Source organism: Lysinibacillus halotolerans (assembly GCF_003711845.1).
Classification (GTDB): domain Bacteria; phylum Bacillota; class Bacilli; order Bacillales_A; family Planococcaceae; genus Ureibacillus; species Ureibacillus halotolerans.
The window spans coordinates 1-57671 of record NZ_RHLQ01000019.1 but is presented as its reverse complement, the minus strand read 5'-3'; the positions used below and the strand labels follow the sequence as shown (position 1 = coordinate 57671).

Annotated in this window: 57 protein-coding genes (1 of these 57 running past the window's edge); 20 read left to right on the top strand and 37 right to left on the bottom strand. The window is 35.3% G+C overall.

All coding sequences use genetic code 11. The features are described from left to right. A protein-coding gene (locus tag EC501_RS09385; protein ID WP_122972029.1) for a thioredoxin family protein crosses the window boundary here: on the top strand, window positions 1-88 show its final stretch. The gene continues 230 nt to the left of window position 1, outside the view; 88 of the gene's 318 nt are visible here — the last part of the coding sequence; its start codon lies beyond the left edge, outside the window; its stop codon occupies window positions 86-88. 130 nt (window positions 89-218) lie between these two features. Here EC501_RS09385 and EC501_RS09380 read toward each other — a convergent pair whose 3' ends face one another. The 8 genes from EC501_RS09380 to EC501_RS09345 all read right to left on the bottom strand — a co-directional run bounded on the left by EC501_RS09380 (window position 219) and on the right by EC501_RS09345 (window position 8374). Further along, window positions 219-1241 carry a hypothetical protein gene (locus EC501_RS09380; protein ID WP_122972028.1) on the bottom strand — a complete coding sequence of 341 codons (1023 nt, stop codon included), beginning with the start codon at window positions 1239-1241 and terminating at the stop codon, window positions 219-221. Window positions 1242-1420: 179 nt separating this feature from the next. Further along, a complete protein-coding gene (locus tag EC501_RS09375) occupies window positions 1421-1765 on the bottom strand; it encodes a GIY-YIG nuclease family protein (protein WP_122972027.1) in 345 nt (114 codons plus the stop codon). Window positions 1766-1793: 28 nt separating this feature from the next. Further along, the gene (locus tag EC501_RS09370; protein WP_241559310.1) at window positions 1794-2549 is read right to left on the bottom strand and encodes a DUF2087 domain-containing protein; all 756 of its coding nucleotides are present in this window, start codon (window positions 2547-2549) and stop codon (window positions 1794-1796) included. 173 nt (window positions 2550-2722) lie between these two features. Continuing rightward, the gene (locus tag EC501_RS09365) at window positions 2723-2938 is read right to left on the bottom strand and encodes a hypothetical protein (protein WP_122972025.1); all 216 of its coding nucleotides are present in this window, start codon (window positions 2936-2938) and stop codon (window positions 2723-2725) included. 57 nt (window positions 2939-2995) lie between these two features. Further along, window positions 2996-4276 carry an NAD-dependent dihydropyrimidine dehydrogenase subunit PreA gene (gene preA, locus EC501_RS09360; protein WP_122972024.1) on the bottom strand — a complete coding sequence of 427 codons (1281 nt, stop codon included), beginning with the start codon at window positions 4274-4276 and terminating at the stop codon, window positions 2996-2998. A gap of 17 nt (window positions 4277-4293) precedes the next feature. After that, entirely contained in the window at window positions 4294-5661 is a 1368-nt protein-coding gene (locus tag EC501_RS09355; RefSeq protein WP_122972023.1) for an NAD(P)-dependent oxidoreductase, read from the bottom strand. A gap of 27 nt (window positions 5662-5688) precedes the next feature. Further along, on the bottom strand, window positions 5689-7104 hold the full coding sequence (hydA, locus tag EC501_RS09350) for a dihydropyrimidinase (RefSeq protein ID WP_122972022.1): 1416 nt from the start codon (window positions 7102-7104) through the stop codon (window positions 5689-5691). A 31-nt stretch (window positions 7105-7135) separates the two neighbouring features. After that, window positions 7136-8374, bottom strand: a complete 1239-nt coding sequence (locus EC501_RS09345; protein ID WP_122972021.1) for a Zn-dependent hydrolase — start codon at window positions 8372-8374, stop codon at window positions 7136-7138. Window positions 8375-8545: 171 nt separating this feature from the next. Between EC501_RS09345 and EC501_RS09340 the strand changes: the two genes are divergently transcribed. Further along, a complete protein-coding gene (locus EC501_RS09340; RefSeq protein ID WP_122972020.1) occupies window positions 8546-9736 on the top strand; it encodes a PucR family transcriptional regulator in 1191 nt (396 codons plus the stop codon). A 255-nt stretch (window positions 9737-9991) separates the two neighbouring features. Continuing rightward, complete coding sequence (locus EC501_RS09335; protein ID WP_122972019.1) at window positions 9992-10615, top strand: DUF1643 domain-containing protein; 624 nt, start codon at window positions 9992-9994, stop codon at window positions 10613-10615. A 107-nt stretch (window positions 10616-10722) separates the two neighbouring features. Here EC501_RS09335 and EC501_RS09330 read toward each other — a convergent pair whose 3' ends face one another. The 6 genes from EC501_RS09330 to EC501_RS09305 all read right to left on the bottom strand — a co-directional run bounded on the left by EC501_RS09330 (window position 10723) and on the right by EC501_RS09305 (window position 16202). Continuing rightward, complete coding sequence (locus tag EC501_RS09330; RefSeq protein WP_122972018.1) at window positions 10723-11250, bottom strand: DUF2179 domain-containing protein; 528 nt, start codon at window positions 11248-11250, stop codon at window positions 10723-10725. 309 nt (window positions 11251-11559) lie between these two features. Next, complete coding sequence (locus EC501_RS09325; protein WP_122972017.1) at window positions 11560-12243, bottom strand: cyclase family protein; 684 nt, start codon at window positions 12241-12243, stop codon at window positions 11560-11562. An 11-nt stretch (window positions 12244-12254) separates the two neighbouring features. Then, window positions 12255-13307, bottom strand: coding sequence for a zinc-dependent alcohol dehydrogenase (locus EC501_RS09320; protein ID WP_122972016.1), 1053 nt, complete (start codon window positions 13305-13307; stop codon window positions 12255-12257). Next, a complete protein-coding gene (locus EC501_RS09315; protein WP_122972015.1) occupies window positions 13297-14178 on the bottom strand; it encodes a 3-hydroxyacyl-CoA dehydrogenase NAD-binding domain-containing protein in 882 nt (293 codons plus the stop codon). The genes EC501_RS09320 and EC501_RS09315 overlap by 11 nt, the downstream gene beginning before the upstream one ends. 18 nt (window positions 14179-14196) lie before the next feature. Then, window positions 14197-14811 carry a hypothetical protein gene (locus EC501_RS09310; protein WP_122972014.1) on the bottom strand — a complete coding sequence of 205 codons (615 nt, stop codon included), beginning with the start codon at window positions 14809-14811 and terminating at the stop codon, window positions 14197-14199. A gap of 59 nt (window positions 14812-14870) precedes the next feature. Next, window positions 14871-16202 (bottom strand): short-chain fatty acid transporter, encoded by a 1332-nt coding sequence (locus EC501_RS09305; protein ID WP_122972013.1) that lies wholly within the window; start codon window positions 16200-16202, stop codon window positions 14871-14873. A 141-nt stretch (window positions 16203-16343) separates the two neighbouring features. Here EC501_RS09305 and EC501_RS09300 point away from each other — a divergent pair, with 141 nt between their 5' ends. Beyond that, window positions 16344-16667, top strand: coding sequence for a DUF3870 domain-containing protein (locus tag EC501_RS09300; RefSeq protein WP_122972012.1), 324 nt, complete (start codon window positions 16344-16346; stop codon window positions 16665-16667). A gap of 16 nt (window positions 16668-16683) precedes the next feature. On the opposite strand, the gene EC501_RS09295 is transcribed toward EC501_RS09300, so the two are convergent. From EC501_RS09295 to EC501_RS09265, 7 genes are all read right to left on the bottom strand, one after another. Further along, window positions 16684-17874, bottom strand: coding sequence for a thiolase family protein (locus EC501_RS09295; protein ID WP_122972011.1), 1191 nt, complete (start codon window positions 17872-17874; stop codon window positions 16684-16686). Beyond that, window positions 17871-18524 carry a 3-oxoacid CoA-transferase subunit B gene (locus EC501_RS09290; protein ID WP_122972010.1) on the bottom strand — a complete coding sequence of 218 codons (654 nt, stop codon included), beginning with the start codon at window positions 18522-18524 and terminating at the stop codon, window positions 17871-17873. Before EC501_RS09290 ends, EC501_RS09295 begins: the two co-directional genes overlap by 4 nt. Next, window positions 18517-19203, bottom strand: coding sequence for a CoA transferase subunit A (locus EC501_RS09285; protein ID WP_122972009.1), 687 nt, complete (start codon window positions 19201-19203; stop codon window positions 18517-18519). Before EC501_RS09285 ends, EC501_RS09290 begins: the two co-directional genes overlap by 8 nt. Before the next feature lie 16 nt (window positions 19204-19219). Then, window positions 19220-19936 carry a carboxymuconolactone decarboxylase family protein gene (locus EC501_RS09280; protein ID WP_122972008.1) on the bottom strand — a complete coding sequence of 239 codons (717 nt, stop codon included), beginning with the start codon at window positions 19934-19936 and terminating at the stop codon, window positions 19220-19222. Window positions 19937-20131: 195 nt separating this feature from the next. After that, window positions 20132-20965: an alpha/beta fold hydrolase gene (locus EC501_RS09275; RefSeq protein ID WP_122972007.1), complete on the bottom strand. Its 834-nt coding sequence runs from the start codon at window positions 20963-20965 to the stop codon at window positions 20132-20134. Window positions 20966-21192: 227 nt separating this feature from the next. Next, on the bottom strand, window positions 21193-21684 hold the full coding sequence (locus EC501_RS09270; protein WP_158599697.1) for a DinB family protein: 492 nt from the start codon (window positions 21682-21684) through the stop codon (window positions 21193-21195). A gap of 159 nt (window positions 21685-21843) precedes the next feature. Next, complete coding sequence (locus EC501_RS09265; RefSeq protein WP_338322897.1) at window positions 21844-22278, bottom strand: hypothetical protein; 435 nt, start codon at window positions 22276-22278, stop codon at window positions 21844-21846. A 319-nt stretch (window positions 22279-22597) separates the two neighbouring features. On the opposite strand from EC501_RS09265, the gene EC501_RS09260 reads away from it, so the two are divergent. The 5 genes from EC501_RS09260 to EC501_RS09230 all read left to right on the top strand — a co-directional run bounded on the left by EC501_RS09260 (window position 22598) and on the right by EC501_RS09230 (window position 27564). Then, on the top strand, window positions 22598-23260 hold the full coding sequence (locus EC501_RS09260) for a hypothetical protein (RefSeq protein WP_148037820.1): 663 nt from the start codon (window positions 22598-22600) through the stop codon (window positions 23258-23260). A 626-nt stretch (window positions 23261-23886) separates the two neighbouring features. Next, a complete protein-coding gene (locus EC501_RS09250; RefSeq protein WP_122972003.1) occupies window positions 23887-24189 on the top strand; it encodes a DUF4212 domain-containing protein in 303 nt (100 codons plus the stop codon). 31 nt (window positions 24190-24220) lie between these two features. Beyond that, window positions 24221-25873, top strand: coding sequence for a sodium:solute symporter family protein (locus tag EC501_RS09245; RefSeq protein WP_122972002.1), 1653 nt, complete (start codon window positions 24221-24223; stop codon window positions 25871-25873). Window positions 25874-26249: 376 nt separating this feature from the next. Beyond that, window positions 26250-27035 carry a serine/threonine protein kinase gene (locus EC501_RS09235; protein ID WP_122972000.1) on the top strand — a complete coding sequence of 262 codons (786 nt, stop codon included), beginning with the start codon at window positions 26250-26252 and terminating at the stop codon, window positions 27033-27035. A gap of 118 nt (window positions 27036-27153) precedes the next feature. Beyond that, the gene (locus tag EC501_RS09230) at window positions 27154-27564 is read left to right on the top strand and encodes a YugN family protein (protein ID WP_122971999.1); all 411 of its coding nucleotides are present in this window, start codon (window positions 27154-27156) and stop codon (window positions 27562-27564) included. A 57-nt stretch (window positions 27565-27621) separates the two neighbouring features. Here EC501_RS09230 and EC501_RS18400 read toward each other — a convergent pair whose 3' ends face one another. The 3 genes from EC501_RS18400 to EC501_RS09215 all read right to left on the bottom strand — a co-directional run bounded on the left by EC501_RS18400 (window position 27622) and on the right by EC501_RS09215 (window position 30271). After that, window positions 27622-27768, bottom strand: a complete 147-nt coding sequence (locus EC501_RS18400) for a hypothetical protein (protein WP_206613376.1) — start codon at window positions 27766-27768, stop codon at window positions 27622-27624. A 141-nt stretch (window positions 27769-27909) separates the two neighbouring features. Then, window positions 27910-29622, bottom strand: coding sequence for an ABC transporter ATP-binding protein (locus EC501_RS09220; RefSeq protein ID WP_122971997.1), 1713 nt, complete (start codon window positions 29620-29622; stop codon window positions 27910-27912). An 85-nt stretch (window positions 29623-29707) separates the two neighbouring features. Next, window positions 29708-30271, bottom strand: coding sequence for a TetR-like C-terminal domain-containing protein (locus EC501_RS09215; RefSeq protein ID WP_122971996.1), 564 nt, complete (start codon window positions 30269-30271; stop codon window positions 29708-29710). A 147-nt stretch (window positions 30272-30418) separates the two neighbouring features. Here EC501_RS09215 and EC501_RS09210 point away from each other — a divergent pair, with 147 nt between their 5' ends. Then, on the top strand, window positions 30419-31177 hold the full coding sequence (locus tag EC501_RS09210) for an SDR family oxidoreductase (RefSeq protein ID WP_122971995.1): 759 nt from the start codon (window positions 30419-30421) through the stop codon (window positions 31175-31177). Between the two features lie 66 nt (window positions 31178-31243). Here EC501_RS09210 and EC501_RS09205 read toward each other — a convergent pair whose 3' ends face one another. Further along, entirely contained in the window at window positions 31244-31792 is a 549-nt protein-coding gene (locus tag EC501_RS09205; RefSeq protein ID WP_122971994.1) for a recombinase family protein, read from the bottom strand. Window positions 31793-31912: 120 nt separating this feature from the next. Between EC501_RS09205 and EC501_RS09200 the strand changes: the two genes are divergently transcribed. Further along, the gene (locus tag EC501_RS09200) at window positions 31913-33346 is read left to right on the top strand and encodes a SulP family inorganic anion transporter (RefSeq protein ID WP_122971993.1); all 1434 of its coding nucleotides are present in this window, start codon (window positions 31913-31915) and stop codon (window positions 33344-33346) included. Window positions 33347-33358: 12 nt separating this feature from the next. Beyond that, window positions 33359-33778 carry a universal stress protein gene (locus EC501_RS09195; protein WP_122971992.1) on the top strand — a complete coding sequence of 140 codons (420 nt, stop codon included), beginning with the start codon at window positions 33359-33361 and terminating at the stop codon, window positions 33776-33778. Between the two features lie 41 nt (window positions 33779-33819). On the opposite strand, the gene EC501_RS09190 is transcribed toward EC501_RS09195, so the two are convergent. From EC501_RS09190 to EC501_RS09150, 9 genes are all read right to left on the bottom strand, one after another. Further along, entirely contained in the window at window positions 33820-34833 is a 1014-nt protein-coding gene (locus EC501_RS09190; protein ID WP_122971991.1) for a S66 family peptidase, read from the bottom strand. 139 nt (window positions 34834-34972) lie between these two features. Beyond that, the gene (locus tag EC501_RS09185; RefSeq protein WP_122971990.1) at window positions 34973-35338 is read right to left on the bottom strand and encodes a hypothetical protein; all 366 of its coding nucleotides are present in this window, start codon (window positions 35336-35338) and stop codon (window positions 34973-34975) included. Between the two features lie 73 nt (window positions 35339-35411). Beyond that, a complete protein-coding gene (locus tag EC501_RS09180; RefSeq protein ID WP_122971989.1) occupies window positions 35412-36158 on the bottom strand; it encodes a hypothetical protein in 747 nt (248 codons plus the stop codon). Window positions 36159-36309: 151 nt separating this feature from the next. Then, entirely contained in the window at window positions 36310-37350 is a 1041-nt protein-coding gene (locus EC501_RS09175) for a YkvI family membrane protein (protein ID WP_122971988.1), read from the bottom strand. Between the two features lie 187 nt (window positions 37351-37537). Continuing rightward, window positions 37538-38644, bottom strand: a complete 1107-nt coding sequence (gene menC / locus EC501_RS09170; protein WP_122971987.1) for an o-succinylbenzoate synthase — start codon at window positions 38642-38644, stop codon at window positions 37538-37540. A gap of 201 nt (window positions 38645-38845) precedes the next feature. Further along, window positions 38846-39628 carry an SDR family oxidoreductase gene (locus tag EC501_RS09165; protein ID WP_122971986.1) on the bottom strand — a complete coding sequence of 261 codons (783 nt, stop codon included), beginning with the start codon at window positions 39626-39628 and terminating at the stop codon, window positions 38846-38848. A gap of 303 nt (window positions 39629-39931) precedes the next feature. Continuing rightward, complete coding sequence (locus EC501_RS09160; protein ID WP_148037818.1) at window positions 39932-40564, bottom strand: hypothetical protein; 633 nt, start codon at window positions 40562-40564, stop codon at window positions 39932-39934. Window positions 40565-40595: 31 nt separating this feature from the next. Continuing rightward, complete coding sequence (locus EC501_RS09155) at window positions 40596-41471, bottom strand: ABC transporter ATP-binding protein (protein ID WP_122971984.1); 876 nt, start codon at window positions 41469-41471, stop codon at window positions 40596-40598. Window positions 41472-41475: 4 nt separating this feature from the next. After that, entirely contained in the window at window positions 41476-43503 is a 2028-nt protein-coding gene (locus EC501_RS09150) for an LTA synthase family protein (RefSeq protein WP_122971983.1), read from the bottom strand. Between the two features lie 150 nt (window positions 43504-43653). On the opposite strand from EC501_RS09150, the gene EC501_RS09145 reads away from it, so the two are divergent. After that, window positions 43654-44055 (top strand): hypothetical protein, encoded by a 402-nt coding sequence (locus tag EC501_RS09145; protein WP_122971982.1) that lies wholly within the window; start codon window positions 43654-43656, stop codon window positions 44053-44055. A gap of 1758 nt (window positions 44056-45813) precedes the next feature. Next, the gene (locus tag EC501_RS09140) at window positions 45814-46980 is read left to right on the top strand and encodes an MFS transporter (protein ID WP_122971981.1); all 1167 of its coding nucleotides are present in this window, start codon (window positions 45814-45816) and stop codon (window positions 46978-46980) included. Window positions 46981-47024: 44 nt separating this feature from the next. Here EC501_RS09140 and EC501_RS09135 read toward each other — a convergent pair whose 3' ends face one another. Next, entirely contained in the window at window positions 47025-50135 is a 3111-nt protein-coding gene (locus EC501_RS09135) for an MMPL family transporter (RefSeq protein WP_241559309.1), read from the bottom strand. Window positions 50136-50274: 139 nt separating this feature from the next. On the opposite strand from EC501_RS09135, the gene EC501_RS09130 reads away from it, so the two are divergent. The 4 genes from EC501_RS09130 to EC501_RS09115 all read left to right on the top strand — a co-directional run bounded on the left by EC501_RS09130 (window position 50275) and on the right by EC501_RS09115 (window position 53270). Beyond that, on the top strand, window positions 50275-50850 hold the full coding sequence (locus tag EC501_RS09130) for a TetR/AcrR family transcriptional regulator (RefSeq protein WP_122971980.1): 576 nt from the start codon (window positions 50275-50277) through the stop codon (window positions 50848-50850). Between the two features lie 185 nt (window positions 50851-51035). Then, a complete protein-coding gene (locus EC501_RS09125; RefSeq protein ID WP_122971979.1) occupies window positions 51036-52229 on the top strand; it encodes an ornithine--oxo-acid transaminase in 1194 nt (397 codons plus the stop codon). A 96-nt stretch (window positions 52230-52325) separates the two neighbouring features. Then, the gene (locus EC501_RS09120) at window positions 52326-52877 is read left to right on the top strand and encodes an SLOG family protein (protein WP_122971978.1); all 552 of its coding nucleotides are present in this window, start codon (window positions 52326-52328) and stop codon (window positions 52875-52877) included. 81 nt (window positions 52878-52958) lie between these two features. Continuing rightward, entirely contained in the window at window positions 52959-53270 is a 312-nt protein-coding gene (locus EC501_RS09115; protein WP_122971977.1) for a hypothetical protein, read from the top strand. 95 nt (window positions 53271-53365) lie between these two features. Here the strand turns inward: EC501_RS09115 and EC501_RS09110 are convergent, their stop codons facing one another. Next, the gene (locus EC501_RS09110) at window positions 53366-53590 is read right to left on the bottom strand and encodes a sulfurtransferase TusA family protein (RefSeq protein WP_122971976.1); all 225 of its coding nucleotides are present in this window, start codon (window positions 53588-53590) and stop codon (window positions 53366-53368) included. A 24-nt stretch (window positions 53591-53614) separates the two neighbouring features. Continuing rightward, the gene (locus EC501_RS09105; protein WP_122971975.1) at window positions 53615-54688 is read right to left on the bottom strand and encodes a YeeE/YedE family protein; all 1074 of its coding nucleotides are present in this window, start codon (window positions 54686-54688) and stop codon (window positions 53615-53617) included. Window positions 54689-55038: 350 nt separating this feature from the next. Between EC501_RS09105 and fumC the strand changes: the two genes are divergently transcribed. Further along, on the top strand, window positions 55039-56430 hold the full coding sequence (gene fumC, locus EC501_RS09100) for a class II fumarate hydratase (protein WP_122971974.1): 1392 nt from the start codon (window positions 55039-55041) through the stop codon (window positions 56428-56430). A 129-nt stretch (window positions 56431-56559) separates the two neighbouring features. After that, window positions 56560-57510, top strand: a complete 951-nt coding sequence (locus tag EC501_RS09095; protein WP_122971973.1) for a carbohydrate kinase family protein — start codon at window positions 56560-56562, stop codon at window positions 57508-57510. Window positions 57511-57671 lie beyond the last annotated feature (161 nt).

Genomic DNA, 57671 nt, shown 5'->3' with positions numbered 1-57671 from the left:
TAAAGATGGTGAGGAAAGCGGACGATTTGTTAGTAAAGATCGAAAAACACAAGAAGAAATTGAGTTATTTATCGATGGTTTAAATTAACAATCATAACTTCTTCGATTGCGGGTATTCTAACATTACAATTAAATTTCACTTCCCTTTGAACGGATTCATTAAGGCAAAAAACAACATCCCCAACGCATTAGGCGAAGGGGATTTTTTGCGGATAGTATTAAATAACACTTCTAATCAACCAAGTAGCAGTCCGGGCTATAATCTCTGTTCTCAATTGCACTAACTCCTCAAATTGATAAAAAAATAATATCTTTTCTTCCTTTACATTGTCCCCCTTTGGTGTTTGCGTTAACACAAAGTGGGCAAATGATTCTGAAAAGTCTTCTTCCGGAGAATACATCGCATATTTTGAAACATAAAAGTCTTCCAATTTACCATGTCCTCCCGATTCCCAAAATTGTTTATAAAAATAGGTTAAATAGGCATCTTTATAAAAACATCCTGAATTTATTAAATAAAGGGACTGGCACCGTTTCTCAGGTACCCAATAGTTCACTTGGGTTTCATTTAATGAAAGGAAATGGGCATATTCATGTAAGTATGTAACAAGGGTTTCGGAGGCAAGTTCAATATCTTTTTGATTCATCCCGAGGGTCCAATACTTACCATACGGGTCATAAAGGGAAACATAAGCGAGGGTATCTCCACTGTCAAACACTTCAAAACGATTAATTTCTTTTCGTTTCGCTTCGGGAATTAACCAACTAAAGCTAGACCATAGGTTTTCATGATAAGTCCTCTCTTCAATGGAAATATTTTGATTAGTATAGATGACTTCCTGGCTATGATCGACATTATAAGTAGTGAGCACCGTTACTCCTTCATTACCAGTTGCAACAGATTCTTCATGAACAAGAGAGCCATAATCGGCTTCAAGACCTTTAATAATACGATTCCCCCATTCAATACAGGAATCATCATCTATACATTGAATCTCTAAGGCACAAATGTCCTCCCCTTCAATGTAAATCTCGTTACTATAGCAAGCATTATCTAGTAATTGAACTTCGTCACCGGAAGCCTCCAATTTTTTTGTATCTCCTTCAGAAACTTCTACAACTGAACTAGCTTCTACTAATGGTTTAGTTTCTATTGTTACAACTGGCTTTACTTCCACTGACTCTTCACAACCTACTAAAAAGAAAGTAAAGGTAACTAAGAGAAAGCGGAGAATTTTCAAAGAAATGCACTCCCCCTACCAAATAATGTCTCTATATATTACGAAACAATTGGAAATGAAATGAATGAATTGAAAAAGTTTTTGTCGCTTTCTTGTTACATTTTCCTTATTTTATCGACAACAAAAAAAGGGGCGTCTATATGTACAGCGCAACCCCTTCTCATCAATATTATATTTTATTAGTTATAACCTCGTTCACCAAAAGGCTTTAACTTTTCTAACCATTTTTGTTGTAATTCCTTCAAAGCTTCTTTTTCATTGAAATATGGGTCCTTCTCATCTTTTTTTAATGATTCTAATACCGTAACCGAAAAGGCATCTTTTCCAAATTGCGTCCAATCCGCTTGGAGCGCTTTGTTTTTAAAAACTTGATTGTCTAAACTAAATTTTACACCGTTAATGGTTTTTAAGTTACGTGTACTGTCAACAAACACTTTTCCATTTACATTGTTTTTAATTTCATACACACCTGCAACAATGGCAACCTCTTGGTATTGTTGCTTTAACTCTTTTTTTCTATCCATCCGTATCACCTACATTCTTTTAATCATGTTACTTCTTCAACCAATACATGCTGCCATCTAATTTCCGATCTAAAAACCCATACTCAATTAAATATCTTCGAATCAATACATAGTCACTGTAAATCATTTTTAATATGTCATTTAGTTTTTTTTCTGTATAAGTTGCATTGGGATTAAGACGGTTCGCAATTGCTCGTAATACTACAATGCGTTGCTTTTCCTTAGGAGGAAATTTCGCTAAAGGACCAGATAACCCTTCCTGAAAATACTTTTCCAATATTTTCGATTGTTCCTCAGTTGTTACCGCATAACGGTCGTCTACCATTGTGGCATGTTTATGAGGCTCCACAAATGCAGGTGCATATTGATCCTTTTCCTTCAACAACTCCATAATAGCTAGAAATGTTTTAGCTTGACGTTCCTTTTCCTTCAACATAAATCGATGATGTCGAATTGTAGAACTACTGCCAATTTCCATTTCTTGTTGAATCTCTTTATCATTTTTACCAGCGTAAAAATGGCGTAGCAACATCGTTTGATGCTCCGTTAAACCAGTTACTTTTTTATCTAATCCGATTAAATAATCAAATACAGAGCCATGATTTTTTTCAATGTGTAAACGAATAAATCGCTCTGCTTCATAGAAAACCTGTTCCTCAGGATATATAATCCCTTTTTCCACTTGTTCTCCGCATAATAAACATGAGTATCTATATTGATCTTCCGTATATCCCCTTTTAATTTCCTCTAAAGATGCATTCCAAAATGGTTCCAACTGGTTCACTTTTTCTCCCCCAATACTAACGTCAAACATAAATGTTTATAAATAGATAAACAAAACTAAAATTCGTTTATATTTATACAAACACTTTAATTGATTGTTTAGTTTTTGTCAATCTAACAAAAAACTTGTAAGGACGAAGAAATCCTTACAAGTTTTTCTACTTTCTTTTAAGTTTAATTTGCGACGATTAGTTTTGATGCAATATATTTGCGTGCTTCTGCAGTAAGTAATTGTAATTCTACAATTTCCCGTTCACCGGCATCATGACTTGTTACAAAGTCAACGAACGTACCACTTAAATTCTCGAAAATACTTACAATTTGATAGCCCTTATCAAAGTAACTATCAATTTTTCTCTTCTCCTCTAAATACTGCATATGCTCTGACACACGTCCACCTCACTTTTTCAATTGAAACTCTATTCCATATGACAAAAGACTTGAACTTTACTTTGCTACTTTATCCATTTTGAAGCGGGCAATGCTCGATTGTCTCTCATTCCATGTCATACTTGGTAAAGGTTGTTTCATTTCCACCATATTGATAGCACCTTCAACTGGACAAACAATCGCACATAAATTACATCCGACACAATCCTCTTCCCGTACTTTCAAATATGGTTCACCTTTTTCATTTTTCAACATGTCAATACATTGATGAGACGTATCTTCACAAGATATATGGCACTTATTACAATTGATGCACACATCGTTGTTAATGCGCGCTACCACTTTGTAATTTAAATCTAAGTCGCCCCAATCGGAATATTTCGGAACCGCTTTTCCGACGATATCCATTATGGAAGTAATTCCTTTTTCATCGAGATAATTGTTTAAGCCATCTATCATATCCTCCACAATGCTAAAACCATGATGCATTGCTGCTGTACATACTTGGACACCGGTAGCCCCCATTAAAATGAATTCAACGGCATCTTGCCAGTTAGAAATTCCACCGATACCAGAAATAGGGACATTAATAAGCGGATTTCTTGCACATTCGCCTACCATATTAAGGGCAATCGGCTTTACAGCGGGACCACAATAGCCTCCATGGGCTCCCTTTCCTGCAACATGGGGGATCGTGTTCCACGTATCCAAATCGACACCCATTAAACTGTTTATTGTATTAATCATACTAACAGCATCGGCTCCACCTTGAACTGCTGCTTCTGCTGTAACGGTAATATCCGTTATGTTAGGAGTGAGTTTGACGATAACAGGTGTTTTTGCTACTTCCTTCACCCAATAGGTTTGTTTTTCAACTAACTCAGGTACTTGCCCAGAAGCAGCTCCCATTCCGCGCTCAGCCATTCCATGGGGGCAACCAAAGTTCAACTCCAACCCGTCAACCCCTACTTCTTCAACCCGCTTTACGATTTCATGCCATTTTTCCTGTTTTGGTTCGACCATAAGGGAAGCAATAATCGCATGATTAGGAAAACGTTTTTTCGTCTCATATATTTCCTTTAAATTTACTTCTAAAGGGCGGTCCGTAATGAGCTCAATATTATTAAATCCCGCTACCCGTTGACCATTAAAGCTGAGGGCTGCAAATCGGGAAGTCGTATTAATAATTGGTTCGCCTAACGTTTTCCAAACAGCCCCTCCCCAACCAGCATCAAAGGCTCTTTGTACTTGGTATCCCGAATTGGTCGGTGGTGCTGAAGCAAGCCAAAAAGGATTGGGTGACTTAATGCCCGCTAAATTGATTCGTAAATCTGCCATTAATAGTTCCTCCTTTATTACGCAATTTCCGATTGCAGCACAAATGAACGGTGAATGGCTTTTGCGACTTCCTTCCCTTGCTGAGCAGCAGTCACAACCATTGCCTCCCCTTGACCATTTCCAAAAACGACATCACCACATGCATAAACTTTTTCTTGAGATGTTTGATAGGTTTCTGGATTTACCTCTACTACACCCTTTGAATGATCTAAACCGAACCTTTCTATTAATTGAATATGTCTCGATTGGCCAATCGCCTTAATGACCACGTCCGTTTCTAAAACAAACTCAGATTGTTGGATAGGAACTGGCTTTTGTCTTCCATCTAGACCTATTTCCCCTAAATCCATTTTTATACACTCTAATCCAACCACTTCATTTTGTTCATTTCCGATAATTTTCGTTGGTGCGGTTAACCATCGAAACTCTACACCATCTTGCTTAGCAAAGTCGTATTCAAACTGATAAGCCGTCATTTCATTTTTCGTTCTACGATAAACAATCTTAACGTTGGCAGCACCTAATCGAACAGCCGTTGTAGCTGCATCAATAGCCGTATTTCCCGCACCTATTATGATGACCTTTTTACCAACTAGCTCATTGGTTGGCTCTTCCATCTTTGTTCTTTTTACAAATTCAATGGCGTCATATACACCCTTTAATGTTTCCCCCTCAATCCCAAGATGGGGGACGTTGCCCATTCCGACGGCTACAACAACTCGATCAAATTGATTTAGAAGTTCCTCTGTCGTAATGTCGATCCCTACAACTGTATTCGTTTTAATGTCGACATTCAGTTGTTTTACTTGTTCCACTTCCCACTGAACAACTTCCGTCGGCAATCGGAATGAAACAATACCATAACGATTTAATCCACCAGCTTCTTTCTCAGCTTCAAAAATAGTTACTTGATAACCTAGTAAACTTAACTCTCTAGCTGCCGATAATCCTGCTGGACCACTGCCGATTATGGCCACTTTTTTACCGTTTCTTTCTCCTACTTCAAACAACGGTTTCCTTTGTTGCATTGCCCAATCCGTTGCATAACGTTGAAGATGACCAATTGAAATCGGTTTCGTTTCGTTATTTAAAACACAAGCTCCTTCACATAACTCTTCCGTTGGACAAACCCGCGCACAACTAGCACCGACAGGATTTGCTTCTAATATCGTTTTAGCTGAACCTTTTAAATTTCCCGATGCAATCTTTTTAATAAATTTAGGAATTTCAATGCTAGTCGGACAAGCCTTTATACAAGGTGCGTCATAGCAATATAAACAACGATTGGCTTCTTCGATAGCTTCCCTTTTCGTTAAACCAGGATGAATTTCTTTAAAATTATCAGTTAGGTTTAAAGAAATTTGCCCTCCAGTAAGTGAACTCATTTAATCCCCCCTAAAGTAAACTCAAGCTTAATTAGGTACTACAGCTTCTTCATCACTTAGTTTTTTTGCCAGTTTGCGTTTAATATATTTACCATAATCAAGGGAACCTACAAATTGCTTGTCTTTTATGACGTATTCGCCCCTTAGTAGCACACTAATCGGCTCACCCGTTACTTCCAAACCTTCAAAGGCGTTATAGTCAACGTTCATATGATGGGTTTGAGCAGAAATCGTTCGTTTTACACTTGGATCAAACAGTACAATATCTGCATCGGACCCAACTGCAATCGTTCCCTTTTGCGGGTATAAACCGAAGATTTTCGCCGCACTCGTTGAAATCATATCGACAAAATCATTTAAAGAAATGCGTCCCTTTGCGACACCCTCTGAATATAAAACAGAAAATCGATCTTCAATAAAGGGACCGCCATTAGGTATTTTAGAGAAATCATTTAATCCTAGTTGTTTTTTACCGTTGAAGTTAAAAGAGCATTGATCGGAGCCAATTGTTTGTAGTTGTTTTGCTTTTAATGCATTCCAAAGAGGTTCTTGGTGAGATATCGGTCTTAATGGTGGTGACCATACATACTTAGCACCTTCAAAATTAGGTTTTTCCAATGCCGTTTGGTCTAATGTTAAATATGGAGGACAAGTTTCACCATAGACGTCATAACCCTTTTCGCGGGCTTTTATAATTTCGTCTACTGCTTCTTTACAAGTTACGTGGACAACATAAAGGGTTGCTCCTGCTACATGAGCTAATTCGATTGCTCGTTTTGTCGCTTCTCCCTCTAATTCAGGAGGACGTGTTAGAGCATGGTAAATGGGTGCTGTATTGCCTGCTAATTTCGCTTGTTCAACGAGTTCATCAATTACTGATCCGTTTTCACAATGAACCATGACAACGGCGCCTGTTTCTTTTCCAATTTTAAAAGCTTTATATAAAGTACGATCCGTTGCTTGGAATTCCTTTGCATAGGCCATAAACACTTTAATAGACGTAATGCCTTCCTTTTCTAAAAGAAGGGGCAGCTCTTTTTCTGTTTCTTCATTTAAATCGCTAATCATTAAATGATACCCATAGTCAATCGCCGCTTTCCCCTTTGATTTTTCGTTCCACTTTTCAATAGCATTCGATAATTTTGTTTCACCTGCCGTTAAGCAAAAGTCTAAAATCGTTGTTGTACCACCAAACGCAGCAGCAATCGTACCTGATTCCCAATCATCATCGGTAACCGTATTATTAAAAGGCATATCTAAATGAGTATGCGGATCGATGCCCCCCGGGAAAACATATTTTCCTGTTGCATCAATTATTTCCGCTTCCGAGTCGATAATCTTCGCGGCAATTTGAGCAATCTTTTCATTTTCAATGAGGATATCCGCTTTATACGTATCAGTTGCTGTTACAATTGTGCCGCCTGTAATAATTTTCTTAGTCATTTACATTTCTCCTTTTCCCATTGTTATTAAACTAAATGAACGCTTCTTTCATCGCAATCTTCGTCTGAAGATTTAAAACGGTTTCTAAAAGAACATCCGCCCCCTTAACACAATCTTCAAAAGTTGTTTCCTCTTCTTCACAATGGCTTTTCCCTTTTATACTTGGAACAAAAATCATTGCCGAAGGAATATAAGACGCCATAAATTGGGCATCATGTCCTGCCCCGCTATATAACCGTTTAGATGAATATCCGTAACCATGGCAAGCTTGTTCAATTTGATTGCAAATGGACGAATCAAAATGGACAGTATCCCGATCCCATAATTTCTCTTTTTCTATCTTGCATTCCCCTGATTCTGCTGGAAGGGAATGAATGATTACTTCTACTTTTCTAATTTTTTCTGGCTGTTTATGACGGGCTTCAATAGTAAACACGACTTTGTCTGGAATAACGGTATGAATATTTGGGGTAACATTCATTCGACCAATAGTATAAACAAGCTCATCGTCAACCTTTGCTAAATCTTCTATAAGCTTTGTTATACATTTATTAGCTAAAAACAAAGGATCGTTTCGCATTTTCATCGGTGTTGTTCCCGCATGATTGGATTCACCAAATATACGAATTTCATAGCAAACCATTCCTAGTACGCCTTCTACAACGCCTATTTCAATTTGCTCCGCTTCAAGAACTGGTCCTTGCTCAATGTGTAGTTCTATATAAGCTGAGGCTTCTTTTAATCGGTTTTCTTCATCTCCCTCATAACCGCTCTTTTGCAAAGCTTGTTTAAAGGTGACTCCATCTTTATCTGTTGATTGCATCATTTTCTGTTTATCAAATTTTTTTGATAAAATTCCTGAACTCATCATAGAAGGTTCGAAACGCGCCCCTTCTTCGTTCGTAAAATTGACAATGGTTAATGGAACATCCAGTTCAATGTCATTCTCCTTAATTGTTTTTATTGCTTCTAATGCCGTAAGAATTCCTAGTACTCCATCAAATCGTCCCCCTTTTACGACAGAGTCAAGGTGAGAACCCATCACAATCGGAGGTAGATCGCTTTTTCCTGGGAGTGTTGCATACATATTCGCCAGATCATCTACCCGAATTTCCAATCCTAACTCTCGACAACATTCGTAAAAGTAATCTCGTGCTTGTACATCTTCTGCAGATAAAGAAAGTCTTGTTACACCGCCGTTTTTAGTAGCTCCAAAGCGACTAAACATAACAATCGATTCCTTTAATCGGGCTTCATTACATTTGTACATCAAACACCCCTCCAATTAACCTACGTTAGTATTAGTAACATATGGATTTATTGTTAATTTTAATGTAAAATTAATTCACAAAATATGGTCAATCGATATAAAAATTTTTGTGCAAATGCACTATTCTAATGTTAAAACTTCTAACAATCTATTTGATGAAAGGAGTTTCATATGGCTACAATAAGCGACTTATTATTAGAACCTGAATTTCGACAGCTTCATTTGATTGCAGGTGAAAAGGGAGTATATAGACAACTATCTGGTATTAATGTTATCGAAAGTGCAGATTTAATTCCCTTTTGCCGTCCAAATGAACTACTTGTCACTACAGGAATTCAAATGAAAAATAATGCCAGTCAATTAGAAGAATTAATAAGCAAGTCCTTTGAAAAGAAAGTGGCAGGTTTTATCATCAATACTGGACCTTACATATCTCAAGTACCATTAACAATCATTCAATTCGCCAATCAAAACCATTTCCCTATCTTTGTGATGGACTGGAACTACCGCATTGCAGATTTACTAAAAAATACCTTCCAATTTATCTCATTAAAACAACAATCGCTTCATGAACAACAAAGTGATGAAAAGCTTTTATACAATCTGATTTTCCGTTATGATCAAAATATTTTTCGAACATCTATCCCACAACAATTAGAGAAACGGGGATTTCCTAAAGGAGCAGAATTAGGAATCATAACTTGTACAACGTCATCTTCCTCCAAAAATAGCATTAATCGTTATACAGCTATTATTTTTTACGAATTTCAAAAACGCTATAATTATTTCCTAACTCTAAAACATAACAATCAACTCATCTTCTTAATAAATCGCCATGAAGTTAAAACAGAACAATTACCTTTTTCTAAAACAGTAGAAAAAATATACGAAAAAGTGGTCGACTTAAATGGACAACTGGATTTAATCATTGGTATGGGGAATTTTTCAGCTTCCTTGGAGAACGTATCTAAAAGTTACAACGAATCATTAACTGTCATCCATCTAGTACAACATCATAAAAATCCTTTTATTCATAAGTACAAAGAAATCGGCACGTATAAAATTATTATGGGTGTTGCAGATCAATCAATTATTAAACAATTTCAACAAGACATGCTTGGCCCCCTTTATATGTATGATCATTTGCATGATACAGATTTTGTTCCATTTTTACGCGTTTTTCTCGAAGAAGGTGGTAGCCCAAATAAAATAAGCCAAAAGCTGTTTATCCATCGAAATACTGTCACTTATAAAATTAAAAAAATAGAATCTTTACTAGATGTGGACTTAAATAATACCTTTACGAGAACAAATTTAAATGTTGCATTGATGATTGAGGATATTTTGAGTCAGAAAAGTTGAATGTAAATAGTGGATTTAGGTTTTATCTATTATATGCCCCTCTGTCTTCCTTAGAATTGTAAATGCCATGAACATGTTAATTTCAGCTATTAGAAACTTATGAATAAATGGGACCTAACGATATAATATTTGTTCCCCCATTATAAAATAATGGATATTTATCATTTTCCATCTTCATAATAGTAAATTTGCGCTAATAATTCCGAGTTTGGAAGAATAATATGAATAACACTAAGTTTACATGGGGGTTTACGGGTGGAAAACGTGAGGGCAATTGCTACTTTTCAGCTAATTGGCGAGGAAGTTTACCGGACAAATGCATTTATTCAATTTGGAACTTCCCGAAAGTCATTAGGTGCCGTTGTGATGTTAAATCCTGGTTCTGCTCATTTAAAAGGTGAGGCAAAGAAAAAACTCATTATGAATGGTTCCCATACCGACGAAACAACATTAGACAATACAATGAAACAACTAGTTCAATTTATGAAAGCTACCCATTCTGAATTAGATGGCAGGCTCCATCTTTACAATTTATTTTATGTACGTAATACAATAGGAATTGAAGCAATTGAGTTATTTGAGCATTTGAAAATAACCGGCAAATATCCAACGATTACTCTCCCTTCTTTACTAGAAATGTCCCAACATCCGTGGATTTTAATCGGTTGGGGAGTTGAAAAAAGAAGCCGATGGAGATTTTTTGAGGAAGAGAAAAAAGAATGGCTCCAATTGATCGAAGATAGCGGAATCCCATACTTCGGTATTCAATCAGATAATAACGAATACTATCACCCATGTCCAAATGGTCCTGCCAAAGCTGAACGACTTCAACAATTAATTGAATCTTTTAACACACACATATCCAATTACCTTCATTAAAAAAGAACTAATATCCCTAAGATAGTGAGATGATCTATCTCTGACCCTTTAAATTCAGTTTGTATTAGAACAAGAAAAGAGCTAGGATTCAATTCCTAGCTCTCTTTTTATTTCATTTTTGCTATTTTTCTCATACGGTCAACTAAAAAGCCACCTTTAAAGGATTTCGGCTCGTAAGAAATAATGAATGCCTTTGGTTCTATTGACTCAACAAGTTCAAAAAGCTCCTTTTCCCGGTTTCGCTTTGCCAAAATCTCATACTTATATCGATCACTATCTCGACCTTCTCCAACAAACGTCGTAATAGCAAATCCATTTATTCTCAAAGTATCGATGAGCTCTTGATTTTTATGTTGCGTATTAATGGTGACATAAACATATCCAATTGCTAATTTGTTTTCAATTTTTGTTCCTAAAAACATGCCTAGTCCAAAACCTACGGCATATACAATCATAGCCAATAAGCTTTGATCTCCATTAAATACTAAAGAAAGTCCAAATACATAAATCAGCATTTCTAATATCCCAAAAACGGCTGCAAACATCGTTAAATTCTTTACTAGAAAAATGGTCCGTAACGTTAATAACGGTACATATACGAGTTGTAACACTAGTATTAACAAAATATTGGTCATTGGAAACGCCTCACTAAAAATTAGAGTTTTACTACTATTCTTTACCCATAATTAAGTATTGTACTCGTGTGAATGAATATGTTCTAGCCTTATTTTCAGCCCATCTTTTAAACAAATTATTGAAAAAAACAGTACTTTAAGTTATTCTATCCACTTTAATTTTCCCTATTTTTCAAAAATCAAACAATGTTAACTTCTATCAGTATGACTTATACACCCAATTACTCTATACTAGTTTTACAACTTAATAATTAAAATTCAATAAAATTTAAAAAACCCCTTCGAAAAGTTCGAAGGAGTTTATGATATTTAATCGTTTATAATGGCCACCGCGCGTACTGGAGAGGCTGTTGCATTTTTTAATTTTAAAGGTAATGCACTAAAAGTGAAATGTTTGTCCTTTGGTAATTGATCTAAGTTAACTAAATTTTCGATGATATAAATAGGTACAGGTAAGATTTTCATATGCACTTCACGCGCCATATTATCATGGGTATCAATATTTGCTAGATCTAATCCGACACATTTTACTTGATTATCAATAAGCCAATCACCTGCACTTGGAGCAAACGCCCCCTCTTCAAAAAATCCTTCTTCTCCCCACTGGCCTGTACGAGTTCGTATTAGTACAATATCATTTTGTTGTACTTCAATTCCCTGTGCTGCTACTGCTTTTTCTAACATGTCATATGTTACTTCATCTTTTGCTTGTTTAAACGGTGTCACATCTAAGCAAACCGCTTCACCGTAACATCGAGTTAAATCCATTTCTGCTGTTGACTGACTGTTCCGTATAAAATGCAAAGGCGCATCAATATGTGTCCCACTATGATCGGACATTTCTAAAAAGCGAGATTCAAAGCCTTCACACGGTTCTACGTAACGATGGCCGGAATTTTCAAAAGTGGATTCTGGTCTTATAACGATTGGCGGATGGGATAAATAGGATTTCAATCCGTCATAAATCTCTAAAGTTAAGTCAATTATTTTCATATGTAAGCCTCCTACATTGTTATAACTACTTTTCCACTGACTTTATTTAATGCCTTTTCAAACCCTTTTGTACATTGGGTAAAGGGTACTTTTTCTGCTATTAACTTTTCAAATGGATACGATGGAATGGCAGCTAATTTTAATACTTCTTCATAATTTCTTCTTGTGATGCCATAGCTTCCATCTATAGAAATTTCACCTCGAACTATTTGATCCATTGCAATTGAGAAAGGGACAGAGTTAATCCCAACAAGTACTAATTGACCTCCACGTTTTAATAATCTCACTGCCATTTGAGGAACCGACGGATGTCCAGAACAATCAATGATAGCATCGTAGCCTTTAAAATCTTTTGATAAAATTTCTTCTTCCGACATAAAGGTAGATTTTATTCCTATCAATTTTGATAACTTTAATCGATTTTCATCGACAGCTGTACCGAGCATATCTACTTGCTTGTTACCTGAACCGATTAATACAGCTGCTACACCAAGCCCGATAGGTCCTGGTCCAACGACTAGTATACGCTTACTATGAAAATGCTCCACTTTTTTTACAGCAGTATAACTTACTGCAAGAGCTTCAGAGATTGCCGCTACACCGTCTGATACGTTTTGATCAATTGGAATAATATTCTTTATATCTACAACCATTAATTGTGCCATTCCACCAGCTTCTCTAAATCCATAACGTAAAGCTTCAATCGGTGTTTTGACTGTTCTAAACTCGTTAAAATCACATCGATTCGTTTCCCCGCGAAGACAAAAGTCACATTGTCCACAGCTTTTATAAGGGTCGATCACTACTCGTTTACTTAAATATTCAGTAGCATTATGGTTACCGACCGCGATTACTTCCCCTACCACTTCATGACCTAAAACTAATGGATAAGTGACCCAATCATATCCCCCATGGCCATCATACATATGTAAGTCACTTCCACAAATTCCAACAGCTTTTACCCGTATTAAACATTCATTGTCTTTTAATTCTGGTACCTCATATTCAACAAACTTCACGTCATGTTTGGCAGCTGAATTTTTTACTAATGCTTTATACTTCATTACGATCCCCCTCTGAGACGACTTCAATCACTCGATTTAAAATGTTGTTCTTCTTTGATTGATAGGCTTGTACATCGATTGTTTCCCAATTATAAAAACCTTTTTTCGTTTTTAACCCTAAAGAACCACTTGCACATTTCTCTTCAAGAATCGGTAAAGGAGTTGGACGATTTTCAAGAGTTGGATATACATATTTCGTAATTGCTAAATGGGTGTCTAATCCATTTATATCTCGCTGCTCAAGGGGCCCCGTATTCGCTAAGCGAATTCCAAGACTCCATTTCGCAATAAAATCCAGTTCCTCCGCAGATACAATTCCCTTTTCGACTAGCGACATCGCTTCCCTAGCAAGGGCGCTTTGAAGTCGATTAGCGACAAATCCTTCGATTTCTTTTTTTAATAAAACAGGCTTCTTTTTCATCGACTTTAATAAAGCCATTACATCCTCAATTCTAGATTGTTCCGTATACTCGCTTGGCACAACTTCCACTAAAGGAGAAATATTGGCTGGCGAGAAAAAATGGGTGCCGATAAGACGACCTTTTTGTTCCATTAATTTTGCTACTTCACTAATTAAATAACTCGAAGTATTTGTACATAACGTAATATTTGGCGGGAAAAGTTGTTCAAGTTTTGCAAATAAATGTTGTTTAGCCTCCAAATTTTCAGGAATCGCCTCGATAATAAAATCTAAATCTTCAATAGTACAAAGTTCATCCAGTATCTGAATATCGGAAAGTCGTATATCGTTCATTAATTCGATTCTTTTCTTTTCAAACGTTTCATAGATTGAAACTTTTACTCCGTGGGCATTAAAATAAGTCGCTAATGCGGTACCCATAAACCCTCCACCAATGACTAATATTTTCATCTATACTCTCCTTCCTACTTAATCAAGCGCAGTAGCCTTAAGACCAACTGCTAAAACACACAAATCTTTAACTTCGTACAGTAAACTTTGATCTGCGCCGAGTTGTAATGCATTCGTTTTATGAATCTCAATGCCCTTTGGATACCCATCACAAATATTAATTGCATATAAAAGCAGTTCTTTTAAAAGACGAGATACTAAACCGTCTCTCAATGAAGTTGTTCGTAGATTGCTATATTTAAGAAGAGTATCCGGTGCATAATCGACTAAATATTGAATCCATTTTGGTAACACATCAAATTCTGTTTGATAGTATTGAATACATTCTTCCTTTGTGGCAAAAGAAGCAATGTTTTCATCGTTCGGTAACGTTGCATTTTCATCAGTTAACTCAATGGCCTTCGATATCGCCTCAATTCCCGATAACCACGTTGGGATGCCACGAGAAATAATTGCTGCTGCAATTAACTCCGCAATTTCGGCTACCCCATTCCCTTTTATTACGGCTGCATCAACAGCCTGAAGCATCTCTTGTTCTTCACGCCTTGCAGCAAACAATCCAACTAATAATAAACATTTTTCCTTAGCTGTTAACCTTCCATCCTGTACAAATTTCAATATAGTTTCTTTCAACAAAAACACCCCTTATTTCTAAAGAAAAGCCCTTGTTACAAAACAAAGGCTTTCCTTTCTTAAAATAAATAAGACCAACATAAAATTGCAGCAATATAGAATACACCTACGAATAACATAATCATTACTAAATATCCCATAATATCTTTTAATTTTAGACGGGATAAAGCTAATGCTGGTAAAATCCAAAACGGTTGAACTATATCATTCCAGGCGTTCCCTAACATAACAGCCATGGAGTTTTGTGCAACGGATGCCCCTAATGATTGGGCAGCATCGATCATAAATGGACCTTGTACTGTCCAATGCCCACCTGCAGAAGGTGCAAAGAAATTAATAAAGAAAGAACTAATTAATCCCCAGAATGATAAAGTATGTTCCGTTGAAATGTTAACGAATAAATGGGCAATCGTATCAACTAAACCAGATGCAGCCATAATCGCCATAATCCCTGCATAAAACGGGAATTGTAAAATGATTCCTGATACTGTTTTAATACCATCATTAATATGTTCCACATAACGAGCAGGTGTACCAAGTAAAAGTATCCCTAAAAATAAAATAATAAAGTTAATAATGTTTAAGTTTAATGTATTTCCGTTTACAAAGTAGAAAATAGAGTAAACGATACCTAATATTCCAATGGTATAAGCTAAAATTTTACTGTTGTTTAGTTTTGTTGCAAACGTATTATCTTCTAGTAATTTAGGCTTTTCCCCTTGAGCTTCAGCATATAAATCCGGATTTATTTCAATAACATTATTCGGATCTTTTGGATGCAACATTGCATTAAAGAACGGTAAAACAATTAATAGGACGATCGTCAGAATAATCATCGGTAAACTAAAAATCGTTTCAGCTAAGTTAATAAGCCCCATTTCCCCTTCTAAGAAATGACCAGGTGTTGAAATTAAAATAGGAATAGAAGCTGATAAACCTAAACCATAAAATGTGAAACCAGAATAAGCTGCTGCAATAATTAAAGGATAGTGAACCCCTTTAACTCGTATAGCTAATTTTTTCGCAATAATCCCACCTACTACTAAACCAAATCCCCAGTTTAAATAACTACCGATGGCACCCACGAGCGTTGCAACGATAACAGCCGTTTTTGGCGATTTTACCTTACTAGCAATTTTGTTCAACAGTTTATCCGTTGCTGGTGCAGTAGCTAGTACATAACCAAATACTAAAATAACAGCCATTTGAGTAGTAAAGGCTAATAAATCCCAAAATCCATCTCCCCAAGCTGTTGTAAGCTTTGTGAATGAAATATCTTCGATTAAAAGAGCTAAAATAAATGTTAGTAATGTTAACCCAATTGCAAATACAAATGGATCTGGCATATATTTCTTCATTAAATTAGTAAAGAAGTTTGTTAACTTTCCCACGATTATTCCCCCTTGAATTTTAAGCGTTTACATTTTCCGATTTGAAAATATCCCCTAGTTATTTTTAAAATTATAAATCTACTAAAAACTTTTATTTCACATGGTAAAATAGTTAAAAATACTCTATTTGGAGGAACCATTATGCAAAACTTATCTACAATACTTGTGACAGCTTATGCAAAAGCTCCTCAAGGCACTTCGATGTATGAAGTGTACAAGCACGCAGGGATTGTTTTAGAAATTGATAAAAAGACTCATAAAATTATCGATGCTGAGTTTACTTTTGTAACAAGACTTGCACAAGACTTTTTCAGACGTATGCTTGTCGGTTTTGACATTACATCCAATATTGATGAATTAGTCTCCCGTGTTGAAGATCATTATGTAACACCATCAACAGGGTCTGTCATTGTTGCTATCAAATCTGCACAAAAACGTTATTTAGAGAAAATCAAAAATAGTTGATGAAAACTGCCAAATGTTAAATTTGGCAGTTTTCAACTATCGTCGAAATTCCTAACCCACCCGCAATACATAAAGTAACTAAACCATAACGTTTACCTGTTCTTTCTAATTCATGAATCAATTTTGTCATTAAAATTGCCCCTGTTGCCCCAATTGGATGACCTAATGCAATGGCTCCTCCGTTTGGATTCACTTTTCCAATATCTAAATTTAACTCTTCCATCACTGCCAATGACTGGGCTGCAAATGCTTCATTTAATTCAATAACGTCAATATCTTCTATTGTTAAATTGGCTTGTTTTAATGCTTTTAACGTTGCAGGTACTGGTCCAATCCCCATAATGGTTGGATCCACCCCAGCAGCAGCCTGTGCAATGATTCTTACTTTCGGTTTTAAGCCTAATTGATCTGCTTTTTCCTTTGACATTACTAATAATGCCGAAGCACCATCATTTCTCCCACTACTATTACCTGCTGTAACAGAACCTTCTTTTCGAAATACAGGTTTCAAAGTTGAAAGTTTTTCAATTGAAGTAAGTCGTGGATGTTCATCGACGGAAAATACCGACGTTGATTTTCTTCCCTTCACTTCATAAGGAACAATTTGATTTTCAAAGTAGCCTTCTGCAATGGCATGATGGGCACGGTCTTGGCTTAATTGCGCAAAGGCATCCTGGTCTTCACGGGAAATGTTATATTTTTCCGCTAAGTTTTCTGCCGTCTCTCCCATCGTATGAATGTTGTAATGATCAGGTTGTGACCCCGGTTGACTTTCTGTATTCGGATCAAGAATTAATCCGTTACCTGCGCCAAAACCATAACGAGCATTGCGAATATAATAAGGAGCTGTACTCATTGACTCTGTTCCACCAGCAATAATGACATCACTCAGCCCTACGGCAATTTGTTGAGCGGCATTATTTATCGATTGTAAGCCTGATCCACATTGACGATGTACCGTATAGGCAGGAACTTCAATAGGTAATTTCGCTCGTAAAGCAGCAACACGAGCTACATTTGATTGATCTGCACTTTGTTTTGCTTGTCCTAATATTACTTCGTCTACTTCACTACAATCGATTCCTGTTCGTTCTACTAGTGCACTTATCACCTTTTCAGCAAGGAAATCCGCTGTTTCATTTTTTAAAGAGCCACCTAATTTCCCAATCGCAGTTCGAACACCGTCGATAATTACTACTTCCTTCATAACGGCTTTCCCCCTAATCTAAGTGAGTTAATAAACTCTGCTTCAGTATTCTTTTCTACTTCTTCAATTGTTACCCCCGGCATTAATTCCGTTAAATGTAATTTTCCATCCAAATATCGGAATACTGCTAATTCAGTAATGATAATATCTACACTTCTATTAGAAGTAATAGGATAAGTACATTCCTTCAACAATTTACTTTTTCCATCTTTAGATGTGTGAGTAGTAGTGACGATTACTTTCTTTGCACCTTCTAGTAAATCCATCGCCCCTCCAACTCCGATAATATTTTTCCCTGGTACTGCCCAGTTTGCGATTTGAGCCTTTCTATCCACTTGGAGTACTCCTAATATAGCAACATCGATATGTCCACCACGAATCATGGCAAAGGAATCCGCACTATTAAAAAAGGATGATCCAATTCCTTCTCCTACCGGTTGCTTTCCAGCATTCACCAAGTTCGGATCCATATTTTCTTCTATTACATCTTCCACCCCGAGCATGCCATTTTCGGTATGGAAGAATACTTTTTTATCCTCTACATACTTTGAAACTAAAGTTGGAATGCCAATTCCTAAATTGATGACCTCTCCCTCTTGTAGTTCCTGTGCTGCCCTTTTTGCAATTAATTCTTGTACTAGGTTAGCCATTGTTAACGACACCATCCTTTGTTAACACTTTTTTAGCAACAATCACACCATCAATAAAAAGATGGGGTGTGACGATTTCATCGCTTTTTAATTGACCAACTTCTACTATTTCATCTACTTCTGCTACAACATATTTAGCTGCTGTCGCCATTATCGGGTTAAAATTCCTTGCTGTTTTGTAGTAAATTAAGTTTCCAAGTGTATCTGCTTTATTTGCTCGAATGATTGCAACATCTGCTTTTAAAGCTTTCTCAAAAACATATTCTTCTCCATCAATTACTTTCGTTTCTTTTCCTTTTGCAAGATCTGTTCCAACGGAAGTTTTTGTGTAATAACCACCAATTCCAGCTCCACCTGCACGAATGGATTCAGCCAATGTTCCTTGGGGCATTAATTCAATTTCAAGCTCCCCCCGTTGATATGCTTCACCAACGTCCCGATTACTAGTGAAATAAGAGCCAATTGCTTTTTTCACCTTTTTTTGTTGAAGCAATTTTCCGAGTCCTTTTCCCTGCTCACCTAAGTTATTGCTTATAATTGTTAAGTCTTTTACATTTAATTCGACTAATGCATCGATTAACGTAAGGGGCGCCCCAACAAGTCCAAAACCGCCAACCATGATCGTCTGGTTGCTTTGAACAGTAGCCAACGCCTCTTTTTCTGTCTTGAAAATTTTCATTGTTGTCATCACCCCGTTATTTCTCTATTAACGCATCACTAATTTCAAACCAAGATGGTATTCCTGCAGTTAATAAGCAGGCATATCCTAATTCAGCTAATTGGGCTTCTTGTACTCCTACCTTTCTTGCCTTTTTAGCCCAAACATCTGTTTCTTCGTTATTTAAAGTAGTTGTATATATCCCTGTCATTAAAATATGTTTCATCTGTGTTGTAACAGAATTTGTTTCGAGCAACTTTGCTTTTAAAGCGTTTACATCTCCACGGTCAAATAGAATTGCCAACTGTTCAAAATAGCTTCTACTTTGATCTGAAGTTGCAAACTGTCCATAAAAACGAATAATCTCTGAACCATTACTTTCATGGGATATTTTGATAGATTTCGCTCCCGTTAACTCTAGGGCATATTCAAAGGATTGCAATCCGATTTGCAACGCTTTTTCACCTCCGTAGTGATATGCCACTACTAAATATTCCGCAAGCTCTTCTAACGTAGCTCCTCCGTCTATCGAACCTTTTGTATGATAAACCATGCTTCGTGCATATAATCTTGCGGCATTCATTCCAACTAATAAAATATCTTTCTCTTTAACTGATAAAGCCCCCGAAGACATTGCAGCACCCCGTAAAGCAGTATAATGTTGTAACATTTCAGGATTGTAGTCGTACATTTTTTGAACCCATCCAGGAATTACACCATAAACTTTTTTAAAGTAATCAAGTCCTAGTGACACGTATATTCCCCCTTAGAAAATAAAAAATGGCTACACTCCTCCCGACATCATAAAACCTTTGTCGTTTTGAGGAATGCAGCCAACTATTCGAATCGGTTATGAAAGGAAAGTTCGTTTCCTTACGCCTCTTCGATAGGCCATTCAATATGATTTGATATAATGTTTGCATAATTTTCGCTAAATTTCAACTCTTTTTTACAAATTTTTTAAAAATTGAACAATCGCTTTATTAACTTCAGGTCGATTAGAAAATACTAATGTATAATGGTTACTCGGAGATGTGAACTTATGAATATTTTTAGCAAATTGTAAAGTTTTACTGTAATGCTCTGCTAAAAATAAGGCAGGATTTGTTCCGATATTACCTTCCGAGTGAATTAATAAAATCGGACAATATATGTTCGAAAAGACTTGGGATGGTTCATATTCAAAGAAACTTTCTAAGTCTTGACGAATTTTTGCTTCATCAGATTTATTTTTCCAGTATCCATCTACCTTTCCAATTTCATAATGACCAACACTTTCAATATGATCTGTCCATTCCACACCGAGACGACCATATATCCCTTTAATCTCATCTATGTAACTTTGCGCACTTTCATATAACTTACTAATGCGTCCTAATGAAGGTTCAATAATGTTTCGTTGATGGTCAGTAGCAGTTGCTGCACCATCCAATAAGATTACACCTTTTACGTCTGAGCGTTTACTTGCAACGTTTGCCATTATAAAAGCCCCCATTGAATAACCCATCAAAATTGGATTTTCAATTTCCAACTGTTCTAAAAGAACAAGAATATCCTTTGTATGTTGTTCAATACTTGTATTTTCGGGAGCTTGCCCACTATTTCCGCGCCCTTTTAAATCGACCGAAATAAAACGATAATCCCCTTTTAACAATTGTGCATAATAATGCATTTGTTTGTGATTACCCGTTAAACCATGTACGGCTACAATTGTTCCTTGAGTTCCAGGATAATCTGCATAAAATAATTCTCCCCCGTTCACATTCACTACATTTGTTTCCACATCTACCCCTCCTCAACATTTAGAATCATTTTTACACCCAATGTTTTTAATTGTCAAATTTCATATTTATCAACTTTTTGTTATATTGATATAATTATAAACCGGATTATAAATCGTTCAAATTCACCCTTCAGCAGAAAATGTCATATATCAAAAAAATACTATTTTAAGTTATTTCGAAAAAAGTAGGAATCCAGACGATGTCGAATTCCTACCTATTCAAACAATTAAACAGTCTCTACTAACTCTTTTTTTATTTCTTCTATTTGACCAATATGGCGTAGCTCATGGTAACCGACAAGAGATATCCATTGTTTTATAGATAATACTCCAAATCGACGATGTTCCATTGTCCTTTCGTTTAAATCATCTTCACTTAAATTTTGAATCACTTTTTCCAATGAATCTCTAGATTGCGATAGTTTCGTTTTTAATCCCTCTAATGTTTGAAACTTATTCGATGGATTTAAAATTTCCGGAGCAGTTACTTTTTTAGTCCGATCGGCAACCATTTGAACGGGAAATGATCCTGGTTCTTCGAATTCACTTTGGTTCAAAGCATGATGAATTAATCTAATGACATTTTCCTCCATCAAATGTAAATGTTCTAGTACTTGTGCAATACTCCATTTTCCTTCTTCCACTACTTCGTTTAATTGTGCATCTGTTAAACCTACTACACTATTCCAAACTTCTTCTCGAGCTTTTTTTATTTCCATTTCCATCCTCCTCAAGTACAAACGGTCTCTTATTCACTTATTCTATTTATCTCTCATTTAGAACCTTATAGTCAAATTAAAAAGTGAGACGTGTGAACATCTCACTTTTGAAATGGGGTATTCTGTTCTTTTAGGAGGTGGGTGAATAGAGAATGTTAATTAAAAGCATTGGAAGAATAATATTCGATTTCGGTTGATAGAATCATACACCCAACCTCTCGTTCCTCTCCATCGGAATCCAATTATTTGGTTTCCAAAGGCAATCATAGGGAAGAACCAAAAACTATTACCGTTTCTTAGCCAAATAAAAGTATTTCGGAAGAAACACCGTCTAATTCCACCTATTCCACCTCTGCTAGCGAATTCTTGTTGTTGGAATGAAGTCATTTGTGGTGTAAAACTTGGTGGTGGTGCCGTTGGAGCTTGAAGTTGGCCTGGACCTCCTCCTGGGAATCCACCTCCCGGGAACCCTGGAAATTCTCCTGGGCCACCGCCACCTGGGAATCCCGGAAATCCTCCTCCCGGAATTCCTGGGAAACCTCCTGGAAATGATTGACGTTGTGGGGACTCATCATTAAAATCAATAGGACGCACTGCAAAATCCTCCCTTCTTTTATGAGCTAACATTAATTTATGTAGGAATAAAAGGTAGGCTTAGGTTGAGTATCATGAGTCAACAATTTTCTTTGAAAACTTTTTCCAATTAGCTTGTCTAATTTCTATATAGTCAATCACCTATCCTTTAAAAAATCCCCTTTTGTATACTTACGAATATTATCCATTTTCTTGAATATGTTTTAACGACATGCTTTTTCTTTCCCTTACACTAAACTATTTTGGCTGAACAACTTAGAAGGAGCTGAATTTTATTCTTCAATTTGTCATTCCAAAAGAAAAATATAGCCTATGTCTCGTGAATCCAAGTAAAAAGGATGTTCATGACGTCTATTTAAAGTATTTTGGGCATGTAGTAAAGGGGTCTATTTACTATGACTTTCAACCAACCTATATGCAAACGGAAATTCTTTTTGGAGAAAGTTACGCAATTCTCGAAGAATATAACCAACGGGATTTGGATTTAGATACTACCTTTCACTACGAGGTGCTCTATGTATCCGATGAAGGCCTTATTCTAAAGAAGTTTTATCGAAAAAAATTAGAAAATATAAAATCCCTCGAATCTCATCCATTATTCCAATCTGCTATTTGGATGATAGAGGAGAGAACAAGTGAGTATATTAATACGGAGGATATAATCCAGATTGTTTCAAAAGATGTTTATGCAGCAAAAGTACCTACCAACAACAGTACTTATCACTATTTAATGAAAAAAAGCGAGCTATTTGAACCGTTTTTTAAAGACTTATATAACGAAATGGAAAGCTATTATAATGGAGATAAACGTCACTCTATCGAAAAATGGGATTTCGCAGAATTTTTACAAACAGAATATGGTGTTCAATTTGAACACTCTGAAGGGGTTGACATCATTCTATCCAACTGTTTAGGAATGATGCGTAAATTGAATATAACGAAAGAAGAAATGGCTGAGTATTTTTGTAAATATATTTTGTAACCTAGCAACAATGCTAAAGTAGTATTAGAAAGGTGTTCTAATACTACTTTTTTGATATCCTTTTTTAATCCCTCTAGCTTTTTACTCCTAAAAAATCGGAACTCTTTTTTTATTTCCCACTACTTTTTATTTGAAATTGAATAATAATGTGACCTTTTTCCTCATAAATTAAATAAGAAAAAGAAACTATGATAAAAAAGGAGGATATAGAAATTTTTTACATCTTACTATTCATAACAGGAATTTGTTTAATACTGGCATTAAAAAAGAAGCAATTTAAGCTATTAACCATTCCTTTTATTGCAATTGCTCTCTACATAGTAGCGGAAATTATTATGATTCCCCTCCCACTTTTAGACACTGTTAAATTTATATTCAGCCTTCAATAACTATGCAAATTTGACTATTCCTCTTTAAAATTTACCTACAACAAATCATCCCTTATTTTTAAAAACACCTTTTCTAAAGGAATAAAATTTAATTATTTTTCCTTTGTCTTTTACAGTGAAGTGAAAATAAAATTCTCCAATAAAAAGGAAGTGGGAAAGTATTTAATAGAAACTTTTAAATCCTTAAATTATCCTTGCAACAATTATTTGGGGAATTTAATCCACAGGGGTGAAAAGGTGAAAAAAATTGATAAAAACATTGCAGATGCCTATTTTCGTGAAAAAAACATTTATATGGTGATCTATTTCATCATCTGGGCTCTTGTTTCTTATGGCATCGTGTTAATAGCAGAGCCATTAAGTAATATTTACTTTAATGGTTTTCCGTTTCACTATTTTATGGGGGCACAAGGAGCTCTAGCAGTATTTATTATTTTATTGTTTGTGAATGCCATCGTTGGGGATAAAATTGACAAAAAATATGGAATTGATCATAGGAAAAACGAAGAAATTGGGAGCAATAGTACAGTAAATCATTAAAGAAGGTAGTTCATTTAAAGGGGGATAGTTATTGGATACACAATTTATTGTATCGCTTGCGATTATTTTAGCGACCTTCGCCTTGTATATTTACATCGCTGTTTATAACAAAGCAAAAGCAACATCGGATTTCTATGTGGCGAGCCGCGGTGTGCCTCCTATTTGGAATGGGATGGCAATTGGTGCCGATTGGATGAGTGCAGCTTCCTTCATTGGTATGGCTGGTACGATTATGGTGCTTGGCTATGATGGTTTAGCTTATATTATGGGGTGGACTGGTGGCTATTTATTATTAACCTTCTTACTCGCTCCACAATTACGAAAGTCTGGTAGTTACACCGTTCCTGAATTTATTGGGGATCGATTTAAAAGTAATACAGCCCTTGTAATAGCAGCAATTTGTACGATGATTATCAGTTTTACTTATTCTATCGGTCAACTTTCAGGTTCAGGAGTGGTCATTGGACGACTTTTTGAAATTGATGCGAAGCTTGGAACTATGATTGGCGTTGTTTTAATTGCGGTTTATGCAGCCTTCGGAGGAATGAAAGGGATTACATGGACCCAAGTAGCTCAATATCTTGTATTAATTATTGCCTACTTAGTACCTGTTATCTTTATGTCCCTTCAAATTACCGGAAATCCACTCCCTTGGTTATCGTACGGTGAAATTGTTGGAAAGTTAGGCGAATTGGATCGGGAACTCGGTCTTTCCGAATATTTTGCTCCCTTTGAAAAAGGAACGAAATGGCAATTTCTTGCTCTAATGTTTACATTAATGGCTGGTACAGCTGGTCTTCCTCACGTTATCGCTCGTTTCTATACTGTATCAACGATGAAAGCAGCTCGATGGTCAGGAGCTTGGGCGCTATTATTTATCGGATTATTATACTTCTCTGCACCTGCCTATGCTGCGTTTTCTCGTTTTATTCTTATGACACAGGTTGCTGGAAGTAAAATTTCTGAACTTCCTGCTTGGACAAAAACATGGGTGGATACGGGGTTATTAAAAGTAGCTGATACTAGCGGCAACGGTATACTTGAATGGACCGAATTAGTAATTGCAAACGATATTGTCGTAATGGCTACACCAGAAATTGCAAATCTAGGTGCTTTTGTTATTGGTTTAGTAGCCGCTGGTGCAATGGCTGCAGCATTATCTACAGCTGGTGGATTGTTAATCGCTATTTCTTCTGCCTTTGCCCACGATATTTATTATCGAATTTTAAAACCGACGGCAACAGATCAACAACGTTTAAAAGTTGGACGTATTACAATTGTTGTGGCTACTCTTTTAGCTGGCTTAATCGCCTTAAATCCTCCAGGGGCTATAACGCAAATTGTGGCCTGGGCATTTGCACTCGCTACAGGAACATTCTTCCCAGCATTAGTACTAGGTGTTTGGTGGAAACGTTCAAATGCTCAAGGTTTAATAGCTGGATTACTTGTTGGACTTGGTGTCACACTAGCTTACATCTTCGCTGCCAAGTATGGTGGATTTACAATTCTAGGCATTATTGATACTGGTGCCGGTATTTTCGGAGCCATTGCTGCCTTTGCTACGAACATCATCGTTTCCCTTGCTACAAAGCCACCTTCCCAAGAAATACAAGATTCAGTTATTAACCTTCGCTATCCAGAGCAAATGACTTATAAAGACGGTGAAGTATTCATGAAAGAATAAACTATAATAGCCAAGTATCACACCATTTTGTGAATGCTTGGCTATTTTTTAATTGTCCAGTTTGTGTCTAATCTTTTTTTAATTATTTTTTTCTTCTTATAAAAACGAAACTTACGAATATGGAATTCGTATAATAAATATCAGTACATTTTTCTAGCTTAAATTTCTATTTAGAAAGGAATGATTCGATGTTAGATAAAATTTTAAAAGGTTTATTAGGCGGAAATCATGGCCACGGTCATCGTCGTCGTTATTCAAGTAGTAGTCGCAAACATTATTCTCATAAACATAATTATTATGGTCATAAACACTATAAAAAAGGTTACAAACGTAGTTCAAGAAGTTTCTTCAGTTCCCGTAGCTTTTTCAGTAGCTAATGTTCGATTACTTTTCTGAAAAGAAATATGACCAAATTGTAAAAGACTATATCAATCAACAAACAGCATACCATTTTATCGAAATGATTGGCTTAGGTTCTTATGGTGTTGCCTATTTAATTGAAGACGCTGTTACAAGGGAGAAATTTGTTCTAAAAAGAATGAAGGCAAAGCATATTCGTAAGGAAAAACTACGAAATAAGTTTTTCCAAGAAATTAATATGTTAAAAGATATCGATTTCTTTAACGTCCCTTCCGTTTTATTTCACGGAGAAATTCAAAAGTTACCTTACTATATAATGGAGTATGTAGATGGGCAAACCTTTGAACAAGTAATTTTTAAAAATGGTATGCGCTTTTCTATAGAACAATCACTTCAAATAACAAAGAAACTTCTTGAAATTGTTATTAAATTTCATAAAAAAGGAATCGTTCATCGAGATTTACGTATTCCTAATATTTTGTTAAAAGATAATCAAATATATATTATTGATTTCGGCTTAGCTACTTACATGAAAGAAGATGTAAATCTAAAGGAAATTAATAATCCTAAGCGTGCCGAAAATTATATTAGTGATCTTTACTTTATTGGTCATTTTCTTCTGTTCTTACTATATTCAACCTATACTCCGATGAAAAAAAAGGAACGTAGTTGGCAAGAAGAATTAGAGCTACCCCCACAAGTAACAGAATATATTGAACGATTGCTTTTAATTCGTTCACCATTTAGTAGTACCGAAGATGCATTAGTATCCATTCCTTTAATAGCCCAACTACAAAGCTAACTAAGTTTTGAAAAGTACTACCTTTTTATTTCAAAAATTTTCAAAAACTTGTATTCATAAGTATTTGCTCCTCATTTTTTGTCTATCCTTTTAGGAGAAACAAAGGAGGAAACCACAAATGCTAAAATTTGAATCCGAACTTGAAGGGAAACAAGTAGAATTTGGCTCTTTGCGGGATAATATTAAACGCTACGGATTTTGTTTAGGTAGCTATTGGGATTATGATCAAGGTTTTTTTGATACAATTTTATACAAAAAAGATGAAGAAACAATATACTTGCGTCTTCCCTTTGTAGTAACAAGCGGGATGCTTGATTCAAGTAAGGCACGTATTCAATTTCAAACTCCCTATGTTATTAAACACGTTGTAAACCTTGGTTTAGATTTTGATGAAAGTTCTTTACTGGAGGCAACTGGTTTTAGTCAATTCCAAGATCCAGTAGATAAAGATGCTGAAATTCAACATAAACATAAATGGGTTGAAGCTGGAGAACAGGTTGTTAACAAAGTCCTTCAATATATTAATTAAAAAACACTCTATAAGAAAAATGAGCAATCATTTTTCCTATAGAGTGTTTTGGGTTTCTTATCCATTATTCACTTCAAAACAAAATCTAAAGGCTCTACTCATTGTAGTAGGAACGACAGACGCATGATTTTCATCCATCGTGATAAATAACTGTTGATGTATGCTAGTAGGTAGCTCTTTATAAAAACGTACAGCATCCTCCACCATAAATCCTTCCCTCACCCCTACTATCATGTAAAGGGGACCATTGTTCAAACACCTTCTGTTTCTATACATTACTCTTTTCACTTTAAGTATAGTCCTTTTAAAAAAAGAATCCACCTAAAAAGCGGATTCTCCAATCGTTTAACTATATTGATGTTGATGTAAACGGGCAAAAATTCCATTGTCCGCTATTAATTCATTGTAGGACCCATCTTCTTCAATGCCTTTTGGCGTAACAACAATTACCCGGTCCGCATCTTTAATTGTAGCAAGACGGTGGGCAATGACAAGGGTAGTACGATTTTCAGCCAGTTCTGCCAAAGATTCTTGAATTATTTTTTCCGTTTCAGTATCCAGTGCAGAAGTCGCTTCATCTAAAATTAATATCGGTGGATTTTTTAAAAACATTCGCGCAATGGCAAGACGTTGTTTTTGTCCTCCTGAAAGTTTTAAACCACGCTCTCCAATTTGTGTTTCAAGACCTTCTGATAAACCTTGAACGAACTCTTCCAAATGGGCTTTTTTCAAGGCATTTTGAATTTCTTCCTCGGTCGCGTCCCGTTTTCCATATGCGATATTTTCTCGAATCGTCCCTGTAAATAGGAATACATCTTGCTGTACAATCCCAATTTGCTCGCGTAATGAACGTTTTGTCATATCTCGAATATCGATGCCATCTATCGATATAGAACCACTCTGCACATCATAAAAACGTGGTATTAACGAACAAATCGTAGTTTTTCCTGCTCCCGATGGGCCGACAAATGCCGTCATTTCACCTGCTTTTAACTCAAAGGATATATTGTCTAAAATCGTTTTATCCTCTTCATAACCAAATGTAACATTTTCAAACTTAATGTCACCGTGTAAATAAGGTACGTCGATAGCACCTGCTTTATCCTGTACTTCAGGTTGTTCACTTAATAATTCTTGGAATCGTTTAAAACCAGCCATCCCTTTCGGATATAACTCAAGTAACGCACTAATTTTATCGATTGGCTTAATTAACACATTTGTGTAAAGAACAAAGCTTACCAATTCCCCATAGGATAACTGGTTATTAAAGCTTAACCATGCCCCCACAACTAATACGACTAAAGTTAATAGTCGCGTCATCATGTAAATACCAGAATGGGTACCTGCCATCACTTTATAGCCAAATAACTTTGCTTTTTTAAATAATCCATTTTGTTCACGGAAACGTTCCATTTCAAAAGCTTCGTTTGTAAAGGATTGTACTACTCGAATACCGGAGACACTGTCTTCCACACGACCGTTTACTTCGGCAATTTTGCCATACATTTCCTTCCAAGCTGCATTCATTTTCTTATTGCTAAAGGTTACGATCCAAACTAAAAATGGTACGGCAACTAATGCTACTAATGCTAAAGTCGAATTAACATTGAACATAATTGCAAATGCCCCGATAAACGTCATAACGGCGATGAAAAAATCTTCTGGACCATGGTGAGCAAATTCTCCAATATCGAATAAGTCGTTTGTAATTCGGCTCATTAGATGGCCTGTTTTATGATTATCAAAGAAACGGAATGATTGTTTTTGGAGGTGATTGAATAAATCCTGACGCATGTCCGTTTCAATATTGATACCTAATTTATGACCTAAATAGTTTACGATAAAGTTTAAAACTGTGCTTAATGCATAAACAAGTAATAATAAAATACTTACTTTTACAATTGTCCCCCACTCATTCGTAGGTAATAATGTATCGATAAACCATTGAACAGCAATTGGGAAAGCTAATTCCAAAATCGCTACAATGATTGCACTTGTAAAGTCAACGATAAATAAACGCCTATGTGGTTTATAATACGAAAAAAACTTTGAAAGCATAGATGTCTCCTCTCATTTCGGTTTGCGAAGTATTTTCCCACTATTTTATCTTATATGCAGTTGAAATGTTAGGCTTAATTTAAATTTATTTTAAGTTCAATATTTTCACTAACTGCTCATTTAAAACGTTAGCCTTTTGTTGAAAGCCTTCTTTATACCATTGAATGATCATTCCTAAAATAGCATTTGCTTGATAGGATGCGTAAAAATTCGGATCAATACCCTCATTTACTTGAAAATGCTCTTTAGCATCTTCTGTAAATAACCGTTTCGTCTCTTCGAATAGTAAATAGTAATAAGTTAAAGGCACATTTTTAGAAAAGACAATACGATAAAACTCTTTATATTTTTCAATATGATGGAAAATTCGTATCGTCGATGGATCCAATTCACTTGTTTTTATTTTTACAACATGGCGATATGGTTCTTGATAGGAGTTAGCCAAATCCTCCATCATTTCCCTAAAATATTCTTCAAATAAATCGCCAACTTGAGAATAGTGCAAATAAAATGTTCCCCTATTAACTTTTGCATTTCTACATATTTCAGAAATTGAAATAGATTCTAACGGTTTATTTTTTAATAAAGTAAGCAATGCTGTATGAAGAGCTTCCTTTGTTTTTATAATCCGTAAATCGACTTGACTCAAAATTTATTTCACCTCTTTATAAACAAAATATTTAATATGTGTTCATTAATGAACAGTATACATGTTTTTGCTTATTGAAAGCGTTTACTTAATATATTTATAATATTTATTGTACAGATGTTCAATAAATTCAGGGAGGATTTTACTATGAGATTGCAAGATAAAGTAGCGATTGTAACTGGTGCAGCATCAGGTATGGGAAAAGCAATTGCAGAAGGTTATGCAAATGAAGGTGCAAAAGTCGTTGTATCAGATTACAATTTCGAAGGTGCAAAAGCTGTTGCAGATGCAATTAACGTAAATGGTGGCGTTGCTATCGCTAATCGTACAAACGTTGCTGAATTAGCAGATTTGGAAAATTTATTCAAAGAGACAAAAGACGCCTTTGGTAAATTAGATATTATAGTAAATAATGCAGGAATCATGGATGGTATGGAGCCTGTAGGTGAAATCTCTGATGAAAAATGGGATCGGGTATTTGCGGTTAATACTACTGGTGTTATGCGTGCGATGCGTATTGCAACGAACATTTTCTTAGAACAAGGCTACGGTGTAATTGTTAATAATATTTCTGCAGGTGGTTTACGAGGAGCTCGTGCTGGTGCAGCTTATACTGCTTCTAAACACGCTGTAACTGGTTTAACAAAAAATACTGCCTATATGTATGCTAATTCTGGAATCCGTTGCAACGGGATTGCTCCAGGAGGAGTAGCTACAAATATTAGCGCTTCCATGACAAACGTCTCTGAATTTGGTGCTGGTCGTCAAATGACTGGTAATGCGACAATGCCGCGAGTTGGTCAACCAGAAGAAATTGCTCAATTAGCGATTTTCTTAGGTTCTGATGAATCAAGCTTCGTCAACGGCCAAGTAATTGCTGCCGATGCTGGTTGGCTAGCTTACTAAGCACAACAAAATAAAGCTTTTGAGTGTAGAAAAGGTGATTTTCACTTTATCTACACTCTTTTTATTTTACTTATTATCCAACGACTCTAAATACCGATATAGGGTTGATTTACTGATTCCAGTTTCATTTTTAATATCGTGCAATGAATATTTCCCTGAATGATACATTAAAATTGCTTTTTGAATGCTTTCACCCGACTTTTTAGGACGACCAATTATTTTTCCTTGTTCTTTAGCATGTGCTAGTCCAATCGTTGTTGACTGTTTTACAATATCTTGCTGAAATTCTAGTATAACATCCATTATTTCTTGCAAAGAAAAGTCCAATTTCCCTTTACTTTCAATACCCTCTTTTAAAAAACGAATTGTTACCTTGTCTTTTTCACATATTTTTAATAGTTCCATCAAATGCCGTGTTGTATCAGCCAATGCAAACATTCGTTCAACAATAATCGTATCTCCTTCTTGAAGTAACATAAGCATTTGCTCAAGGGCAATCCGTTTTTTGGGGGATCCATGTTGTTCACGGAAAATTTCATTACAACCTTTTAGTACATGTAACTGATTTTCACATTGGATATCATTATAAAGGGGTCTAATATAACCGTAGATCATTTTATCACTCCTAAATAAATTCCCAAAAAGGTTCCATTTTAGGAATAGAGGTGTTATGATAATCAAAGATTTTTTTCTAAAACTTCAAACAAAGCAAATTGTTATGTAAAGGAGAATACCATGCAAAGTTTAAAACAACAATGGTTTGGTAACGTGCGTGGCGATATTTTATCAGGAATTGTCGTAGCACTCGCACTCATTCCAGAAGCAATCGCCTTTTCCATTATAGCAGGCGTGGATCCTATGGTAGGGCTTTATGCATCGTTTACGATGGCTGTTACGATTGCATTCGCCGGTGGACGACCGGGAATGATTTCTGCAGCAACAGGCGCTATGGCCCTTGTTATGGTTCCATTAGTTCGGGACTACGGATTACAGTATTTATTTGCAGCAGCAATTTTAACAGGATTAATACAAATACTTTTTGGTGTTTTCAAAATTGCTAAGTTAATGAAATTTATTCCGAATGCTGTCATGATTGGCTTCGTCAATTCATTAGCTATATTAATTTTTATGGCCCAAGTACCGCATTTTATCGGCATTTCAACAATGACATATGTATTCGTCGGTATAACACTTCTTCTTGTCTATACGTTACCACGTTTCATAAAAGTCATTCCCGCTCCCCTTATTGCAATCATTCTTTTAACGTTTATTGCGATTTTTGGAGGCGTTGAACTAAGAACAATCGGGGATTTAGGATCCATAACGCAAACTTTACCATCCTTCCTCATACCTAATGTTCCTTTTAATTTTGAAACATTACAGATTATTTTCCCGTTCTCATTATCCCTTGCTATTGTAGGTTTAGTAGAGTCATTATTAACTTCCCAAATTGTCGATGATATGACTGGTACGGAAAGTAATAAAAATAGAGAAGCTCGCGGTCAAGGGATTGCCAATATCGTCACTGGGTTCTTTGGAGGGATGGCAGGTTGTGCTATGATCGGTCAATCCGTTATTAATGTCAAGTCCGGTGGTCGCGGTCGTCTATCCACACTAGTAGCGGGCTTATTTTTAATCTTTTTAATTATCGTTCTCGGAGATTTAGTAGTTAAAATTCCAATGCCAGTACTTGTTGGAATTATGATTATGGTGAGTATCGGAACCTTTGATTGGAGCTCCTTTAAATATTTAGTAAAAGCTCCTAGAACGGATGTCATAGTCATGCTAACAACTGTCGTCATTGTTGTTTGGACTCATGATTTATCAAAAGGTGTTATAGCAGGGGTCATTTTAAGTGCGATTTTCTTCGTTGTAAAAATTTCTACAGTAAAAATTAAACAAGAAGGTAATCAATTCATTGTATATGGTCAGCTATTCTTCGCCTCAACCGAATCTTTTATTGACTACTTTAAAAAGGTCGAAATTACAAATAACCAGATTCAACTTGATTTCTCAAATAGTCGAATTTGGGATGATTCTGGTGTTGGTGCATTATTGAAAGTGGAAGATTTATTAAGAGAAAAAGGGATTCAAGTTGAAGTGATCGAATTAGATGCTTCAAGTAAAAAAGTCATCTCAAAATTACAAGGAATGTCATCATCTCATTAAAGGGGGATTCGCATGTATAAACAGATTTTATTAGCAGCGGATGGTTCTGAAAATGCTGTCCGCGCAACAAAAGAGGCGATAAAAATTGCTTCTTTTCATAAAGATTCTATCATTGATGTAGTTTATGTTGTAGACTTCGAAAAGACGAAGGTAGAAGTATTACATTCCTCATCTAGCGAAGCATTAAACCTAGAACGACGTAAAAAATTATCCAAAATAGAACATCTGTTACGCGAATCAAATATTTCTTATAAGGTGATTATTCTACATGGCACACCAGGACTTGAGATTGTAAAATATGCCAACGAGCAACAAGTTGATTTAGTCGTTATTGGTAGCCGAGGCTTAAACAGCTTACAAGAGATGGTACTAGGTAGTGTTAGTCATAAAGTAATGAAACGAGTAAATTGCCCAGCATTAATAGTAAAATAAATTTCAAAAGGGCGTCTCCAATAGGAGAGGCGCCCTTTTTGTTATATAAATTGTTGTTTTATAATACTACCACTATTATAAACCCTCACTTCTGCGTGGGCCCCATTCACGAAAGTTAGCTGCGGAGGCATATGTCCACAGTCAATGTCATACGCAATTGGTATCGCCAACTCTTCCGCTAGTTCCATATAAACATCTAAAACATGGTAATCATAAATCGTATCATTTGCTTCACTTCTTCCAAACAAAATACCACTACAATTGTTAAACCATCCTGCCAATTTCATTTGCACTAATGATCTTCTTAAATCCGTTACATTCAATTGACAGTTTTCTAAATACCAAATGATCGGTTCATTTTGGATAATTTCTTTTTGAAAATGTTGAACATCTCCATATCCTGTTCCAATCAAATGACGTATCACATCGATACAACCTCCAAGTAACCTTCCCTTTATAAACATCGGGGAATTAGAAATCGTTTTCCACTTTGTCGGTTCCGTTAAATGGAAAATCCACTCCGTCGGATAATCATGCTGCCAACGTTCTTGATATTTTTCGGATGGATATTGAATGACCTCTTCTCCCTTTTTTGTAAAAAGCACCTTTTCCCACATGGCCGTCGTTGGGTCTGACATTGGACCGCGCAAATCGATTAAGTTTGTCCCATGGGCCGTTGCAATCCCCGTCTTTAATGTAATCGCAAGGAGCAATACACTTATATCAGAATACCCTAACAACCATTTCGGTTTTATTTGATCAAATTCTATATGCTCCAATATTTCAATTAACAATTCCCCTCCCCATGGGGGAAAAATAAGTTGAATAGAGTCAGCCTGTAACATCGTATTTAGTTCCATTGCTCGAATTTTAGCAGGAGCCGACTTCGCTTTATATTCTGTCCAGCAGGTTTGTCCAATCACAACTTCATATCCCTTTTGTTCCATACGATAAATAGCTTCTTCCAACAATGAATGTTGTTCCATATGTAAACCAGACGAAGGAGCAGTTACTCCCATTTTAACCGGTTCTGTCAGAGATGGATAAATAATCATAATGAAATCCCCATTTCCCCTATCAAAATTTTTCTTGTTTCTTCAACATATTAATTTTCTCCTTTATTTAGGAGTACTTTTTAACAATAAAAAAAGTAGTATTAGAATACCTAACACTACTTTTTAATGTTATTTTCAATTATTGTTCTTCGTCTTCTTCTCCAGGCAATTCATGTCCATTTCCATTCGTTCCATTACCATTCATATCTGCACCGTTTGTTGTACCATTCGTTGTGCCATTTGTATTTCCTTCATTGTTTGTTCCCATGCCATCTTCTGTTTCAAGAGCTTCATCAGCATTATCGTTACCATTACCATCTAATGGTTCATCACCAACTGTGTTGTCATTGTTACCTGTACCATTGTCATTTGCTTCGTCATTTACATCTTCGTTGATGATTTCCTCTTCTTCAACTGCATCATTTTCCTCGGCATTATCATTTCCACAACCAACTAGCACACCTGCTAATAATAATGAAAAAGGAATTAATAAGAATTTTTTCACAGAAATTTCCTCCTTATACTTGATGTATATAGGATGTGTAGTTTTTTGGAGTTTATTCATATTTTTTTACTTTTTATAAAATATTTTCTCCTTGTATCGACACCGTTTGCCTGACAATTGAAAATTGACGTCCATCCCAAAGTAAAAGGTTTTCAACAATTCCTAATCCATCGGCATGATATTGTCCAGCAATTAATTGCATTGTAAGTAAATAGTATTTACCTGTTCGCGCCAAATCAATTGGGTAAATCCCACTGATTGGATCTACCCAACCTTCTATAGGCTGTTTCAAAGTACCGTCTGCATTATAAATCTCTTCTAAATATTCTTTCCCTTTATATTGCAAATCTAAAATATATTTTTTCTTCGGATTTTCACTTACTACACTTACTTTATATTGATTTTCATATTGTACCGTATAGTTGTGTTGTTCATTAAATTGAATCGAGTCAAAAATTTTCGTCATTCTTCCTTGGATAGAAGTAAAGACATAACTATATAAAATACCACCACTACCACCGGAATCAATCGTTATTAATATATCCTTTACTCCGTTACCTGTTAAATCCCCTAACCATATAGTTGGGTTATAACCAGCATTTTCTGGAAGCGCTATATGCTGAAATTGGTTAGTATGGCCATTTCTTATTGTCAGCGTTATATTCCTTAAAAAAGGACTATCGGGCTCTTTCGTACCTGTCAGGTATACCCAATCAGGAAATCTGTCCCCGGTTACATCGCCGAATTCACTTGCTACTATTTGTTGATTAGAAGCAGTTGGCACATATTGTACCGCTCTTCTCCACTGAAAATTATTCATCCTCATTCTCCCTTACTTAGTTGGAATAAACAATAATCCAAAGAACATTCATTATTCTCTCTCTTATTTAATGTTCAACAGTAAGGAAAAGTACCATTCCAAATAATCCGGTTGCCATAATTTCAGTGAAGTATTCAATACGTTTAAAACGCTACTCTTTACTCGCCCTTGAAAAAAGAATGGCTAAAATAAGAGCAAACCCTAAATAGCCCATTAACGAATAGACTTTTCCTACCAATGTTGTAAAACCAACAAAACTTGCCATAAAGCCAATGGCACCTATTAATATGACAGACGGCTTATAAATAGGATCCTTTGGCGGAATGAAACGAATAATAAAGGAATAGAGAAGACCTACTGCTGTATTGTAAATCATCCCTAACAAAGCAAATGCCATTAAGAACCCTAATAACGGATGTATGTTTTTAGCAATTTCTAATATAGGCATTTCTGTACCGGACACGATATCCATTTTTGCAAACATAGCTACATTAATAAGTAAAATTAACATTCCAAGCATTAGCCCACCAATGATTCCCCCTGCTCCAGCCACTCTTCTTGTTGATGCTGTACGACCAATAACTGTTAGCATCGCGACGCTGGTAGCGATATTATAAGATACATAAAGCAAAGCACCCATCAGCCAGTTTGGGGCTGCTATTGGTTGATGTTGGGCTAATATATTTTGTTCAGCAAAGGATAAATCCATTGTAAGGATGGAATAGATTGCAATAATCAACATGATTGCCATTAAATATGGGGTTGCTACTGCTATGACACTAATAATACTTTTCACATTGAGCATTAACGTCAAAACGGTTAACGCTACCATGAGCAAACTTCCTATAAAGGGGTCAAACCCTAACATTTGCTTTACCGTTGAAGCAGCACCGGCGAACATAGCCACAACTAACGCAAATAAAAAGAACGTGATGAGAAAGTCCAAAATCGTACCGAAAGTCCGACCCGCTATATGATATACAACCTCTTTATGGGAAGTAGTTTGTAACTCATATCCTAATTGTGCTATACACATTCCTAAATAAGAAAATCCAATTGTGGCAACAATTGCTCCAACAATACCGTATATCCCAAACCCCGTGAAAAATTGCATGATTTCTTGTCCAGAAGCGAAACCCCCACCAACAACTAGTCCAACAAAAGCTCCACCTATTTGAAAACTTTTTTTCACCAATTCCCTCATTTCTAAAATTGGACAATTACCTAGGATATAGGTAATCTTATATTTCTATGAACAAGCTCTCAATATATGGATATGATTTCTTTTCTTATTCATACGTCTTTATACTCGTTTTATGTTATTCAAAATTCGACGAAAAAAATCCGAAAACAACTCATGAATTGTTTTCGGACGAAGATTACCGATATATTTTTGTCGCAATTGTATATTGATTAATTATATCTATATTTGGCTCATAACCTATTCCTACCTTTTGAGGTACTAGAATGCAACCATCTTCTACTACGACTTCCGGATTTATAATATCTTGCTCCCAATAATGGTTGGAGCCTGCTGTATCACCTGGCATTACAAAGTTAGAAAGGGATGTGAGTGCGATATTATGCGCACGACCAATACCGGATTCTAACATTCCTCCGCACCAAACTGGAATATTTTTTTCTTCACAATAATCGTGAATTTTTTTCGCTTCAGTAATACCTCCAACACGCCCAATTTTAATATTGATGACGCCACAACTGCCTAACTCGATAGCTTTTTTCGCATCTTCTAATGAATTGATACTTTCATCTAAACAAATAGGTGTTTTAATTTGTTTTTGAAGTTTCGCATGGTCAATAATGTCATCATATGCAAGGGGTTGTTCAATCATTGTTAAGTTAAATTCATCCAGTTGCTTTAGTAACTTTACATCTTTTAAGCTATAAGCTGAGTTGGCATCTGCCATCAATGGTACATCGGGGAAATGTTCCCGTAATGAGCGGATTATCTCGATATCCCTGCCAGGTTTAATTTTCACTTTAATTCGTTTATAACCATCTTTAATCGCACGATCTACTACTTCGATTTGTTTTTCAATCGTTTCTTGAATTCCTATACTAATTCCCACTTCAATTTTATCTTTTTTACCACCTAATGCCTGAGCCAATGACTGATTCGTCTGTTGTGTATAAATATCCCAAATTGCCCCTTCTATAGCTGATTTAGCCATATTATTTTTTCTAATTCCTTTAAGCAAATCCGTTATATTATCTGGATGGTGTATTTCTTTATTTAAAAGAAGAGGGATGATGAAATCCTCTAACATATGCCAATTTGTTTTCAAAGTTTCTTCTGTATACCAAGGTGCATCAAATGCTACTGATTCGCCCCATCCAATTGTTCCCTTTTCTTCTTTTACTTCTAACAATAAAAACTCTTTGTCATGAAACGTTCCAAAACTCGTTGAGAATGGATTTTTTAATCTCATTTTTAGATGACGTATAATAACTTCCTTAATTTTCAATGGAATCCTCTTCTCTTTCATTGTCTTTTATCTATAAACTCCCTAAAATGGTTATCTCTCAACTATCATACCACCGCTTTTTATGCTCTTTAAAGTTTCAACTATTTAAGAATCTCTTTAAGTATTATAAAAATAAAAACGTCCCATTCATGCAAAGTTGCAATCGAATGGGACGATTCATTCATTGATTAATAATCCATATTAATATTTATAAGATTGACCACCATCAATAGGTATAACAGCAGCATTAATGAAGTTAGCTTGATCAGATAGTAGGAACGCTACTAAGTAACCAACTTCTTCAGGTTTTCCAAAACGTTTCATTGGATTCGGTTGAACAAATTGTTTTCCTACTTCTTCCCAGTTTTCTGGATCGATTTGTTTCAATGACCCTTCTACCATAGGCGTCATAATCGCACCTGGAGCAATAGCTTTAATCGATACACCAAATTGACCGTATTCTATACCAGAGTTACGAGTTAACCCAACGACACCATGTTTACTAGCAGCATAACCCGATTGGTTACCTACTCCACGAATACCACCAACAGATGCAGTATTCACTACTGAACCATAACCTTGTTCTTTCATAACTTTTAAAACATATTTTAATCCGTAGAATACACCGTTTAAGTTAATGCTTACTACTTTTTCAAATTCATCACTACCGAAGTCTTCTGTTAAGTTTTGTTTTCCTTCTATACCTGCATTATTAAAGAAACCGTCAATTTTACCAAAGGTTTCAACCGTTTTATTTACATAGTTTTGCACTGCTTGTTCATCAGCCACATTCGCAGTAATAAGTAATATTTCTGCCTTTGGTGCTACTTCTAAAATTTTTGCTTTTGTATCTTCAAGACCTTTTTCATTTAAGTCAACTAAAGATAATTTTGCCCCTTCTTTAGCGACTTGAAGAGCCGCTGCTTGCCCTAATCCAGAACCTGCTCCAGTAATAAGTACAACTTTTTCTTCAAATCGATTCATATGAAAGACTCCCTTATGCTTTTTAAATTTAATATCTCGAATTCGAAATATTATAATTCTAATTTATACCTCATTTTTTTATCTGTCAAAACATAGGCTCTGTTTTTATACTTTCAATAACTAGTATAGAGCCTATTAAAAAATTTATACAAGTAGATATGTAACATTACATTTTTTATTAGAAGATATCTTCTACTACAATAAGCAAGCCCTGACCTTTTACTACTCGTAAAAAATCAGGGCATTTTATTTTAAGTTTTCCAATCTAAATTTAGAACTACCCATTATTAGGAAATTCTACTCCTATATGTAAAACTTATTATTTTTAAAGACTTTTAATTGAGATTGCTTTGCTAGTAGCAAATGTCCAATAACCGTACATACAATACTTAGCACTAAATTTATAGTTGAAGAAAGGATTACTTCATCAAATGCTAAAGGACTATCATTAAAGAACATGACATGAAATAAAGGGATAATTTGTCCCCCAGTTAAATATTCGGTGGAAACATATGATCCGATAATCACAATCGGAATAGTAACTTTTTTAAAACAAATGATAAACAAGAATGCTACTGAAATATAAAATATCGATTCAGATAAATATTGCAACAAAAGTACAAAGAAGTTAGCATCAGGAAATCTAAATGTCAAGGCAGCACAACAAATTAATATGAATAAGAAATAAATAAAGCAGAAGATACTAACCCTAAATAAACCATGCTCTAATGCAGTAACTGGATAGCTGTAAAACAAATCCCTTCCATCCTCTTCAAAATAATCAAAGTATAAAAAAATAACCCACCAGGCTGAAAAAGGAGCAATTAAAAACTCCATTTGCGTAAGAAGGAAGAAAGACAGTTCTTTTTCTCCCATCACATATTGGATAAAGAAAACGATAAAAAAGACTAAAGGGAAATAAAATGCATAACCCATTGCTTTTACTTCAAAAAATAAATCTATTTTCCTAAACATGAGTTAAGTTCCTTTTAGTTATATATAGATAGGTATCTTCGAGACAAGTATCGACAGTTCTAGCATTATTAATAGAAGCTTCAGAAAAGAAACGTACCAAATAACGGTTGTTAAGTTGTTTAATGGATATAATATCTTCTTCTTTTATAGGGATAGGTGAATCAAATGGAACATCCATTTCAAAAACAAGTCCCTTTGTCATTTCAGCAAGTTTATTCCTTGTACCCGTTTGTAATATCTTTCCTTCCTTCATAATAGCAATATGGTCACATGTTGACTCTAAGTCCTCAACAATATGGGTTGAAATAATGATAATTCTGTTTTCACCAATTTTCCGAAGGAGTCTGCAGAAACGAACTCTTTCCTCAATATCAAGTCCGGCTGTTGGTTCATCTACTATAATAATCTGGGGATTACCTAATAAGGCTTGTGCAATCCCAAGCCTCCGAAGCATACCACCTGAAAGGTTCTTTACCTTTTTCGTTTTTTGTTCAGATAAATTAACTGATTGAAGGATAGAATTTATTGCCTCACTTCTAACTTTTTTTCCCCTAATACCTTTCAAAATGGCAAAATGGTTCATTACTTCCTCCACTTTAAGAGATCTGTAAATTGAAAAATGTTGAGGAAGATAACCTAACCGTTCACGAACTTCAGATGGTTCGTTCCAAGAAAGGTCATCTTCATCAATTCTTATGATGCCACTATCAGGTATGTCTAGAGTTGCCAACAACTTCATTAAAGTTGTCTTCCCAGCCCCATTAGGACCTAAAAGTCCGAAGGTTCCACGAATTTCAAGAGAAACATGATCTAGAGCACGCTTGGATCCAAAACTTTTAGTAATATCCTTTACAATAATTGATTTCAATTTTCTATACTCCCTTGTATTTTTCTAATAATTTATAAACATTTTCCCAAGAAGAATTATTATTTTTCATTAAATTATACCAATCTTTAACAAATAGTTGTTTCTCCTCTATAGCATCATTTTCCATCAACCAGTCTGATAAAGCATATAAAACTTCTTTTTTCTGTCCTTGTGATGAAACATTTTTATACCAATCTAAAAAATTCCCTTCATCTTTTATATTGTGAATCTGATTATATAAATAACAATACATTAAGTCGAATGCGCGAAATACATCCCTATCTTCTACTTCAATATCTTCATATTTCCATGAAATAGCTGGAAATAGCCAATAAGTAAAATAGGCAGGGGAATCAATATACCAAGATGAATTGGAATAACTAAAAATTAGTGTTTCAGGTGTATACCAGACCATTTCCTCCATTGAATTGTCTGAAGTAGATAGTGTAGGAGCCTTCCAAACCTGCTTTGGATAAGTTAGGTTTTCGATTCCTAAATTATTTGATACATAATTCAAAAGCATTATTGTAGAATCTTTCATTTCGTTATAATGGTTACCTTTAATATCACTTGGATATACAAGTTGCACGTCTTCAACACTACGCTCTTGAAGTTCACCAGAAAGGAGAGAAAGTCCTGTCGAGGAAGTTCCCTTGAACTGTCCTGGCTTTACTTCAGGTATATTTGTATAAAGGGGCTCTCTTCCTTCATAATTTAAGACAAATTCAGTCGGATATTTTAACTGGTGGTTGTTTCTTACAAGAGTTCCGTATGAATCTACTTCAAAAGAAGGAGAGGCATCTACAGATGGCAACCAATTAAAGTAATAAGGAAGATAGATTGCCCGATTATTAGCGTAAAACAAAGACGAACTAGTTCCTTCATAAGTAATAGTAAGTTTAATTGATTCATCTTGGCCCCACTTTTCTGTTAAGGGTATTGTTACTAAATCCTTATCTCTTTTAATCTGAACTATTTTTCCGTTAACTAACAATTCTTTAACCTTAAAATCATGATACAGAGATAGCGTCAATTCATTCAGCTCGCCTTGATTGTTTATAAGTTCCATATTCACAGTTGTTTTAAGCAAACGGTTAATCTCTAAATTAATTTCGTAGGACAAGGCGTGTATATCTAGCGATTTGGCCTCTGGCTGTTCCTTCTGATAATACAAAAATTCTACTAGCTCTCTTGAAATCTCTTCGTCCTGTGCCGTTATATATAGTTGTCTATCAAGCGAAAGCCCATAGCAAATGACTAAAAGTAGAATAAAAGAAAATGCAATCAATTTAGAAAAGGTTTTTCTTTTAATGATTGAATAAGTTTTATAAAGTGCAATTAGTAGAAAGACTATCAAAGTAACAATCCAAACAAAATGTTTTAACCAATAAAACCAATCAATCGAAAGTCCATATAATCCATTGTATACACCACTTGGATTTGGTTCTCCTAAATTAAGCCAACGTGCCAATGTTGTAAGGTGAATTCCTAAAAAGGATGTATTAATTGGACCTATAAGTCCCCATGCAATTAGTGCTAACGGGAATGCCAATCTTCCCTTTATCCAAATGGCAATTAATATCCCAATAAAATAGGAAATGAAAAAAGTAATACAAAAATAGAGGAGCATATAAAAAATGGCACTAATAAAGATATGATTAAATGCGAACCCTTGAACTAGATAATAAATTAAATAGAAAACGTAGAATATTATTGTAAAGAATAAAGACAATAATAGTCCAAATAACAGTTTTCCAATTAGGTTGAAGAGCATTCCTCTTTCAATCGTTGAATATAGGTCCTCTAAATGATGCCGATGATCTAGTTGTACTAATATTATCCCAAATAAAATAAAAGCTAATATCCCAGCCTGGACTAAAAAGCTAGTTGACGTTAAAACATCACCAGGTGAAGAAATATCAGACAAGGCTAAATATTCGTAAGCTAAAAATCCAACTAACAGTAACCAAAAAATGGGCTGCCTGCTAAATTGTAAAAAAATTATGTAAATAAAGTTTAATAATTTCCCCAAGATAATACCTCCTACATTTCCTAAAATTATTTTATATTACAAATTTACAAATTACTACAAGATATTGTAAAATTATGTTATATTTTATTTGTAATAATTACCAATAAAGTTTTTTTTTAAGATTTTATAGGGTAAATAGGAGGAGATTGTATGGAAAAGAGAAAAAATTTAAAAAGAAAAAAAGTAGCTGGTAGTATTCTCACTTTTGGTACATTAATGTTTTTTTCGTTTAATGCCTATGCAGCATCATCAACCGCAGTAGTGTCTAGCAGCGATTCAGATCATTCTGGAAGTCAGGTTTGGTGTGGAGATAACATAATGGACTTATTTTGGGCTGAAAATGATAGTTATATTAACTATTATGCTTATATAATGCAAGAGGTTACAGGTATAAACAAATCTGTACATACACGGACAATCGGTGACTATCAACAAGTAGAATCGCAAGATATTTATATAAATGAAGATGATCACTATTATGCTAGAGCCAAATGGACAGGTGAAGCAGGGCTTAAGTATTTACAAGGAAGAGCAGGAATAATAAGTGAATAATATGGTTCCATATATTGTTTCTTAATTTCTAAAACAAATTTACATGTCTGTCTAATGCCAAGTCACCTTTAAAATATAGTGAACTTGGCATTATTTATTATGTTATGATTAAAGGATATTAAAAAACAATCTTTAAACTCCATATAATTAAAGTTGAATCAGTATTTTGATTTCCTACATCAGATACTTCCAACATTTAAAAATCATAATCATTTGCTAATTATTAGTAAGTGTCCATACTACCCTTAGTTATCTTGGTCATAATTGCTATTTTATTTCCCTAAAAACTAAATGCCTAATGATAGTCAAAAAATTATTGTAGTCCTATTGAGGAATTATAAAGCTTGGCTTAATCACCCTGTAAAATTACTTCCTTGTCTTCCTTTTAGTAAAATCTAAAATATGGCTAAAGAGATTGTATTACTCATTTGGTTATTGATTTCGGTCACAAAATTTTAGTCTTATTTTTTCCATAACTAAAATAAGTTGTTCAAGTAATCATCATCTGTTATAAGTAAAAATGCTTAATATGTATAGTGATCGGAGACAACTATCTCATATCTCCAAAATGTCAAATTAAAATGCATCAAAGAAATGTCAACAGGCAGCTACTCTTTTAATAAAAGAATAACTGCCTTTTTAAACTAAAAATCTATTCTTTTATTTTCAGGTCACTTACCTAACTACTTATTCTATCCTTCCTAGACACTCTCCCAATTTTCTATAAAATAGACTTTCTCCTCCCAATCTCATATTTATTTTGAAGCATATTTTCCCTCTAATGGCTATATGTCCATTAACAAAATCTATTAAGCGAATATTATGTTAAAGAAAAGGAGGTGAAGAAATAAGTTGTAATTTTAATTAGCTTCCATCATTTTCAGTTCATTGATTTTCTAAACAAACCCAATTTCAAAACTAGACTTAAGTTAATAAATGTAATGGAATCTCTTTAAAAAATATTAGAAAATAAAACTGAAAAAGTAAAAAGCTAAAATAAACCTTTTACACGTTAAGCTACATTAGGTAGATTCATTTTTAATAGCAAAAAACGTTTTGCATCATCTTTCCCCTCAAAAAAAGGAATCGTTATTAAAATCAAACTAAGAAATGTGTTTATTCACATTTCCATCAAGGGTATTTTAATAGAAAATGTCTTTGCTATAATCCTCGCAAATGCAATTCAAAGGGAACTTGGTCGAGAGCAAGGAAACAAAAGTTGTCTAGGTGGGAAGATAACGATTTGCTAAATTCCTTGTAATGAATTTGCAAATGCTAGCATTTAAGCAAGGTCATTTACTAAGTAAAAAATGGAATCCGAATTCCATACGAACTAAAAACTATTCCGATGAGGACAGGACATTCTTAGAATATTTGTCTTACGCTCTTTGGATACTTCAATTTCTATTAAATTGATCCATCATCCCATTTTAATAGCAACTAAGAAGAGTGAGAAAGACGATGTTTTTAAGAATAGACGCTTTCCAAAAGTCACCATAGTACTAGGGTAAGACATTTCTTTTAACTTTAACGCCTATGAAGAGTAGGCACTGCTCTATTTAATATTTCGCTTAATGTTTCTTCCACTAATCCATTATTACACCGATCATTTAATGCCTATTAGAACGGAACTAGTAGGCATTCTTTTTATTTTCATCATATTTTGAACATAGAACTGAAATAGTTGACTTCCTTACATAGATAAGGTTTATTTTTTGTATGTACAAATTTCCGGTTTTAGTTTAAAGGAGTTTCTTTATGAATCCAGGAGTATCAAAGATGACTTTAGTCATATTATTAAGCAATTTATTCATTTCTTTCATTGGTATAGGACTAGTAATCCCTGTTATGCCAACGATTATGAATGAGATGGCACTGAGTGGTTCTATTATGGGTTATATGGTCGCAGCTTTTGCCCTAGCTCAACTGATTGTCTCCCCAATTACTGGTAAATGGGCAGATCAATTTGGACGAAAAAAGATACTTATTGTCGGTCTCCTCATATTCAGTATTTCAGAATTACTTTTCGGATTAGGGAAGACGGTTGAAATGTTATTTCTTTCCCGAATATTAGGCGGTATTAGTGGTGCCTTTATTATGCCTGCAGTTACAGCTTTTATTGCTGATATTACAACGGAAAGTGCTCGTCCAAAAGCACTTGGGTATATGTCTGCTGCGATTAATACCGGTTTTATTATCGGACCCGGTATTGGTGGCTTATTAACAGAGTTCGGTACACGTACACCTTTTTTCACCGCTGCACTTTTAGCTTGTATTGCCGCCGTCATCTCTTTTCTCTTTTTAAAGGAACCAAAAGCGAGCGAGTCCATCAAAACTAGTGAAAAGATACCGACTGGCGTAAAACGGATTTTTGTTCCAATGTACTTTTTTGCTTTTATATTATTGTTTTTTAGCTCTTTTAGTTTAGCATCCTTCGAATCTTTGTTTAGCTTATTTGTCGACCATAAATTTAACTTTACACCTAAAGATATCGCATTACTCGTAACGGGTGGCGGACTTGTCGGTGCCCTTGCCCAAGTAATCTTATTCGATCCACTTACGAAAAAGTTAGGTGAAATAGGATTAGTAACATACAGTTTAATTGTCTCAGCACTATTGGTTTTTAGTATGACTGTTGTAAATACTTATTGGTCCGTAATGCTCACATCATGTATTGTTTTTATCGGTTTTGATTTAATTCGCCCTGCTATTACGTCCTACTTATCCAAACACGCTGGCAATGAACAAGGATTTGTTGGTGGAATGAATTCGATGTTTACTAGTCTCGGAAATATTATGGGACCGATGATTGGTGGAATGTTGTTCGATATTAATTTTAACTATCCCTATTACTTTGCTACGATCGTTTTAGTAATCGGCATTATCTTTTCCCTTTTCTGGAAAAGTCCATTATCTTCTAAATGAAAAATGACTCCATTTCGGTTTTTTCCGAATAGGAGTCATCTTTTTTATTGTTTTTTTCTTGTAAACAAATTTTTTGTTTTTTCAGTAAGCCCCATTACTGCCGGCATAAAGACCGGTAGCATGATAAAGCTTAGTAACACAAGACCAACTAACACTAAAATGGCTACTTGCATTAATGTCACAATACCAGAAGGAATTAACGCTGCAAAAGTCCCACCTAAAATAAGTGCGGCAGATAAAACTACTCCACCTATATGTTTTGCCGCATCAATAATTGCTACACTACCCTTATCTTCTAACTCATGATATCTCATCATAAGAAAAATACTATAGTCAACACCTAGGGTTACGATCATGATAAAACTAAAGAATGGTACATTCCAACTTAATATACTTTGACCTAGAATCGTTTCGCTCAATAATTCAGAAAGGCCAAGGGAAGTATAGTAAGCTAATATAAGTGACGCAATAATAATCAAAGGTTGCCAAATTGAGCGGGTAATCACGAATAAGACAATGGCAATACCAATCATCATAATTGCGATTGTACGAGTAAAGTCGCCACTTGAGACTTGTTGTAAATCTACATTCGCTGCTGATTTACCACCAAGGGCAATTTCTGCATCACTAAAGCTTAAGCTTTTCGATGTCGCTTTAATTTGTTCATCAATATCTTCAATTACTTTCATTGCTTCTTTTGAATATGGATTAACATCTAAAATAATCATCATTTTCGTTGTTTTTTGATCATCTGACATATACATATTCAAACTTTCTTTGAACTCTTCTCCATCTAACACTTCCTGTGGAATGTAAAATACGCTATTTGAATCTGAGCTACTAACTTCTCTTAAATATTCCCGGGCATCTAATAAGCCATTTCCAATTTCAGATAATCCGTCAGTACTTTGAGCTAATCCATCTTGCAATAATTTCATTTTGTCTTGAAGTTCAGTTAAACCATCTTGTAATTGTTTTTGACCTTCATTAACAGTTGATAATCCAGTTTGTAATTCACTTGTTTGAGAATTAATTGTATTAACTCCATCTACACCTGATTCAAGACCTGTAGCTAAAGTATTGGCACCAGATTGTAATTGTCCTACTCCAGACTCCACCTGTTCCAAGCCACCTGTAATTTGAGCAAACGAAGCATTTGCCTCTTTAAAAGATTCTACCGCTAAATTATATTGAGGTGTTAGCTCTTGTAGCTTAACTTCCAATTGAGATAGTTGATCTTTTGCAGCTTTTGCTGTTCCTATAACGGTTTGTACATTGACATCTGAAGCCAATTCCGGCTTTGAAGCAACTAATGCATTCATGGATTGTTCAATTGCCGCATAGCCTTGTTTTGCACTTGTTATTGCACTATTCATCGAAGTAAACAACTCATTGAATTGACTAAATCCTTGCGCAAGCTCTCCATAACCCGTTTGTAACTGGGAAGCACCTGTTCTTAGTTCACTAACACTTTGCTTCAACGTATTTAAACCATTTGCTAAATCCGTTGCGCCTTTAGCACCCTTTTCATATCCACCAGCTACTTGGTTTAAAGCATCAGAAAGTTGACCTACCCCTTGTTCCATTTGAGCCGTTCCGTCAATTAACTGCTGTACACTATCAAAGCTATTCTCATCGACTTTGCCAAGTTCAGATTCTGCATCTGAAAGGCCGTCACGAATTGTACCTAGCCCTTCCTGTGCAGTTCCTAAGCCTTCATTTAATGTATTTGTTTGTTCTTTAATATATAAATCTTCTATCTTTTCTCCTGCTGGGCGAGTAACTGAATAAACTTGTGAAACACCATCTACTTTTGAAATCACTTCCGCCAACTGATCTATATCTTGCAATCCTGTTTGGGTTGCAAGCGAATCTTTCGATTGTATCACTAAATTAGTCGGTGATGAAAATCCAGAAGGAAAATGATCTTCGATTACAGAAATTGCTTGTTTCGATTCATACTCATCACTAATTTCTACTAAATCATCATAATTTAGTTCCCCTGTATATTTAATAATAAATGGTAAACATAAAACTGCGATAATCACTAATGCTGCAATCGGTCTGAAATAGGAATGCTTCGATAAAAACTGCCATAACTTGTTTTCACTATGACCATTAACGTTTTTTGCTGGCCAAAACATTTTAATGCCAAATAGCGCCATAAAGAATGGATTTAATGTGATTAAAACGAACAATAAAACAGCTACTCCAATGGCTACCGCTGATGTCGCTTGATACAATTTAAATTCCGCTAAATATAGAGCCATAAAACCGATGAATACCGCAATACCACTATAAACGACAGTTCTACCGGCTGTTTTATAAGTTTCCGTAATAGCTTTTAAAACCGGGAGACCTTTCCCCAGTTCTTCTTTAAAACGTGTATATAAAAGAATGTTGTAATCCGTTCCAATTCCAAACAAAATGACAATTAAAAATACTTGGGTAAAGTTTGAAAATGGAAAGTTGAATTTATCAACTAATTGCGCAACAATACCTAACGATACAATATAGGAAACTCCTACTGTTATAAGAGAAATTAACGGTACAACTGGTGATCGGAAAACTAATATTAATACAGCTAAAATGAACACAATCGCGATAACTTCGGTTTTCTTAATTCCTGCTTGTGATGATTTGGCGAAGTCATCCAGTACGATGTCTGTACCTGTATAATAGGAATCTACTGATTGTACTTCCGTTTTATCACGTAAAGCTTGTGCTACCTCTTCCACTGTTCCCTGATTATGATTAACATAAATTTGCGTTAAAATCGTCGTACCATCTTCAGAAACGAGTTGTTTTTTAGTTTCTTCACTATCGGAATGGGTCAACATATCGGTAATACCTAGTTCATCACGATCGGCCTTTAACGACTGTATAACTTCTTCAATTTCGTTAAGCTGGGTATCATTTAAAGCTTTATCACTTCCACTAGTAAAAACAGCGATAAACTGATATGTTTCCGTTCCTCCATCCTCCATTTCGGTTAATAGTTCTGATGCTATTTTACTTTGCGTATAAGCTGGAATATCAGTTTGACCTTTTTCCCGTACTAGTAAATCCAAATTCGGCATCGTTACAATCATTATAGTGGAAATAATTACCCAAATAACGAACGATACAGTACGTACATTCAGCCATTTTTTCAAAATAGATCACCTTTCTTTTATCATTCATTTCTTATTCTCTTTATTCAAAAACCTATCTATTACCCTACCATGGCAATATGGATTACAATATAGACAATTAGGGGCAAACTGTTTAAAAAAATGAAAATGAGGTTGGATAATGAGACATAGTGATGAAACGAAAAGAATACTTGCTAATTCATTAAAAGAAATGATGAAATCAAAAGCCATTGAGAAAATTTCCATCCGTGAAATTACGGATAATGCCAATGTCAATCGACAAACATTCTATTATCATTTTGAGGATATTTATGACTTATTGAAGTGGACTTTTCAACAAGAGGCTGTTCAATTGTTAGCAGTTCATAATAGCGCCAAAATTTGGCAAGAAGGTTTACTTCAACTTTTCCACTATCTAGATGATAACCGTACCATTTGCTTAAATGCGCTCCAGTCATTAGGAAGAGGAGATTTAAAACGTTTCTTTTATGCTGACATTCACAACATTTTAGAGCGTGTCGTAAAAGAGCATTGTAATAATTTACAAGCATCTGAACAATATTTATCATTCATTATCCATTTCTATACCATCTCATTAGGTGGTCTTGTGGAAAGCTGGTTAGCAGGAGAAATGGAACAAACCCCTGAAGAAATTATTGAAATGATTGATACATTTATTCAAGATCAACTACGAGGAGCACAAGAACGTATCAAAGGACAAGCTAGTATTTCTTAAGCGACACATTTCCCCCACCTAACCTATATTGAATGACTTCATAGGAAATGTTATATTAATCGCAAGATACTGAAAATTCCAATCTACTAATTTCAAATGAAAAGGAATAGTAGAGCCGAATTTGTATTGATTCTTATAAGGAATATCAATGGTATTTTTACAATTCGATTCAAGGGGGAATAGAAATGACTTCAAAATCAACGAGCGTTATTGAATTAACAGAGAATCTGGGTGCTCACAATTACCACCCACTTCCAATTGTTATTTCAGAAGCTGAAGGGGTTTGGGTGAAAGACCCTGAAGGACATCAATATATGGATATGCTTTCCGCTTATTCAGCATTAAATCAAGGTCACCGTCACCCTAAAATTATAAAAGCATTAATTGATCAAGCAAACCGCGTAACGTTAACATCTCGAGCATTCCACAACGATCAACTTGGTCCTTGGTATGAGAAATTAACGAAAATGACTGGTAAAAACATGGTTTTACCTATGAATACCGGTGCAGAAGCGGTTGAATCTGCCATTAAAGTCGCTCGTCGTTGGGCATATGATATAAAAGGCGTAGAAGCAAATAAAGCAGAAATTATCGGCTGTAATGGGAATTTCCACGGACGTACAATGGGGGCTGTTTCCTTATCTTCTGACAAAGAATATCAACGTGGTTTCGGTCCAATGTTAGAAGGATTTAAACTTATTCCTTATGGTGATGCGGATGCCCTTAAAGCTGCGATTACTCCAAACACAGCAGCTTTCATCGTTGAACCTATTCAAGGAGAAGCTGGTATTGTAATGCCTCCAAAAGGCTTCTTAAAAGCAGCTGAACAAATATGTAAAGAAAAAAATGTTTTATTCGTTACGGATGAAATTCAAACAGGTCTTGCCCGTACTGGGAAAATGTTTGCGCATCAATGGGAAGAAGTAACTCCAGATATTATCATTCTAGGTAAAGCCCTCGGTGGCGGTGTTATGCCTATATCTGCTGTGGTAGCAAATAGTGATATACTTGGTGTTTTAAATCCAGGTTCCCACGGTTCAACATTCGGAGGTAACCCACTTGCTTGCGCCGTGTCTCTCGCTTCTTTAGAAGTACTTGAAGAAGAAAAATTAACGGAACGGTCATTAGAATTAGGTAACTACTTCCAAGAACAATTACGTTCCATCAACCATCCAACAATTAAAGAAGTTCGTGGTAGTGGTTTATTTATCGGTGTGGAACTAACAGAACCTGCCCGTAAATATTGTGAGCAATTAATGGGGTTAGGACTATTATGTAAGGAAACCCATGACTATGTCATTCGATTTGCCCCACCTTTAGTCATTACAAAAGAAGAAATTGATTGGGCACTTGAAAAAATTAGAGCTGTATTTGCTTAAAATAAATAGAATGTAAAGAAGGTATTCGGATTATTTCCGAATACCCTCTTTTTTACGTTAAGATACATAGTATATAAATTTTTAGGAGAGAGTAAAATGCAAACGATTTATGTTACTGGATATCGCCCCCACGAACTTGGAATTTTTAACGATCGTCATCCTGGAATACCGATTATTAAAAAGGCAATTGAAAATGAACTAAGAATATTACTAGAGGATGGTCTTGAATGGGTGGTCATTAGCGGCCAACAAGGTGTAGAAACATGGACAGCTGAAGTCATAATCGAACTAAAAAAGGAATATGATAATATAAAATACTCGATTATTACCCCATTTTTAGAACAAGAGAAAAATTGGAACGAACAAAAGCAACTGAAATATCAATATATTGTTAGCCACGCTGATTTTGTGACAAGCGTAACGAAACGTCCCTATGAAGCACCTTGGCAATTCATTGAAAAGGACAAGTTTATTATTCAAAATACAGACAGCTTACTATTAATTTACGATGAAGAAAATGAAGGCTCTCCTAAATACGTAAAAAACCTAGCACAAAAGTACGCCGATTTGCATAACTATAACATAATAGAAATAAATGCTTATGATCTTCAAGTAATTGCTGAGGAAATGCAGAGGGAAGATTGGTAATAAATAATTTACTTAATTTTCAGACATTTGTAAGCATTTTTTGCTATAATAAAAATGATTATTTGTAAAGGAGCTGTTGCTATGGAAAAAATCAGACTGGTAAATGAACCAAAACCAATCAATGTACCCCACCATACTTATAAAAGAGAATGTTGTTACACGCGGGGTGTTCATATTCCCCATGAAGACTTTGTAGAAATATTGGATCATATGTCCCACGACATAAAACTTTATTTTGATTTCCATAATCCTGGAAAACAAATTGCCCCTGGTACGTATTTAAATGGCTACTCTGGCCTTGCAAGAAGCATTATAAATTACTACCAAAATATTAAAAAATTAAGTGTAGATGGTTTAAATAACGGCAAAGATTTTTATGTGAAAATTATTTAATACTTTTTGAGGTGACAAAAAAGTGAATATCAATTAAAAACACCGCCTGTTGTGAGCTAAGAAGCTTCGCTGACAAGCGGTGTTTAAATTTATCTTTATTTCTTTTGAATTGAAATGGACCAAGCAGCTTCATCAATTTGTTCAAAATTTGTTACTGTGTGACCTGCTTCAGCAGCCCAGCGTGGAATCGATTCCGTACCTTGTGTACAATCGAACTCTACCACTAATTCGTCCCCAGAGTTAATTTCTTCAATCGCTTGTTGTGCTTCGATTAAAGGGAATGGGCAAACCATACCTTTTACTTCTAATTTCTTTTGCATGTAAAAGTCCTCCTTAATATAAGATTATGCAGGTGTAACTTGTTCTTTTAATTTTGCAGCCATCGCTTTTTGGCGTGGACGGACAAAGACGAAATATGATGCAGTCCATGTACCTAAAATCATAAAGACAAGTCCAATCCAACCTTGCCATGTCATCATAGCAGTCATTACTAAACCGTTCCCGATGGAGCATCCACCAGCAAGACTTGCACCGACACCCATCAAATTACCACCGATAAAACTATTAATACCTGTTTTTACATCAGGCATTCTGAAACGGAACTCTTTACTTGCTTTAGCAGCAATAAATGAACCCGCGAAGATTCCTAACACTAAAAATACGCCCCAGTTTAGGAAACCTTCATCTCCTGTTGTTAAGTATTGTAAAATGTTAGCAGAAGGTGTAGTAATCCCTAATCCAAATACGCGTCCTGTTGCTGCACTTAATGGCCATGCGATGAATGCAATAATACCGATTAAAGTAGCAGTAACGAAGGGATTCCAACGTTTTTCAAATAATATATGTGCTAATCCAGTACGTTTTGGTTTCAATGATGGAATAGCTACTTTTGGTTTCGTTAATTGTTTATATAAAATAAACGCTACGATTAAAACAAATGGAACAATAATAAACCAATGATTAATGCCAAATGTTTCAGCAATTGAGTTTTTAGGTAATACAGTACTTTGTTGCATTTGTTGATTAAACGGACCAAATACACCTGTACGCATCATTGTACTCATTAACATATATCCAGCTAATGCGATCCAACTTCCTATTAATCCTTCGCCTGCACGATACCAAGTTCCAGTTGCACATCCGCCGGCTAAAATAATACCAATCCCAAAAATAAAGGACCCAATAATGACTGATAAAATTGGTAAAGAACCTGCTGAATATTCAAATATACCTAGATCGATTAATAAAAATACGCCTACGCTTTGTACTGCGATTGCAACTAATAACGCATAAAACATACGATTATCTTTTGCTATATACATATCACGGAATCCACCTGTTAAGCAAAAGCGGCCCCTTTGCATTACAAAACCTAACAATGCTCCACAAAGTAATCCGGTAATAATTAAGTATGTCATTTTTCTCACCTCTCACATTTAATTCTTAGTAAATCACTATGATTATAATACATTCCCTATTCATATGTTACAAGATTTATTTTTTTCCAGTCCACGAAAATAGGTCTATTTTAATATTTTTATGGTTATTACTTACAAACAAATAATTTGATAATTCCGAATGAAAAATATTGACATTCCCGTTGATAATGATTATCATTATCGTAGTAATACTACTTTTCGAGATGAACCCCTCAGAATTCTCGAATATTTCTTTTGAGTAATGGCAAATCTATTAAAGGTTTGCCATTTTGTGTTCTGTATACTATCTGATGTACACTGTACATATAATGAATAAAGGAGTTGATAGAATGGATTATCGTATTGAAAAAGACACTCTTGGAGAAGTACGAGTACCAGCGGATAAAATTTGGGGTGCTCAAACTCAACGAAGTAAAGAAAATTTCCAAATCGGGCAAGAAACAATGCCGATTGAAATTATCCGTGCCTTCGCAACATTAAAAAAAGCTGCCGCTATTACAAATGAAAAATTAGGAAAATTATCAAAAGCTAAAACCGAAGCAATTGTTACTGCTGCTGATGAAATCCTTTCAGGTAAATGGGACGATCAATTCCCCCTTGTCGTATGGCAAACTGGTAGTGGTACACAATCCAATATGAATGTAAATGAAGTAATCGCTTACCGTGCAAATCAATTGTTGGAAGCACAAGGCGTTACGGAACGGGTTCATCCAAATGATGATGTAAATAAATCCCAAAGTTCAAACGATACATTCCCAACTGCCTTACATATCGCTGCAGTGGAAATGGTTGAAAACTATTTAATGCCTCGACTTCAATTATTAAAGGCCACTTTCAAAGAAAAGTCAGAGCAATTTAAAGATATTATAAAAATCGGTCGTACCCATTTACAAGATGCGACACCATTAACATTAGGTCAAGAAATTAGCGGATGGCACCACATGCTTGTGAAATCAGAAAAAATGATTATGGTTAACACACAATTTTTAAAAGACCTTGCAATTGGTGGTACTGCAGTAGGGACTGGAATCAATGCTCACCCTAAATTTGGTGATATGGTTGCCGAGGAAATTAGCCATTTAACTGGTATAACATTTGCTTCCTCTGAAAATAAATTCCATGCGTTAACATCCCATGATGAAATTGTTTCTGCCCATGGCGCATTAAAAGCACTAGCAGCAGACTTAATGAAAATCGCCAATGATGTTCGTTGGCTTGCTAGCGGACCTCGAAGTGGTATTGGTGAGATTACGATACCGGAAAATGAACCAGGAAGCTCTATTATGCCTGGTAAAGTGAATCCTACCCAAAGCGAAGCCATGACCATGGTTGTCACTCAAGTAATAGGTAACGATGCTACTATTGCCTTTGCTGCTTCCCAAGGGAACTTTGAGCTAAACGTATTTAAACCGGTTATTATTTATAATTTCTTGCAATCTGCTCGCCTTCTTGCTGATGCGATGAAATCATTCAATGATAACTGTGCAATTGGCATCGAACCAAATATAGAAGTTCTTGAGCGCAATTTAGAAAATTCATTGATGCTAGTCACTGCATTAAACCCATATATCGGTTATGAGAATGCGGCGAAAATTGCAAAGAAAGCCCATAAAGAAGGAACTACTTTAAAAGAAGCAGCTATTTCTTTAGGTCTTTTAACTGAAGAACAATTTGAAGAATATATCGATCCAAAGAAAATGATTTATCCTAACGCAGAATAAGTTTATATTTCTCATTAGTGTCCCAGGTAGTTTTGGGACACTTTTTAATTAATTGAAGAATATAACTTATCGATTTACTAAAGATAACTTTATAATGAAATAAAACTACTAAAAGTTAGGAGCTTTACAATGAATCAACCTATCTTATGTATAGGCGAATTGCTTATCGATTTTTTTAGTAACGAAGTGAATACAACATTAGTAGAAACTCAAACATTTACGAAAAAAGCCGGTGGAGCTCCAGCAAATGTCTGTGTAGCTATTGCAAAGTTAGGTGGAGAAGCTTTCTTTTGTGGTAAAGTTGGTGATGATCCCTTTGGAGAATTTTTATCGGAGACCCTCGTTCGTGAAAACGTCCATACGGATCTATTAGTAAAAGACCCTTCCCACTCTACTACCCTTGCCTTTGTTTCGTTACAAAAGGATGGCCAACGAGACTTTGTTTTCAATCGGGGAGCCGATGCTTATTTAACTACAGAAGATGTGCCAAATAAATTCTTTAAAGAAATGAACATTGTTCACTTTGGTTCAGCTACTGCCCTCCTTCCAGGACAATTACAGGAAACTTATAAAAAGATACTAGTAGATTCAAAGGAAAACAACAGCTATATTTCCTTTGATCCTAATTTTAGATCTGACTTATGGAGCGGACAAGAAAAGCAATTTATCCAATTAGCCAATGAATTCATTTCCAACTGTGATTTTTTAAAGGTTAGTGATGAGGAACTTTATCTATTAACAAATGAACAAGAAATAGCAAAAGCCGTTACCGTACTTCATCAGTTTGGCGCGAAAAGTATTGCTGTTACTTTAGGAAAAGAAGGTACATATTTTTCCTATAACGGTAAATCAACAACAATTCCTAGCATACCCGTTCAAGCTATTGATACGACTGGTGCTGGCGATGCATTTGTTGGGGCAGTATTATACCAATTAGGTAAAGTAAATAACCCTCATAACTTAACCTTTGACGAATGGCATACGATTATTTCTTTCGCCAATAAAGTCGGCGCGAAAGTTTGTGAAAAAGTAAGTGCCATCGAAGCATTACCAACTTTGGATGAACTAGAAAAATTTTAAGCAAAAAAGAGGGTCGACCCAATATTTGAACTGAACCCCAAATAGTGGACACTTTAAAAAAAGTGGACCTATTCGGGGTTTTTCTATTTTCTTCAATGAACTACCCCGTTATACTTAACATACTATTTATGAACGGGAGAATTTTTATGAGTAAGATAATT

What these genes read in the sequence shown, in the direction of transcription:
- EC501_RS09375 (WP_122972027.1), bottom strand. Translation starts at nt 1,765, where the DNA reads ATGGATAGAAAAAAAGAGTTAAAGCAACAATACCAAGAGGTTGCCATT.
- preA (WP_122972024.1), bottom strand. Translation starts at nt 4,276, where the DNA reads ATGGCAGATTTACGAATCAATTTAGCGGGCATTAAGTCACCCAATCCT.
- EC501_RS09355 (WP_122972023.1), bottom strand. Translation starts at nt 5,661, where the DNA reads ATGAGTTCACTTACTGGAGGGCAAATTTCTTTAAACCTAACTGATAAT.
- hydA (WP_122972022.1), bottom strand. Translation starts at nt 7,104, where the DNA reads ATGACTAAGAAAATTATTACAGGCGGCACAATTGTAACAGCAACTGAT.
- EC501_RS09345 (WP_122972021.1), bottom strand. Translation starts at nt 8,374, where the DNA reads ATGTACAAATGTAATGAAGCCCGATTAAAGGAATCGATTGTTATGTTT.
- EC501_RS09340 (WP_122972020.1), top strand. Translation starts at nt 8,546, where the DNA reads ATGGCTACAATAAGCGACTTATTATTAGAACCTGAATTTCGACAGCTT.
- EC501_RS09330 (WP_122972018.1), bottom strand. Translation starts at nt 11,250, where the DNA reads ATGACCAATATTTTGTTAATACTAGTGTTACAACTCGTATATGTACCG.
- EC501_RS09325 (WP_122972017.1), bottom strand. Translation starts at nt 12,243, where the DNA reads ATGAAAATAATTGACTTAACTTTAGAGATTTATGACGGATTGAAATCC.
- EC501_RS09320 (WP_122972016.1), bottom strand. Translation starts at nt 13,307, where the DNA reads ATGAAGTATAAAGCATTAGTAAAAAATTCAGCTGCCAAACATGACGTG.
- EC501_RS09315 (WP_122972015.1), bottom strand. Translation starts at nt 14,178, where the DNA reads ATGAAAATATTAGTCATTGGTGGAGGGTTTATGGGTACCGCATTAGCG.
- EC501_RS09300 (WP_122972012.1), top strand. Translation starts at nt 16,344, where the DNA reads ATGCAAAACTTATCTACAATACTTGTGACAGCTTATGCAAAAGCTCCT.
- EC501_RS09295 (WP_122972011.1), bottom strand. Translation starts at nt 17,874, where the DNA reads ATGAAGGAAGTAGTAATTATCGACGGTGTTCGAACTGCGATTGGGAAA.
- EC501_RS09290 (WP_122972010.1), bottom strand. Translation starts at nt 18,524, where the DNA reads ATGGCTAACCTAGTACAAGAATTAATTGCAAAAAGGGCAGCACAGGAA.
- EC501_RS09285 (WP_122972009.1), bottom strand. Translation starts at nt 19,203, where the DNA reads ATGAAAATTTTCAAGACAGAAAAAGAGGCGTTGGCTACTGTTCAAAGC.
- EC501_RS09270 (WP_158599697.1), bottom strand. Translation starts at nt 21,684, where the DNA reads ATGGAAATAAAAAAAGCTCGAGAAGAAGTTTGGAATAGTGTAGTAGGT.
- EC501_RS09235 (WP_122972000.1), top strand. Translation starts at nt 26,250, where the DNA reads ATGTTCGATTACTTTTCTGAAAAGAAATATGACCAAATTGTAAAAGAC.
- EC501_RS09230 (WP_122971999.1), top strand. Translation starts at nt 27,154, where the DNA reads ATGCTAAAATTTGAATCCGAACTTGAAGGGAAACAAGTAGAATTTGGC.
- EC501_RS09220 (WP_122971997.1), bottom strand. Translation starts at nt 29,622, where the DNA reads ATGCTTTCAAAGTTTTTTTCGTATTATAAACCACATAGGCGTTTATTT.
- EC501_RS09210 (WP_122971995.1), top strand. Translation starts at nt 30,419, where the DNA reads ATGAGATTGCAAGATAAAGTAGCGATTGTAACTGGTGCAGCATCAGGT.
- EC501_RS09205 (WP_122971994.1), bottom strand. Translation starts at nt 31,792, where the DNA reads ATGATCTACGGTTATATTAGACCCCTTTATAATGATATCCAATGTGAA.
- EC501_RS09200 (WP_122971993.1), top strand. Translation starts at nt 31,913, where the DNA reads ATGCAAAGTTTAAAACAACAATGGTTTGGTAACGTGCGTGGCGATATT.
- EC501_RS09195 (WP_122971992.1), top strand. Translation starts at nt 33,359, where the DNA reads ATGTATAAACAGATTTTATTAGCAGCGGATGGTTCTGAAAATGCTGTC.
- EC501_RS09190 (WP_122971991.1), bottom strand. Translation starts at nt 34,833, where the DNA reads ATGATTATTTATCCATCTCTGACAGAACCGGTTAAAATGGGAGTAACT.
- EC501_RS09180 (WP_122971989.1), bottom strand. Translation starts at nt 36,158, where the DNA reads ATGAATAATTTTCAGTGGAGAAGAGCGGTACAATATGTGCCAACTGCT.
- EC501_RS09165 (WP_122971986.1), bottom strand. Translation starts at nt 39,628, where the DNA reads ATGAATCGATTTGAAGAAAAAGTTGTACTTATTACTGGAGCAGGTTCT.
- EC501_RS09160 (WP_148037818.1), bottom strand. Translation starts at nt 40,564, where the DNA reads ATGGGTTATGCATTTTATTTCCCTTTAGTCTTTTTTATCGTTTTCTTT.
- EC501_RS09145 (WP_122971982.1), top strand. Translation starts at nt 43,654, where the DNA reads ATGGAAAAGAGAAAAAATTTAAAAAGAAAAAAAGTAGCTGGTAGTATT.
- EC501_RS09140 (WP_122971981.1), top strand. Translation starts at nt 45,814, where the DNA reads ATGAATCCAGGAGTATCAAAGATGACTTTAGTCATATTATTAAGCAAT.
- EC501_RS09130 (WP_122971980.1), top strand. Translation starts at nt 50,275, where the DNA reads ATGAGACATAGTGATGAAACGAAAAGAATACTTGCTAATTCATTAAAA.
- EC501_RS09125 (WP_122971979.1), top strand. Translation starts at nt 51,036, where the DNA reads ATGACTTCAAAATCAACGAGCGTTATTGAATTAACAGAGAATCTGGGT.
- EC501_RS09120 (WP_122971978.1), top strand. Translation starts at nt 52,326, where the DNA reads ATGCAAACGATTTATGTTACTGGATATCGCCCCCACGAACTTGGAATT.
- EC501_RS09115 (WP_122971977.1), top strand. Translation starts at nt 52,959, where the DNA reads ATGGAAAAAATCAGACTGGTAAATGAACCAAAACCAATCAATGTACCC.
- EC501_RS09110 (WP_122971976.1), bottom strand. Translation starts at nt 53,590, where the DNA reads ATGCAAAAGAAATTAGAAGTAAAAGGTATGGTTTGCCCATTCCCTTTA.
- EC501_RS09105 (WP_122971975.1), bottom strand. Translation starts at nt 54,688, where the DNA reads ATGACATACTTAATTATTACCGGATTACTTTGTGGAGCATTGTTAGGT.
- fumC (WP_122971974.1), top strand. Translation starts at nt 55,039, where the DNA reads ATGGATTATCGTATTGAAAAAGACACTCTTGGAGAAGTACGAGTACCA.
- EC501_RS09095 (WP_122971973.1), top strand. Translation starts at nt 56,560, where the DNA reads ATGAATCAACCTATCTTATGTATAGGCGAATTGCTTATCGATTTTTTT.